Source organism: Acinetobacter sp. ABJ-A23_2, from assembly GCF_044538765.1.
Lineage (GTDB): Bacteria > Pseudomonadota > Gammaproteobacteria > Pseudomonadales > Moraxellaceae > Acinetobacter > Acinetobacter nosocomialis_A.
Genome location: NZ_JBIUCP010000010.1, coordinates 1 through 57,671, shown reverse-complemented (window position 1 = coordinate 57,671; position 57,671 = coordinate 1). Strand labels below are relative to the sequence as shown.

Below are 57,671 nucleotides of genomic sequence, written 5' to 3'. Positions count from 1 at the left end.
AATACCTATATCTCGATTGAAGACAAAGAAGCAACGGATTTTCGTGAATCTATCGTTGAGTTCTTAATGACCAACCACCCACACGACTGTCCAGTGTGTGAAGAAGGTGGTCACTGTCATTTACAAGATATGACTGTAATGACTGGTCATGACCGTCGTCGCTACCGTTTTACTAAGCGTACACATTACAACCAAGAACTAGGCTCATTTATCGCGCATGAAATGAACCGTTGTATTGCTTGTTACCGTTGTGTTCGTTACTACAAAGACTATGCGGGCGGTACAGACTTTGGTGTGTTTGCCAATGCTTCACGTGTTTACTTTGGTCGTCCAGAATCAGGTACTTTAGAGTCTGAATTCTCTGGTAACTTGACTGAAGTATGTCCAACAGGTGTATTTACCGACAAGACGCACTCAGAACGCTATAACCGTAAATGGGACATGCAATATGCACCAAGCGTGTGTCATGGCTGTTCTTCGGGTTGTAACATTTCTCCGGGTGAGCGTTATGGCGAAATCCGTCGTGTAGAAAACCGTTTCAACGGTTCGGTTAACCAATACTTCCTTTGTGACAAAGGCCGTTTTGGCACAGGTTATGTAAACCGTGCAGATCGTCCACGTCAACCTCAATTCCGTAATGGTGAAACAGTAGCAACTGTTTCTGTTGACCAAGCTTTAGATCAAGCGATTGCGAAACTTGAAGGTAAAAAAGTTTTAGGTATTGGTTCACCACGTGCAAGCTTAGAATCAAACTATGCATTACGTGAACTTGTAGGCCAAGCAAACTACTCAACAGGTGTTGCACAAAAAGAGCAAAGTCTTGTTGAACTTGCTGCTTCAATCATGCAAACAGAGGGCATTTACAACCCGAACATGCGTGAAATTGAAAGCTATGATGCAGTATTAATTTTGGGTGAAGATTTAACTCAAACTGCACCACGTATGGCTTTGTCAGTTCGTCAAGCTGCGAAAAACAAAGCTCGCGAAATGGCTGCAAAAACACGTACGCCAGATTGGTTGGCTGAGCCTGTACAACGTATTGGTCAGGAAGCGAAATCTCCGATCTATATTTTGGCTGCAACTCAAACTCGTCTTGCCGATGTTGCGACTGGTGAAGTTGTTGCATCTCCAAATGACATCGCGCGTTTAGGTTTTGCAGTTGCTGCGGCAGTTAAAGGTGAAACAGTTAATGGTTTGGATGACGATGCAAAAGCATTTGCTCAAACTATTGCAGACACTTTAAAAGCAGCAAACAAACCATTAATTATTGCGGGTACGAGCTTGCAAGATGCTTCAATTATGGAAGCGGCAGCAGAGTTAACGCAAAACCTTGGTTCAAAAGCTGGTTTAAGTCTTGTAGTTCCTGAAGTGAACTCTATGGGCTTAGCATTGTTTGGTGGTTTAAGCCTTGAACAAGCATTTGCTCAAGACTACGACACACTTGTTATTGTTGAAAATGACTTGTTCCGTCGTTTACCAGCTGCTCAAGTTAAAGCAGCACTTGATAAAGCTGAAACGGTAATCGTGCTTGATCACAGCGAAACAGAAACTGTGAAACAGGCTGATATCGTTCTTTCAGCAGCAAGCTTTGCCGAAGGTGATGGTACTGTTGTAAGCCAAGAAGGTCGTGCACAACGCTTCTATCAAGTTTACGATCCAAGCTACTACAAGCCTGAATACGCGATTAAAGAATCTTGGCGTTGGTTGCATGCCATTGAAACTGGTCTTAAAGGTAAGCCAGTTGATTGGACATTGCTTGATGACGTTATCGAAACTATCGTTAAAAATGTTCCGGTACTTGAAGCAATTCAAGACGTTGCACCAGATGCAGGCTACCGTGTACATGGTTTGAAAATTGCGCGTGAACCACGTCGTTATTCTGGTCGTACAGCAATTCGTGCACCTTTATCGGTTCATGAACCTAAGCAACCAACAGATCCAGACTCAGCATTAACATTCTCTATGGAAGGTTATGTAGGTCCACAAAAAGCATCTTCACTTGTACCATTTGCGTGGGCTCCAGGTTGGAACTCTCCACAATCTTGGAACAAATACCAAGATGAAGTGGGCGGTCACTTAAAAGGTGGTGATTCAGGCGTTCGTTTATTCGATCGTTTAGCAAAACGTCCAGCACGTAGCTATGTTGCTCCAACTGCGGTAGTTGCAAACCCCGAAAGCTTCCGTCTTGTACCAATGCACCACATTTTTGGTTCTGGTGAATTCACGATTAAAACACCTGCAATGGAAACTCGTATTCCTGAAGCTGTATTTGCTGTGGGCGAACAAGACGCAACGCGTTTGAATCTACAAGAAGGCCAACGTATTACAGTTAAAGCAGGCGAAACTACAGTGAGCTTACCTGTACAAGTAATTGAATATTTACCTACAGGTTATATCGGTTACCCAGTTGGTTTAGCACCGACAGTATCCTTAGCTGAGCCTGTTTCAGTGGCATTAGGAGTGTAATTCATGAATCAAGAAATTATACGTCAAACGCCACTTTGGGCTGAGAACTGGCCAATTGCTTACGCAGTTGTTCAAGCAGTTGTGATTTTGCTTGTTGTAGTTTTAGTTGCAGCGTTGATGTCTTTTATTGAGCGTCGTTTGCTTGCATTGTGGCAAGACCGTTATGGTCCAAACCGTGTTGGTCCTGGTGGTATGTTCCAGATCGTTGCCGACATGCTTAAGATCATGTTCAAAGAAGACTGGACACCAAAATTTGCTGATAAATTAACTTTCCGTTTAGCTCCGGCAGTTGCGATGGCAACTGCGGTGCTTTCGTTCATGGTTATTCCTGTAAGCCCTGCATTGGGTGTTGCAGACATGAGCATTGGTCTGTTGTTCTTTATGGCAATGGCAGGTATTGCGGTTTATGCAGTGTTATTCGGTGGTTGGGCATCAAATAACAAATATTCATTACTCGGTGGCTTACGTTCAGCTGCTCAAACCATTTCTTATGAAGTGTTCTTGGGTATCTCCTTAATGGGCGTGGTTGCAATTGCTGGTTCATTTAACCTTCGTGAAATTGTTGAAGCACAACGTGATGTTTGGTTCATCATTCCACAGTTCTTAGGTTTCTTGATTTTCGTTGTTGCAGGTGTTGCGGTAACTCACCGTCACCCATTTGACCAACCTGAAGCAGAACAAGAATTGGCTGAAGGTTACCATGTTGAATATGGCGGTATGAAATGGGGTATGTTCTTCGTTGCTGAATATGTAAACGTTGTACTTATCTCTGCATTAATCGTGACTTTATTCTTTGGTGGCTGGTTAGCGCCATTCAATTTAGAAATTCCATTTATTCCACCAGTATTCTGGTTCGTGATTAAAACAGCATTCTTCGTAATGATGTTTGTATTGGCACGTGGTTCTTTAATGCGTCCACGTTATGACCAAGTCATGAACTTTGGTTGGAAAATTTGTTTGCCATTGGCGTTGGTCAACTTGTTAGTGACTGGTGCTGTGATTCTGATGAATCAGGCCTAGGACAGCAGGGAGTACAAAATGTATAAATTTCTAGCTGGATTCGGATCGATTGTACGTTCGTTGTTTATGGTATTTAGCCATGCAACGCGTAAACGTGACACGATTTTATATCCAGAAGTACCGGCTGAACAGATTGTGCCACCACGCTTTCGTGGTCGTATTGTGTTGACGCGTGACCCAGATGGGGAAGAGCGTTGTGTGGCATGTAACCTTTGTGCGGTTGCATGTCCAGTTGGCTGTATTTCATTACAAAAAGCTGAAAAAGAAGATGGTCGTTGGTATCCGGAATTTTTCCGTATCAACTTCTCTCGTTGTATTTTCTGCGGTATGTGTGAAGAAGCATGTCCAACCACAGCGATTCAAATGACTCCAGATTTCGAGTTAGGCGAATACGTACGTCAAGACCTTGTTTATGAGAAAGAAAACTTACTCATTTCAGGTCCAGGTAAATACCCAGACTACAACTTCTACCGCGTAACCGGTATGGCAATTAACGGTAAAGAGAAAGGTCAAGCACAAAAAGAAAGTGCACCAATCGATGTACGGAGTCTATTACCATGATGTGGCCGTTTTATTTGATGGCGCTCGTGGCCATCGTTTCTACGGTTCGTGTAGTGACTAACACGAACCCTGTACATGCATTGCTTAGTCTGATCGTTTCATTACTTGCTGTTGCTGGTATTTTCATGATCGTAGGTGCGCCGTTTGCCGGCGCCCTCGAAATCATTGTTTATGCTGGTGCAATTATGGTCTTGTTCGTATTCGTTGTGATGATGCTTAACTTAGGGCAACACACTGTAGAACAAGAGCGTAAATGGCTTTCTTCAGATGCTTGGGCATATCCGGCACTCATGAGCTTTTTACTTGGCTTGCTTTTAGTTTGGATGCTTGGTGGCGAATATACAACCATCTCTGCACCACTTGGAGCACAAGTAATTGGACCAAAAGTTGTTGGTCAAGCGCTCTTTACTCACTACTTATTATTGGTTGAAGTTGCCGCGATGTTATTGCTAGCAGCCCTTGTTGCAGCATACCACTTAGGTAAACGTGAACCAGGTGCAGAAGAGGAAAAAGAATAATGGGCCAGATCCCTTTAGAACATGGTTTGATTGTTGCAACCATTCTTTTTGCACTCGGTTTTTACGGTGTAATGGTGCGACGCAACCTACTATTTATGTTAATGAGCCTTGAAATCATGATGAATGCTGCTGCGTTAGCATTCGTTCTTGCGGGTAGCGTATGGGCACAACCAGATGGACAAGTGATGTTCATTCTGATTTTAACCCTTGCTGCAGCAGAGGCGTGTATCGGTCTTGCGATTGTCCTTCAGTTCTATCATCGCTTCCATCATTTGGATGTGGATGCTGCTAGTGAGATGCGCGGATGAGTTATTTATATCTAACAGTATTATTTCCGCTAATCGGTTTTATTTTATTGGCGGCAGGGCGTGATAAGCTCTCTGAAAATGTTGCAGCAATTATTGGTGTGGGTTCTGTAGGTTTATCTGCATTATTTGCATTGATTGCTGGTATGGCATTTACCAACAGCGGCCAACAGGTTTTTGTTCAAAACCTTTGGACATGGTTCAATGTTGGTGGTTTCGCTCCTGGCATTAGCTTACATTTAGATGGCTTATCTTTACTCATGATGGGCATGATCACTGGTGTTGGTTTTCTAATCCACATCTTTGCATCATGGTACATGCGTGGTGAAGAAGGTTATGCGCGTTTCTTCTCTTATTTCAACCTATTCGTTGCAAGCATGCTTGTGCTTGTATTGGGCGACAACTTGGCGTTGTTATTCTTAGGTTGGGAAGGCGTAGGTCTTTGCTCTTACTTGCTCATCGGTTTCTATTATGCAAACCCTGCAAATGGTTGGGCAGCGATCAAAGCATTTACAGTTACCCGCGTAGGTGACGTATTCTTACTTATCGCTTTATTCTTGCTTTACCAACAATTTGGTACGCTGAATACTCAGTACATCGTTGAACACGCAGCAGAAGTAATGACGAAGAGCTCGTCACTTACCATCTGGACTGCATTAATGTTGTTCTTGGGTGCTGCTGGTAAATCTGCTCAAATTCCATTGCAAACATGGTTGGCAGATGCGATGGCAGGTCCAACACCTGTTTCTGCATTAATCCACGCAGCAACAATGGTAACGGCTGGTGTGTACTTATGCTGCCGTCTATTCAGCGTATTTGAGCTTGCACCTGAAGTGATGCAATTCATTTCGGTAACAGGTGCTGTAACTTTATTAGTTGCAGGCTTTGCTGCTCTTGTACAAACAGACATCAAACGTATTTTGGCTTACTCAACAATGAGTCAGCTTGGTTATATGTTTATGGCTGTCGGTGCAGAAGCATATCAAGCTGGCTTGTTCCACATGTTGGCTCACGCATTCTTCAAAGCATTATTATTCTTGTCTTCTGGTGCGGTTATTCTTGCTTACCATCACGAACAAAATATTTTCAAAATGGGTGGTTTGTTCTACAAAAACAAATTCCTATTTGCATGTTTCGCGATTGGTGGCGGTGCATTAGCAGCGATTCCATTCTTAACAATCGGCTTCTTCTCAAAAGATGCGATTCTTGGTGAAGTTTGGGTACAAGGTCAATCAATTGCTCTATACCACACCTTATATTGGGCTGGTGTAGCAGGTGCGTTCCTGACTTCAATTTATACCTTCCGTTTAATCTGGGTTGTATTCTTCGGTAAAGAAAATACACATTACCATGAGATTAAAGGTGCAACTTACTGGGCTCCATTAGGTATTTTAGCTGTATTGTCTACTTTTGTAGGCGCTGCACTAAAAGGTCCGGTCGCTGGTATTTTAAATACAGCAAAAATTCCTGAATTCCATGTTGCTGAACAATTTGTAGAAGGCATGCATGGGGCAGAGCATTTAGCAGTAGGTATCGCGCTTGCTGGTTTAGCAGTTGGTATTGGTCTGTTTGCATTTGCTTACGGTGCAGTGAAGTCGTTTGCTCAAACAAGTCTTGGTGCTGGCTTAGCTCATATTTGTCGTACTGCATTTGGTTTCGATGCGTTGTATGACATCGTTTTTGTTAAACCTTATTTATTCTTCGCCAAACTATTTGGTCGTGATCCAATTGATAGCTTGTGGCTTGTGCTTCCTGCGCTTGTTAAAGGCGGAAACAGTTTTACAAGCTCACGTCAAACAGGTTCATTGCGTGAATACGCATCAAGCATGTCACTCGGTGTAGTGGTGTTATTGATGATCTTGATCGTTATTCAGGTAGTGGGGAAATAAAATGGAAAACAATTTAATTTTACCCGCGCTGATCCTTGTTCCGTTCATTGCAGGTTTTACTTGTTGGTTAGTCGATAAACTCGACAAAACTTTGCCACGCTGGATTGCCTTAATTGGTATGCTCATTACTTTGGGCTTAGGTCTTGCACTTTGGCAAAGTGGTACTTATACCTACGAGTTGGGCTCAAAAGTCCCAACTTGGTCAGCTGAGTTCTATTTACCGTGGATTAAATCTCTCGGTATTGGCATTCACTTAGCAGTGGATGGCTTGTCTTTACTCATGGTGTTGTTAACAGCTTTACTGGGTGTACTTGCTGTTGGTTGTTCATGGGGTGAGATTCAAAAGAACGTTGGTTTCTTCCACTTAAACTTATTATGGAGTTTAGGTGGCGTTATTGGCGTGTTCTTGGCAATCGATTTGTTCCTATTCTTCTTCTTCTGGGAGATGATGCTTGTACCAATCTACTTCTTGATTGCGTTATGGGGTCATAAAGGTTCAAACGGCCGTTCACGTGTTTACGCTGCAACTAAGTTCTTCTTATATACGCAAATCGCTGGTTTAGTGATGTTAATCGGTATCCTTGGCCTTGTGGTCTATGGTTACATGATGACTGGTATGATCGGTTTTGATTACAACTATTTATTAGCTGTAGCGAATCGTTTACCTGCTGGCTTCGCGTATGGTTTCATGATCTGCTTCTTTATTGGTTTTGCAGTGAAGTTACCAGTTTTCCCATTACATGGCTGGTTACCAGATGCCCATGCTCAAGCTCCTACAGCGGGTTCTGTAGACTTGGCTGGTATCTTGATTAAGACTGCAGCGTACGGTTTGCTCCGTTTCGTAATCCCATTCTTCCCGGCAGCTTCTGCACAGTTTGCAGATATTGCGATTATTTTCGGTTTGATTGGTATTTTCTACGGTGCTTGGTGTGCTTACCAGCAAACTGACATGAAACGTTTACTTGCGTATACGTCGATTTCACACATGGGCTTCATTTTACTTGCAATCTATGCAGGTAATATTTTGACCTTCCAAGGTCTAATGATCATGATGTTGGCACATGGTTTGTCATCTGCTGCATTGTTCATTATGTCTGGTCAAATCTACGAGCGCTTGCATACACGTGATTTGCGTTTGATGGGTGGTCTTCGTGGTCAACTCCAATACTTACCATTCTTCTTAATGTTCTTCGTAGCTGCTCTTGTTGGTGTGCCAGGTTTAGGTAACTTTATTGGTGAATTCCTGATTTTGATGGGTTCATTTAATAAATATCCTGCCTTCACGATTCTTGCTTCTATCAGCCTTGTATTTGCAGGTTTATATGGCTTGATCTTGATTCACCGTGCTTTATTTGGTGAGCCAAACCCTGAACAAAAGCAACACTACACTAGTCCATTAAAAGACTTATCTGCTCGTGAAGTTGTTATTTTGATGATTTGTGCGATTGGTCTCGTTTGGCTTGGTATCTTCCCACAAACATTCTTGGATGTATCTCATTCAAGTATGCAGTGGTTGGTCAATAGTTATGTGCCAGTACAAGAAGTCGTTGAAACTGTTCAGCAAACAGCTACTCAACTTGACCATGTGGAGATCCAATAATCATGAACTTCACAGTATCATTCTCTACGCTCATGCCATTAGCACCTGTGATGATTGTTGCGTTGACAACAGTCGTCGTCATGCTGCTCATTTCAATTAAGCGTAACCATAATTTAATCGCAACAACTTCTGTTGTCGGTTTAAACCTTGCTGCACTTTATATCTTGTTAGAACTATTTGGCGGTAAATTTGTACCGGCAAATGTGATGGGCATGTTTATGGTTGACCCATTTACTTTGTTCTATCAGTTCATGATTTTAGTTGCATCATTGGCTTGTTGTACTTTGTCTCATGCTTACATCGAGACTTATAAAGACAACCGTGAAGAACTCTATCTTCTGTTACTTGCTTCTGTAGCAGGTGCAATGTTGATGGTTGCAAGTTCTCACTATGCATCTTTCTTCATTAGCCTTGAGTTAATGTCGATTCCTGTATACGGCTTACTTGCTTATACATATCAACGTAGCCAATCGCTTGAAGCGGGTATTAAGTACCTTGTACTTTCTGCAACAGCTTCTGCGATGTTGTTGATGGGTATGGCGTATATCTACGCTTACACTGGTTCGCTTTCATTCTATGATTCGGTTCAAGCTTTATTTGGCGCAATCAAACAGCCAATGGTGTTATTAGGTTTAGCACTTATTATCTTTGCTGTTGCATTCAAATTGTCGCTTGCACCGTTCCACAAATGGACACCAGATGTATATGCAGGCGCTCCAGCTCCAATGGCAACTTTCTTAGCAACTGCTGCTAAGGTTGCGACTATTGGTTTGTTCGTACGTTATTTGCTTGCTTCTGGCGCAATTATGGTGAACTCGCTAGTGACTGTTTTGACAATCATTGCTGTATTGTCAATTTTAGTCGGTAACTTGCTCGCTGTTCGCCAAGTGAACTTAAAGCGTATTTTGGGTTATTCATCTATTGCTCACTTTGGTTATTTGTTAATTGCTTTAATCAGCATGACTTATGCGAGCTTAGGTAGCGTAACTGTGTATGTGGTGACTTATGTATTAACAACTATTGGTGCCTTTGGTGCAGTAGCGTTAATGTCTAGTCCATATAACAACGTAGATGAAGCTCAAAGCCTTGCAGACTACCGCGGTTTGTTCTGGCGTCGTCCAGTACTTACAGCAACATTAACAGTCATGATGTTATCTTTGGCTGGTATTCCATTAACAGCAGGCTTCATTGGTAAGTTTTTGGTTGTTATGGCTGCTGTAACGACTCAACACTGGTTCTTAGCTGCAATGATTATTGTAGGTAGTGGTATTGGTTTGTATTACTACTTACGTGTGATGGTTGTGATGTATATGACTCCACCTGAAACTCCTCGTATTGATGCTGATGCACATTGGGGACAAAAAGTGGGTGGTTTGATGGTATTAGCTGCTGCTGCATTAGTTATTATTTTGGGTGTATACCCAGATCCAATGATTAATTTGGCATTAAAAGCAGAAATTTTATCTCCATTACATTTCATGCTTTCGCAACAACAATAATTCTTGTGTACAAAAAAGCCTCCAAATATGGAGGCTTTTTTTTATTGATAGTTAAAAAAAGATTATAATAAATACGTTTTTATATTTTTAGGTAACATCTGTGGCCATTCAAGAAATTCGTCACCCACTTATTCGTCATAAATTAGGTTTATTACGTCGTGCTGACATCAGTACTAAGAATTTCCGTGAGCTTGCTCAAGAAGTGACTATGTTATTGACATATGAAGCAACGAAAGATTTACCAGTTGTGGATTGCGAAATTGATGGATGGGCTGGAACTGTTACTACTCAGCGTATTGCTGGTAAAAAAATAACGATTGTACCGATTTTACGTGCTGGTATCGGTATGCTTGATGGCGTGCTTAATCTGATTCCAAGTGCAAAAGTAAGTGTGTTAGGTCTGGAGCGTGATGAAGCCACTCTAGAAGTACGTACTTACTATAAAAAACTGGTTCCAGATGTTGCTAACCGTATTGCAATGATTATCGATCCAATGCTTGCAACAGGTAACTCTTTGGTTGCTGCAATTGATGTGTTAAAGGCAAGTGGATGTAAAGATATCCGTGTTATGGTATTGGTTGCAGCTCCTGAAGGAATTGCAAAGGTAGAAGCAGCGCATCCTGATATTGAGCTTTATACCGCATCTATTGATGATGGCTTAAATGAGCAAGGTTATATTGTTCCAGGTTTAGGCGATGCTGGTGACAAGATTTTTGGTAGTGTTCAAAAAGATTAATTTTTGACATAACGATAAAAAGAGACTTCATCAAACCGTATGTTTTTAAGGGCGGAATTGAAAGTCTCTTTTTATTTAGTGCAATGACTGGATTGGAAAAGTAGGGGAAAGATCATGAAACAAGAGTTTTATACTGGAAGGGTAAAACAATATAATCCCGATAAGGGTTTCGGTTTTATTTCAACCACTGAAGGAGATATTTTCTTTCATATTTCTGATTTCCCTGCATCAGAAGGTGAACCGAAAAGAAATGAAAAAGTGAGATTTCTTGCGGCAGACAATCAGGGGAAATTTAAAGCAATCAAAATTGAGCGTGTTGATCCAAACCCTGCGAAAACCAAGAAGAATAAAATTGCGGATCACAATAAAGCGATCACAAGTGAGTTATTGTCAAATTTCCGACGTTAATAATGAACTAAATGTAATATATTAAAAAACTTAAGTAATGAATTTATCAGACAAGTGTTTTGATGCGTTCAGAAAGATTAAGTGATTTAGAATTAAGGGAGATATAAATTTCCCTTAATTTTTTAAGAATGAATAATAAGATTAAAAAATGGGGAAATATGATTCAACGGGGAAAAATTAAACGCAGCAAATTCAAGCTGAGTTCAAGTGAATACATCAGTATATTTATCGTTGGCATCTTGGTTATTGTTGCATGTGTGAGTTTCACGGTATTGTACTATCGTCAGCAGGCTCAGCAGCGTGTATCACATGAAAAAGTGCATTTATTAATACAACAACAGAAGACGATTATTGAAGCACAGCGCGCAGCTTTGGGTAAGTTACCGGATGTTCAGCTTTCTGAAAAAACGAAAAAGGCTTTAGCACTTACATCTGAAAGAGCCCCGGAACGGGTAAATGATAAAACATCGGCTTTTCATTGTGATGGGCGTGAGTATTGTTCCCAAATGCACTCTTTAGAAGAGGCACGTTGGTTTGTAAGAAATTGTCCGAACACTAAAATGGATGGGAACCGTGACGGTGAGCCCTGCGAAAATGATTCTAGATGGCATTAGAAGATCAGGCTTTAAGCCTGATCTTCATCACAGAATTTTAAAAATGCTTTGAGGCCCGGCCCTTGATATTTTTGGCGATGTACCAGCATATAAAGCGGACGAGTCAGTTGCCAAAATGGTGTATCTAAAATAACAAGCTGACCTTTTTCACTTAAAGGTTCAATTGCTAATCTAGAAATACAAGACATTCCTAAACCACCAGCCACTATTTTTAAGATTGCTTCATTGTGACCAAGCGTTAAACGAATGTTGGCATCTGGTAGATCTTGCAAAATTGCATTATCAAAAACTTCACGCGTACCTGAACCTTCTTCACGTAAGATCCATTCTACTTCGTGAAAATCTTGAGGGGTAAGGGGGCGATTTAAACGTGTTAAAGGATGATCTGGGGAACAGCACACTGCTAGCTCATCATCACGCCAATGAATACATTGAAGTTGAGGTAAGTGACAAGAACCTTCAATTAAAGCTAAATCTAATTGGAACTGATTTACAGCTTCAATCATTTGGCGGGTATTACCCACTTGAAGTTGTAAATGTGCTTGCGGATGACGTTGTAAAAAGCTGGCCATTAAATCAGGCATTAAATAGTCACTGATGGTTAAGGTCGCCCCAATACGAAGGTCAATACTTTGTAATTCACCTTTTGCAGCTTGTTCAAACGCTTCACAACGTCCCAAGATTTCTAAAGCTTGTGGAAGTAAAAAACGTCCAAGATCATTAAGCTGTAAGCGCTTACCTAAACGATCAAATAAAGGAGCACCTAAGCCGTCTTCTAAATCGGCTAAAGCCATACTTGCTGCACTTTGCGTCAGTCTGACCGCATCACTGGCTTTAGTAACGGTTCCTTCTTGGGCGACTGCTACAAAAACAGCCAACTGGCGTAATGTCATCCGCATGTTTAAAAAGCCTTAACGTTTAAAAGTATTCATTATTTCGGCTGTCATGCTAACATGAGCGCACTATTTCATGCCACGTTGAAATCATGTCAATTGAAAAATTTAGCGTAGAAAAAGTTTTATCAGTTCATCGTTGGACCCCAACACTTTTCAGCTTTACCATGACTCGTCCTTCGCATTTTAAATTTACCGCAGGTCAGTTTGCGCGTATAGGTTTAAAGGTAGGTGACGAACTGGTTGTCCGTGCTTATTCGGTGGTGTCTTCTCCATTTGATGAAACGCTAGAGTTCTTCTCAATTGTTGTACCAGACGGTGCTTTCACTTCGAATCTACAGCATTTGAAAGTCGGTGATGAGCTTTATTTGGAAAAAATTCCATATGGCTATCTGACTTTGGCGCGTTATCAGCAACCTTTACCGCATGATTTATGGTTATTAGCAACAGGTACAGGTTTGGCTCCATTTTTGTCGATGCTACAAGACTTTGAGACTTGGTCTAATTATCAAAAGATTAATTTGGTTTATAGCGTCCGTACTGCAGATGAATTGGCATATGTCGATCGTATTCAAGAGATTGCTGAAACGTTTGGAGAAGGGCATAACGGCTTTAAATTTATTCCTATTATTACCCGAGACTCATCAGCGCCGTTGCATGAGCGCTTACCTGTATTAATCGAAAATGGTGAGTTAGAAAAAGCAGCAGGTTTGGAACTTAACTCAGCAACTAGTCACGTCATGTTATGTGGAAACCCACAAATGGTTGACGATACTAAAGAAGCTTTAAAACGCCGTGGTTTGACGATGAATCGTCGTGGTGAGGGAAATATTGCTGTAGAGAATTATTGGTAAAACTGAAAGTAAAAATATTTTAAGAAAGTTTTTTATGGATATGTTTATTAATGGACAAACATATCCATAAATTCACGAATTTCTGAAATCGCACTGTCGACATCTGTTGAAAGCCAAGTCGGTTCAAACAGACCTGCATAATATTCAAGACGATCTTGAGGAACAACCAAGCGGACAGGGCAGTCTTCTTCAAGTAAACGCCAAGGTAAAATAGGGACTTCATTGTCCAGAAATACATTGATATTACGAATATCAACAATCATCGCATTAACACATTCAGGGAATGGCATAACCGAGAACTCTTCGGTACGGCGACGGAAATACTCAAGATCACTCCATTTGAGCTCATAGCTTGGCTTATTAAATTCAATAATACCAATGAGATGGTCATCTCTTGTCTGATGCAAATAACATTGATGTGTGACGTCAGTGTCGAGATCAAGAGTTACGCTTTGCTGACGATACATCATAAAATTGAGTAGCTTTAAAACAAGGGGGCTTATTATAGCCTATTTTATAAAAAGTAAGCGCTAAAACATATTGTATTACAAATCGAACTTCGAAGAAGTTTATGAATAAAGTGAGATTATATTTTTAATAGTCAAAATTAATGTGGCTAAATTTTATACTAAATTTATTATTTTAAAAGTAGAGTTTTGCAACCATAGTCACCTTCGCATAATGCTTTTTCACACAATGCAACAAATCAAATTGTTATGATGAATATATAGTTAATGATAATAGAAGAGGGGAAAGAAGATGCATGATTTTTCAAAACCACCTCATGTGACGAGTCCTGAAGAGACTGCAAAAAAAAGAAGATTGCCAGTTTATATTTTAATTATTGTAGGGCTTTTTCTTCTTGCGCTTATTGTTTATATGGTTTCTGAACATAACCAATCGCCAAAACAAGAAGGGGCTTTTCAACATGAGACTACACCACATGTCATGATGGGTACTTCTGATCTGAAAACTTACAAAGGATAGTAAGCCCAACAGTATATCTCGATAGAAAGCCTTTAGGATGTGTCCTGAAGGCTTTTTTTGCAATCTTTTGCATCAATTTGTTGTATTTATGCAGAAGGATGTTGATTGAAAAATATTCAAAACATAAGGTGACATAGACCGCATTTATCGTCATTTTTTTACAACGAACTGGTGTTTTTCATTTACTGATAACACTGAAAAGAACATAACAATTGAGGACATAACAATATGAATGAATTTTTTAATGGGCCTCGCGGCGCTCAGTTTGATGCGATGTATTACTGGGATCAGTTTCATCCTATTTTAGCTGCAATTGTCATCTTACTGGTTGGCTGGATAATCGCTTTATTAGTTGCAGCAGGGGTAAAAAAACTTCTGCAAAAATTAAATACAAATGCCAAATTATCTTCAGCTACAGGACGTACTCCTAATATAGAAGGCCTCGTCTCCAAAGTCATATTCTGGTTTATTCTGATTCTTGCTGTTGTTGCTGCTTTAAATGTGCTCAACATTAGTGGAGTGAGTGGACCATTTAGCAATATGGTGAATCAGGTACTCGTCTATATTCCAAATATTATTGCTGCCGTGGTGGTGGGTTTCATTGGTTGGATCGTTGCTCGACTGGTGCGGGCGGGAATTACCAATGTGCTATCCAGAACGCAACTTGATGACAAATTAAGTAGTGAAGTAGGGGTAGGGGGAATCAGTCAGAATATTGGTGAAATTCTTTACTGGCTTGTATTATTACTTTTCCTCCCTATTGTTCTCTCAATCTTAGGGTTAACAGGTTTACTTATTCCTGTTCAAAATATGGTAAATGATGCTGTAGCATTCTTACCAAATATCTTTATTGCTGGCGTTATCGTTTTTGTTGGTTATATCTTGGCAAAAATTGTACGCGGTATTGTTGAAGGCTTAATCAATAGCTTAGGCGTTCAAGCGCAAGCTGAAAAAATTGGTCTTTTCAAAAGCTCTAATGTAGGCAAATTTTTAGGTTCATTTGTTTTTGCCATTATCATCATTACCACATTGATTGTGGCATTTGAAGCTTTAGGTATTGAGACAATTTCTCAGCCAGCAACAGCAATGCTCAATGAAATCTTGCAAGCGATTCCAAACATTATTGCTGCTGGTTTAATTTTACTGGTTGCTTATATTGTTTCTCGTTTTGTTGGACGCTTGGTTGCTGAACTCATTGCAGGAACAGGTGTAGATGAAATCCCTGCAAAATTAGATGTACAACGCTTTTTCGGTCAAACTAAAGTTTCTGGTGCTGTTGGCTGGTTAATCGTGTTCTTTACCATGTTGTTTGCAGTTTCAGAAGCTGCTGACCGTCTTGGCTTTGAACAGATTAGTGGTCTAATCGCAATGTTTATCCACTTCGGTGCAAACATTCTATTGGGCGCTGTGATTTTGGTGATTGGTTTCTGGCTTGCAAATGTGGTGGCGAACGTAGTTCAGCGCGGTGAATATAACAGTTCGCGTTGGTTAGGTAGTTTGGTTCGTGTCTTAATTATTGGCTTAGTCCTTGCGCTTGGTTTAAAAGCGATGGGTATTGCTGATTCGATTGTGAATCTTGCATTTGGCTTAACTCTAGGTGCAGTTGCAGTGGCTTTCGCGCTTGCATTTGGCTTAGGTGGTCGTCAACCAGCGGAAAGACTATTGTCTGACTTGCTTGATAAAGCGAAAAAAGAAGCTAATCAACCAAATCCTTTATATCAACCACCTTCTACTACAACAGCAAGTACGTCTTCAGCTTCAACTTCGCCAACGACTACAACTTCATCATCAACTGTTTCATCTGATGCAAAACCAGCTGATTCTGCACAAGTAAATCCATCACAACCACCAGTAAATAAACCTTTTGGTTCTACTGGCGAAAATGATGAAATTTAGTAGGTGTAACTAATTTTCAGATAAACAGTACAAAAAATCTTTGATTTTTGTGATAAGTTCGACCACTCTATATTGAGTGGTCGTTCTGTCTTTGACAGCTATAAAAACAAATAAGTGAGGAAAATACGATGAAAAAGCCTGGTCGTTTTTTAGCACCTGTTGTAATTGCTGGGATTACCGTTGGTTTTTTAGCAAGTGCTTATAAATTTGTGTTTAGCAAATCCGATTCATCAAAACAGGCAACAACGCATACACGTGATGCTGAAAAATCATCAAGTGAAGCGAAAGCAGCAAATTAGCTTATTCGACATTTAAACATATTGTGCTGCTGCATAAGCAGAAGACCAAGCCCATTGGAAGTTATAGCCTCCTAAATGGCCGGTCACATCCAGTACTTCTCCAATAAAGAACAGTCCTTTCTGTTTTTTACTTTCCAGTGTTTTAGATGAAACTTCGGTTGTATCAATTCCACCTAAGGTCACTTCGGCAGTACGGTATCCTTCAGTGCCTGATGGTTTAACCGAAAAACCATGTAACTGCTCGGCAATATGCTCTAGCTGTGCATCACTAATATTACCAATCGCCGTTTCGCTATGCTCTGGCCATATGAGTTGTTGTAGCTCTTGTACAATACTTTTCGCGGTAAATTCATTTAGAAGGGTACGCAATAAAACTTTCGGCTGTGATTTCTTTTTGTCTTTTAAATAACTTGTTAAGTCTTGGCTTGGGAAAAAGTCAATTTTAAAACTTTCACCAGTATTCCAATAGTTAGAAAGCTGTAAGGAACTTGGTCCACTTAAGCCACGATGGGTAAATAATAACGCTTCAGTAAAGCTATTTTTTGAGTTGCTTAAAGTCACATCTAAAGCATTGCCACTTAAACGTGTGGTGACTTCTTTAATATGATCTGAAAAAGTAAATGGAACTAAACCAGCACGGGTAGGGAAAACTGTATGTCCAAATTTTTGTGCTAGTTCATAGCCAAATCCAGAACCGCCCAAAGTCGGAATAGATAAGCCGCCTGTAGCAACAACTAATGACTCACAGCTAAATCGACCTTGGTTGGTGTGTACAGAAAAACCACCTTGTTCTAAGGGATCAATCTGTCCAACTTCGCAATGGGTTTGGATTTCAACATTGTTGGTTTTATTACACTCACTCACAAGCATTTCTAAAATTTCTTTAGCGCCGTTTAGCGTAAATAATTGCCCGTGTTTTCGTTCTTCATAGGCAATTCCATAATCACATACCAACCCAATAAAGTCCCAGTTGCTATAGCGTGACAGGGCAGAAATGACAAAGTGCGGATTATGAGAAATATAGTTATCAGGCTCTACATAGAGGTTGGTAAAGTTACACTTGCCTCCGCCCGACATTAAAATCTTTTTACCAATTTTGTTGGCTTTTTCTAAAATTAAAACCGAGCGCCCTCGTTTAGCAGCATGTGCAGCCAACATGAGTCCAGAAGCGCCTGCACCTAAGACAATGACATCGACATGACTGTTAGACATAAGAGATTCTCGATTAATCGTGAAAATTTAAAAGGGGCATATACTACCATGTCAGCACTTACTCGTGCTAAAGACATTTATTGCGGTAGAGAAAACGTTAGCTAAAAGTGAGTGAATTATTGGTGTGATTTATTTCTTATATCTGCCTGTAAACCACCAGAATGAATAGCCAGAATACGAGTTTCTTCAGAAAAGTAATTATTCTTTATAAGGTCAAACAGACCGAACATCATTTTTCCCGTATAGATCGGTTCAAGAGGCACGGTATATTGCTTTTCAAAACCTTCAATAAATGCAAATAGTTCAGGTGACGTTTTCGCATAGCCACCGCAACAATAAGCATCAGTGAGCGACCAATTCTGTTTTTTAGTCCACTGCTGAATCTCTTGTTGTAAAAAGTCACCTTTTAAAGCCGAAAATCCTAAAACTTTTTGATGTGTTGAACTTTTTTCAATGAGCCCTGAAATCGTTCCTCCAGTTCCAACTGCACAACAAATGACATCATAGTTTTGTAAATCACTTTGACTGAGAATTTCCTGACATCCTTGTACTGCTAGCTCATTAGAACCACCTTCAGGAATAATGAAAGTTTCAGGAAATTGATTGTGTAATTGTTGAAGGTAGTTTGCGTCATCCCTCAAGCGATATTCATTGCGTGAGACAAAATGTAGCTGCATTCCCAAACTTTGAGCTTTTGCCAAGGTGGGGTTGAGAGGCTTACTTGCTAACTCTTCACCGCGAATAATTCCTATACTGTGTAAGCCAAAAACATGAGCTGCATAAGCAGTTGCAGCAATATGATTTGAGTAAGCCCCACCAAAAGTCAAAATAGTTGATAGACCTTGTTGTTTTGCGGCAAGCAGATTGTATTTTAGTTTGAAAAATTTATTGCCCGAAATTTGAGGATGAATTAGATCTACCCTTTTAATGTCGAGATAAACAGATGAGGAGAGTTTAATGTGCTGATAGGAAGTAGGCTGGGCAATGTGATCAAACATTAGAAATTGAGAAAAATAATGAATGATCACATTGTAGCTTTTTCAAGAGAACTTTAAAAAGCTGATTAAGAGCTTGTATCGACAGAAGTAATCACTGACATGCCAGGGCGTAAGTGTTCCATTCCTTCCTGATTCGGATCTATGGTGATACGCACAGCAATACGTTGCACAACTTTGGTAAAGTTACCTGTCGCATTGTCTGGCTTTAAAACACTAAACTCGGAACCCGCAGCAGGCGAAATTTGTTCAACATGTCCTGTAAATTTCTTATGATTCATTGCATCGACTGTAAACCATGCTTTTTGACCAATTCGCATATTGGCAATTTGGGTTTCTTTAAAGTTAGCAATCACCCAAGTTTGTTGTGGAATTAAGTAGAGTAACTGTGAGCCTGCTGCTACATATTGTCCAACACGAGGATTTACTTCACCCAGTTGACCATCCATTGGAGCTACAATAACGCTATAGTCTTTGGTGGTTTGCGCTTGGTCTAACTGTGCTTTAGCACTTGAAACTTGTGCTTCTAGGCCAGCTTCTGCGACCTGTGCGGTTTTCAAAGCCTCTTTTGCAACTAAGACATTTGCTTCTGCTTGCTTAAGTGCTGCAAGGTTATTCTCGGCATCAGCAGCAGCTTTATCTTGCTCAGATTTAGAAGCGGCTCCACTATTTCCTAACTGTTGATAACGTCTAAGCTGTGCCAAAGAGAGTTCGTATTGAGCTTTCACTTGATCTACTTTGGCTTGTGCCGCAACAATATCAGCCTGTTTTTGAGCGATGGATTGGGTTTGGTTGGCTAAAGTATTTTTAGCTTGTTCAACTCCAGAAGCCGCCTGAGTTACTTTTTGGTCATAAGTAGTCGCATCAATATGCATGAGCACTTGACCCTTTTTAACGTGGTCAAAGTCTTTTACCAATACATCTTTTACATAGCCATTAATTTGTGACGATAAAACAGTGGTTTTACCTTTGACATAACTATTGTCAGTTTGTTGGACACTCGTGGCAAAAGGTCCGATTCTCCATGCCCATAAAATCACTAAAATACCAATAATAAGCACACCCAACATCCATAGTAGGGTTGAGCGTTTTGTCGGAATCAGTTTACTTGCAGGTGCAGGTGCAGGTGCAGGTGCAGGTGCAGGTGTTGGCTCGTTGGCAGGTGCCTGAGCAGGTGTTTGTTCCGGTTTGTTTTGATCATCTGACATATATCAATCTCAATTTCTATTTCATCAATAACAAAAGCCTTTAAGGACGGCTAATTCCTCTACGTTGTAGATATTTACTACGCGCAATATTAAATCCACCCCATAAGAGCAGTGCGATAGCAAAAATACCGTTTAACGCAATAACATCATTGTAGGCACGCACTTGTGCTTCACGGGTGACCACTTGATTGAGTGTGCGCATGGCCTGAGTCGTTTGTAATGCTGGGTCATTTGTTGTGATGGCTGCACTACGTTGATAGGTGGAGAGCCTCTGAGAAACTAACGGGTCGGATTGTTCTAAATCTTTAATAATCTCGACTTGATAGTTTTGCGTGCGGTGTTGTTGATAGGTCGAGAAGAAAGAAGACCCGACCAAGCCACCAAAGGTTTGAGTTGCAGAGAACAGCACAATAAAAGTCACTACATACGAAGGACCTTTAGCCAAAGTTTGTGCGAAACCAATAAGTAGTAAAGGCCCAATAAATAAACCACCTGCGAAACCTACTAGGAACTGACTTGCAAAGAAGTTCACTGGTCGAACATCACTGGTTAAGTGATAATCTAGTCCACAAGCAACCAGAATTAAGAACTCTGCAAAAAGTAAGTGAAAGATAATTCGTTCACGTGAAAAAGTCAGTGCACTAAATAAGGTTCCACTTAAAATCCCGATGAATATCACAACATAAAGTGGTACAAACTGATCAGGCCCCATTCCCATGGCTTTTAAAAAATTAACAGCAGCATAGCTTTGCTCTGACATTAGAAGTCGAATAGCAAAAGCACCAAAAATGAAACGCAAGGTCGAAGAAGCACCTAACCAGCGTGTCATAATTAATGGATTGGCTCGATAGTGTTCATAGAGCAAACCAAGAACAACTAAGCTAAAGCCAGCAATTAAAACGTAAGCAAGCCATTCACTGTTAAACCACCAGAGAATTGGGCCTTGTGTGAGCACAATACATAAGCATGCAAAACCAGGTGCCAGTAAAGCAAAGGTAAAGAAATCCTGCTTCTCAAAAACATAGATCCGTAAGCTACGCGGTAGTTTCAATGAAACCACCATCGCTAAACAGCAAAGTGCTAAACCTAGCTCAAAGGTATATAGAACAGACCAACTGTCTGTACTGACAAGAAATGGAGAAATAATCCAAGCGAGGGGAACCCCTAACTGCTGAAAACCGAAGGCGATATATATACCTTTTGCCATGTCTGCTTTTTTAAAAGCTTGCATGGTGTAATACATACCTAAAGAGCTGAGAGGTGCTCCTGCTAAACCCGCCACAACCCGTGCGAATAGGGCCATTTCATAGGTATGCACAAAAATATGTAAAACCAGCACGGCAATAAAAATAACCAAACCTATTTCTGAAAATACTCTTAAGCCATACTGTTGTCTGGCTTTAAACAAAATCAGGTTTGAGCTGACATTTGCCATGACATAAGCAGCAGGGAGCCAAGCAGCTTCGGAAGGTGTCAGTCCATATTCACCTTGAATTAAAGGTAAATTTGCCGTAATAAAACCATTACTTAAGCTTGCCGAAAGGGCGACAAATAAACCAATAAAAAAGTAAATAAATCGCTTAGGTACAGAGTGAGCAATAGCTGCCGGTGAACCAGGTAGAGTCGGTTGCTCTTCTGGTGTCCAGTCGGGTGGTGTTTCTAAATAACGAGGCGTTTTACTCATTCTATCCCTCGAATTTTTTGTACTTGAATACCATGAATTAGTAATTCAATTGCTCGTTTTGCTAAGCGAGTTTGTTCTTCTGGCTCATGTCCTTGAAATGAAGAACCCAACATTGCAGTGATCATTGCATAGTCATTGGCAGTGAGATCAGCTCGGCACAGTTTTTGTTCTATCGCATTTTCAATCAGTGGGTTAAGTGCATTATTTCGCCGTTCATAAATTTTTAACATAATTGGATCTTGTCGATCAATCACTCTCCAAAAATCTTGCAAAATTGCAAGTTTAGGAAGTTGTGCAATATGTCCTTCAATTAAACGAAATAAACCATCCTCGAATTGTTGAAAATGAGCAGCTTTTTGCTCTAGCTGTGTAATCGCGCGTTCTAAAAGCGCGCTAATTAAAGCTTTGCGGTCACAAAAGTTACGGTAAAAAGTTGCTCTGCCTACACCTGCATGGTCAATCACAACTTGTAAGGGGACATTAATGCCATGAATACGAAAACATTCTTCGGCTGCATTGAGTAATTCATCCCGATTATGGGCAGCAATTTTTTGACGTTTACTCATGTCATTGGTTTGGGAGTTCTAAAGACCGATATATTTAACGGACATTTTTGTCCGTTGTGAAGATATAAATTGTAAAAAACATGAAAATTCAATTTTCATCATTTATATGTTTTCCGTTTTTATATGTGTCATAAAAAGCTGTTAGAATACCGCGCAATTGCATGATGCTAGGTCAATACAATGTTTGAGTCCCTTATTCCTCTTTTTTCAATTGCGATGGCATTGATGCTTGGAGCAATAAGCCCTGGGCCGAGCTTTATTTACGTAGCACAAAATTCAATTTCTAAATCACGTAAACATGGTTTATTTACAGCTTTAGGTACAGGTACAGGCGCAGCTCTTTTTGGTTTTCTAGCTGTTATGGGGTTGCAGGCAGTTTTATTAGCAGTACCTTCAGCATATTTAATCTTAAAAATTGGTGGTGGGCTGTATTTGCTTTGGCTGGCTTTTAAAATTATTAAACACGCTAAAGAACCAATTGCCATGGAAAATGATGGCAAATCAAAAATGACCTATAAACAGGCATATCGTTATGGCCTGATTACCCAGTTAAGCAACCCGAAAATTGCAGTCGTTCTAGCGAGCGTATTTACTGCTTTATTGCCAAAAGAAATTCCAAATTACTACTACGTTGCATTGCCAGTGATTTGTTTTATGATCGATGCAGGGTGGTATTCATGTGTTGCAATGCTGCTCTCTTCAGAGAAGCCTAGAACAATGTACTTAAAAGCAAAAACTGGCGTTGACCGAGTAGCTGGAAGCATTGTGAGTGTATTAGGTTTAAAATTAATTTTCTTCAAATGATAAGCCTTTAATTAAAATATCTAAAAAATCCAAAGCCAGCTATTTATAGTCTGGCTTTATTTTTGAGTAAAATATATACAAATTGAAATATCTTTTTTAGTACTTAAACATTTAAAAAGTGGTAACTTAATAAATAAAACAAAAAGAAATGAGGGTCACGTTATGAAAAAACTAATGGTGAGCATTTCTGTAGTTTTTCTCATCTTAACTACAGGATGTGAGATGAGAACCATGAGCAAGCAACAGCCAGCAAATGAGCGAACTATGAGCATTGTTGGTACACCTGTTCATGAAAAAGATTACAAAATTTCTGATTTACAAGCCAATAATCATGAGCAATCCAACTATTAAGTTACTCACAGCTTGCATCACTTACTGCATTTTAAATGTAGTAAGTGCATGTGACCCTGCATCTTTGGATTGGAAGCTTTTTCAGGAAAAATATGATGTAAATCATGATGGCTTATACAGCTTAAAAGAGTTTCAACAGGTACAAGATTTCTATCCTTATCGTTGGCCTACTGATAAGCGTTTTCAGGGAGAGAATAAGCAAACAGAGCTATTTCATTATTTAGATAAAAATAAGAATGACTATTTAACCAATGAGGAGTTGGGGAATATACACGTTTTACTTAGTAACCCTTGTGAAGGGCGGCCGTGGTCATAATTTAAATCTTCTTATAGATGTTCCTTGAAAATTTATAGTTAAAAAAAGCTCCCAATTTAGGGAGCTTTTTTATATGCAGGCGGATTAAGACACTTTATCGCCAGGTTTCGCACCGCTATCTGGTGAAATAATGAAAATACCTTCACCATTTCCGGCAGCAAGTACCATACCGTTTGAAATACCAAAACGCATTTTACGTGGTGCAAGGTTAGCAACCATAACAACCAATTTACCCTTTAGGTCTTCTGGCGCATATTGACTACGAATACCACTAAATACGTTACGTGGTTCAGCTTCACCAACATCTAACGTCAATTGAAGTAATTTATCTGAACCTTCAACTGTACCTGCTTCAAGTACTTGAGCAACACGTAAGTCAACTTTTAAGAAATCTTCAATACCGATAATTTCAGCTTCACCCACTGCTGGAGTAGGCACTGCTTTTTTCTCGGCAGATTTCTCTTTTTTCGCTGCCGCTTTTGTTGCTTCTGGAGCTGGAGCACCTAAAGACTCTTTAGAAGCATCAACCATAGCTGCAACAGCTTTTGGATCAACACGTTGCATAAGTGGCTGGAACTGCGCAATCTCATGGCTTACAAGAATTTGTTTGCGTGACTCGAAATCGAAGCTTTCAAGTTTTAAGAAATCTTGAACTTGTTGAGCTAAAGTTGGCAGAACTGGAGCCAAGTACACCGCTAATTGACGGAATAAGTTGATACCCACAGAACATACATCAAGAACTTGTTGCTCTTGACCTTCTTGTTTAGCAAGAGCCCAAGGTTTCTTCTCATCAATATATTGGTTTGCACGGTCAGCAAGCGCCATAATTTCACGGATCGCCGTTGAGAATTCACGTGCTTCATATGCTTTAGCAATTGAATCGCCTGCATCAATAAAGCTTTGTACTAACTCAGATTCTGCACATTCAGCAGATAACGTATTGTTAAAGCTGCTATTGACGAATTTTGCACAGCGGCTAGCAATATTGACGACTTTACCGACTAAGTCTGAGTTTACTTTTTGAACAAAGTCATCAAGGTTCAAGTCAGAATCTTCAACTTTATCTGAAAGCTTAGAAGCAAAGTAGTAACGTAAATACTCTGGGTTTAAATGCTGTAAATACGTCTCGGCCTTAATGAAAGTACCGCGTGACTTAGACATTTTTTGTCCATTTACAGTCAAGAAACCATTTACAAACAAGCCTGTTGGGGTGCGATAGTTCGCGCCTTCAAGCATTGCAGGCCAGAACAAAGCATGGAAATAAACAATGTCTTTACCAATAAAATGATAAACATCGTTTTGGCTGTCTTTTTTCCAGAAATCGTCAAAGTTTAAATCTGGACGTTTAGTTTTGATGTAGTTTTCAAAACTAGACATATAACCAATTGGGGCATCTACCCACACGTAGAAATATTTATTTGGTGCATCTGGAATTTCAAAGCCAAAATATGGTGCATCACGAGAAATATCCCAGTCTGCTAAACCAGCTTCAAACCATTCATCTAACTTGTTCGCAATTGAAAGAGGTAAACGACCTTCATCACGCGTCCATTTCTGTAAATATTCAGAGAAGTTTGGAAGCTTGAAGAAATAGTGATCTGATGATTTTTCAACTGGTGTTGCACCACTTAAAGTTGAACGTGGGTTAAGTAACTCGGTCGCATTATAAGTTGTACCACACACTTCACATGAGTCGCCGTATTGATCTTCTGATTTACATTTCGGGCATGTGCCTTTAATGAAACGGTCAGACAAGAACATACCTTTTTCTGGGTCAAATAATTGAGTTACAGGGCGAACTGCAATATTTCCAGCTTCACGGTTTTTAATGTAGATATCTGTTGAGCGTGCTTTGTTTGCATCGCTATGTGTTGAATCGTAATGATCGAAATGTACGCCAAAACCGTCAAAATCACGAATGTGCTCTTTTTGAACATTCGCAATTTGCTCTTCTGGGCTAATGCCATTCGCTTCAGCACGTAGCATAATGGCTGTACCGTGAGCATCATCCGCACATACATAAGTCACATCATGACCCATTGCTCGCATGGCACGAACCCAGATATCTGCCTGGATGTAACCGAGTAAATGACCCATATGAATTGGACCATTCGCATAAGGGAGGGCATTGGTGACTAAAATTTTACGCACGGATCTCATTCTCTCATTCGTATTTATAAGGTGGAAGATTTTAACTGATGAAGGAGGAAAAACAAAGCAACGCTTTGTCCGACTGCAAGACGAGAGCTGTGCTTGAGTGGTGGGATAAGCAAAGATTAATAAACTTTGCCCGAGCGAAAGGCGAAAGCTAAGCTTGAGTGGCGGGATAAGCAAAGATTAATAATCTTTAGCTAAGCATAAGAGGCATCTATAAAAATGGATGTGAAGTCAAAAGCTGTTTCTCTTTAGAACAGATAAACAAATCAAAAAATATTTGAATCTTCCTGTATTGTCTTTGTTTCAAATTGCAGTTACGGTCAGAAAATAAACCATAACGATGTATAACTAATAACTTATTCAGGTAATTTTTTTAATTAACGATGAGGATAACAACGATGACTACTGAAAATAAATTAGACGAATTAAAGGCAAAAGCGGCAGATGTAAAAGTACAAGGCGAAAAAGCTTTGGACGATTTAAAAGAAAATGTAAAAGAGAAACAGGCTGCTGGTAAAGAAGCAGTTGAAGATAAAGTAGATGAGTTAAAGGCAAAAGCAGCAGATGCAAAAGCACAAGGTGAAAAAGCCTTGGATGATTTGAAGGACAATGTAAAAGAGAAACAAGCTGCTGCAAAAGAAGCCGTTGAAGATAAAGCCAGTGATTTGAAAGGTAAACTTGACGACGCTCAGCATAGTCTGCAAGACAAATTTGATCACTTGCGTACCGAAGCCGCCCATAAACTGGATGATGCTAAAGCCAAAGCAGCAGAATTAAAGGAAGAAGCTGCTTCAAAACTTGATGAGTTAAAAACTCAGGCAACTGCAAAGTTTGATGAATTGAAGAAGACAGCAACAGATAAACTCAATAAATTAAAAAATCACGACTCTGCTGAATAAGCTGATTTAAACCAAAATCTGTACTCCTCACTCAAATGATGAGGCTTTAAAATTAGCAATTATTCATTTCGAGTTGAGCGAGTGCGGATCAATACTGTTACACTAGCTCCAACAAGCTGTAATGATCTGTTTTTGGAGTAAACAATATGTCTTGGCTTTCTTCATTAAAGTCCGTTTTTTCACCTGCACAAGAAGTGAAAGAAGATGAAATCCAAACTGTACTCCAAAACTATTTACTACCGCATTCAAAAGATGCCTTAAAAGAGCGCATTAGCCAGCTCCAAGTTCAGGGGCGTGTATTACAACTTACTATTAATACATTTCCTGATGAAAAAGAGCATTTGCAGCAAATTCATGATGATTTGGCTAGTGCATTAGAAAAGTGTGGTATTGAAGAACTGAACTTACATGTAGTTCAACAAAAGCGTCCTGCACCAGAAAGTTCAGGTCATGCTTGTTCATCTAAAGCACCGAAAGAAAATTCAAATTTACCTCCTGTGCTTGATGCCTCACCTAAATCTGAGCCAGATCCAAACAATCCACCGATTCAGAAAGCTGCTCCGCAACAAAGAGATGTTCCGCTTCATCCTCGAATTAAGAACGTTATTTTAGTTTCATCTGGTAAAGGTGGGGTTGGTAAATCGACAACTACGGTTAATTTAGCACTTGCCTTACAAAAAATGGGACTTAAGGTAGGGGTGTTGGACGCTGATATCTATGGCCCAAGTATTCCAACCATGCTAGGCAATGCTGGCAAAACGCCTCTTATTGAAAGTGAAAATTTTGTACCTTTAGAGGCATACGGTATGGCTGTGCTTTCTATTGGACATTTAACAGGAGATAACAATACTCCTGTCGCATGGCGTGGACCAAAAGCAACTGGTGCTTTAATGCAATTGTTTAACCAAACACTTTGGCCAGATTTAGATGTATTGATGATTGATATGCCGCCGGGTACAGGCGATATTCAACTTACGCTTGCACAGCGTATTCCAGTAACTGGCTCAATCATTGTGACGACTCCGCAAAATGTTGCTTTGTTAGATGCCACTAAAGGAATTGAGTTATTTAATAAAGTTGGCATACCAGTATTGGGTGTTGTTGAAAACATGTCGACTCATATTTGCTCTAACTGTGGGCACGAAGAACAAATTTTTGGTATTGGTGGCGGTGATAAGCTTTCCGAGCAATATCATATTCCATTGTTAGGGCGTTTGCCTTTAAATGCTCAAATCCGTGAACATGCAGATCAGGGTAAACCGAGTGTTGTAGCAATGGATGACGCAGCTGATAGCTATATCGATATTGCTAAAGCGGTATGGCAACAGATTGAAAAAATCCCTCAACGCACGCGTGATGATAAACGAATCTTTTGATTCATCCGACCCGGCTTTAAGCCGGGTTTTTTATTATTTGGTTAAAAGAAAAATTTAAATCACTGAATCTAAATAACAAAGCTGAACTTGAAATTGGCATGTAGATTGCTACTTTACGCTTTTAAAAAGAAATAGGTGAGAAATGCAATTTAAATATACTTTTGGCGTTATCAGTTTATGTAGCACTTTATTTTTGGTTGGATGTAACGACGACCATTCAACAGTGTCCCAAACAACGACAGTTGAAGAGCAAAAACAGAAATTACAACCGATTATTATTCAAGGCGCCTTACCTGTAGAGTCAAAACAGATGGCATCTAAATTACAGAATGTGACTGTTGAAACAATAGGAGGGTGGACTTTCTGGAAAGGAACTCACAATGGCTATCCAATGATTATTTCTAAAACACGGATGGGTATGAGTAACTCTGCCGCGGCAACAGCTCTAGCCATTGAACGTTATAAACCGATTGCGATTATTAATCAGGGGACTGCAGGCGGTCACGACCCAGATCTACACGTTTACGATATTGTTCTAGGAAAATATGCGACCAATATTGGTGCGTTTAGAACGCCTAAACAACCATTAGGAGCTGGATCAAATTCACTCACTTGGGTTGAAGCATTTGATGTATTGCCAACAGATGAATCAGACCCAGAACCTATTGCAATTCGCAAATTTGAAGGCGATAAAGAATTATTAATGGCGGCACATAAAGTTCGTTATGACAAAGGTGAAGTAGTCGAAGGGACGATTGGATCGGCAGATGTTTGGAATAATGAGCTTGATCGTATTCAATTTTTCCATCAACGTTATGGTACCTCTGTTGAGGAAATGGAAGCAGCATCGGTTGCACAAATCGCAAGTCAGTTTAATGTTCCTTTTTTAGGAATTCGAATTTTATCTAATAATATTACCAATAATGGAGCGTATGACCCAGGTACTGGAGAGGCTTGCCAAGAGTATGTGCTTAATGTTGCTGAAGAATATATGAAATCTAAACTATCAAAATAATAGTTTAACTATAGGCAAGAAGATGGGTTCTTATAGGGCATCTTCTTGTTTTTTATAACCAGCTCTACTTTTCCAATTCCGAATGACCATCCAGCGCCAGAAAACTTCGGTCACTATATACAGTATGATTGCAAATACAAATGCTTCAACTATAAGCCCAGACATTAAAATTTTAGCGAGACTAAAATCTATATGCCCATGACCAAAATGGGTAATCCACCTAGAAATCTGATGAAGTACGCCTAAAAGCATCTTTTTATTGATCATATGTACATGATAAATGTGCGAACCAAACCAGAAACCAGTATATAAAATGGGAACTAATGTGAGTGGGTTGCTGAGCCAAGCGAGCATTAGGCTAATAGGTAAATTTACTTCAAACAGCAATACCGCCATCACAATAAAAACACTATGAAAGGGAATAGGCAGTAAACCAAAAAACGTTCCTACAAAAACCGCTCTTGTAATCGATTTACGGTTGACATACCAAAGCACTGGATTAAGGGTTTTTTTCCCAAAAATCCTTAAAAATTTCATATTTGAAACTTTCTCTGGAGAAGGAAGCCAAGACTGAAAAAATTGCTTTGCCATAATCATAGGATAGTAGAGTCTGGTGACTCATATAAACACAAAAAAACAATATATTAATTGAAACTTATTAAAAGCTTAAAAATTAAACTTACTGCTGTAATAATTCATTATAGATCTTTTCGACCTAAAAATAGATTTAAAATAAAAATACTTATATTACTTAATACAATTTGGCACGCAAAGCGCGACAACTGACTCTAAAGTTTTTTAGCTTAATTTTTTTAAAAATTACGTATCTATTTGTTTATTTGTTATTTTTTAATTTTACTGATTAATATTTTAAAAAATTGTCTTACAATTAGATTTTGCCTTCCCAAAAGATATCTATTAATCTGAGATGACTACATTGTGAGGTCATTCAATGATTTCATGGCTATTTATTGGCTTAGTTGCCACAATTTTACTTACCCCAGGCCCAACCAATACTTTACTCGCATCGTCAGGAGTGCAAGTAGGTCTTAAGAAGTCTGCGAAATTAATTCCGGCAGAAGTTCTTGGATATGTAATTTCTATTTCAGCTTGGGGGATGTTAATCGGGAAAGTTTCTGCAACGCTTCCTTTCTTACCTCCTATGCTTAAATTGCTAAGCGCTTGTTACATTATTTTTTTAGCAATTAAGTTATGGCACACAGCCAATCAGCAACTTGAGTTAGATCAGCCAACGATTCGCCCGCGTGAGTTGTTCTGTGCAACTTTACTTAACCCTAAAGCATTACTGTTTGCTTCAGCTATTTTCCCTGTTGCAGCATGGACTGATTTTCATATTTATCTCATTCATATGCTGGCTTATTTAGCGTTGATTACACCAATTGCGTTGTTCTGGATTTTCTTGGGTTCAATTTTGGCAGGCAATAAAGTACGTTGGTTAAATCAATCGAATTTACAAAAAACAGCCTCACTAGTTTTAGTTAGTTTCTCAATTCCGATTAGCTATTCTGCGTTATTAAACCTTTAAAAGTCTTGCTGAGCTATTCTTATCGAGAAGAGTAGCTCAAGCATTGTTTTCATAATTGCTTTTTTACGTTAAAGTACGTCGCAATCAATGAAATTACCTTTTGGATAGAAAATACATGGCTATTAAGTCTGATCGTTGGATTCGCGAAATGAGCGAAAAACACGGCATGATTGAACCTTATGCAGAGAATCAAGTCCGTTTTGATAAGAATGGCGAAAAATTGATTTCCTACGGGGTCTCTAGCTATGGTTATGACGTACGCTGTGCCCGCGAATTTAAAGTTTTCACTAACGTACATTCTGCAATTGTTGATCCGAAAAATTTTGATGATAAAAGTTTTATCGACATTGAATCTGACGTTTGTATTATTCCGCCAAACTCATTTGCTCTAGCGCGTACCATTGAATATTTCCGTATTCCACGTAATGTTTTAACTGTATGTTTGGGTAAATCAACTTATGCGCGCTGCGGTATTATTGTAAATGTGACTCCTTTAGAACCAGAATGGGAAGGTCACGTTACTTTAGAGTTTTCAAATACTACGAACTTACCTGCACGTATTTATGCAGGTGAAGGTGTAGCACAAATGCTTTTCTTTGAAAGCGATGAAGTTTGTGAAACGTCTTATAAAGACCGTGGTGGTAAATACCAGGGACAAACTGGCGTTACGCTTCCTAAAACCTAAGTTGTTTTAAATTAGATTAAATTCTAAAAAATGGGTCGCTTTGAGTGGCCCATTTTTGTTGAAAAATAAAGAAAGTGGTATTCATCGGAATATTTATAAATGAACGTTTTCTTTTGTAAAAAATGATATAAAATGATCAATAATTGATTTGTTTCTTTGAGTTGTATCACACAATTTAAAAGGACTTAAATCATAAAAATCAGATATCGGCATTTCTTTGTTTATTCAATTTAAGATTAGATTAAAGAAAGGGAAGCCAAATAAAAAGAAATTAAATTAGATTATGCCCCCAAGGATACGGAGGTCGGTCATGCGACAGTTTACGTCTCTTCATATAGCTATAGCGCTTGGAAGCTTATACTTTTCTTCAGCTTATGCTGGTTCTACTTTAGTTCCAATGTCAGATGCTGAATTGTCAGCTACTCGTGGCCAAGCCTTGATGAGTATGTCTTATATTGCGCCTACGGACTCTGCAAATTTAGAAAAACTACGCGATAACAGCAGTAATATTGGTTTTTATAAATTAGGAATGGAAGCTGAGTTAGAAATCAATACTAATATCCGTAAACTACAGTTGGGCTGCGGTGGGGTAAATGGAGCTGGCGGTTGTGATATCGATATTGATAACCTAAGTTTAAGTGGACAAAATTTTGATACCAATGGGAACCCCTTACCCATGTCTAATGAAGATCGTGCCTCATCTTCTGCCGTACTAACGAATCCATTCATTGAGTTTGCTATTAAGAATCCAACTTCAGCCTCGACACGTGAAGTAGTCGGTTTAAGGTTGAGTGCTGAAAAATTTATTGGTTTATTAACGGCAGGTACTGAAAATACAACGACTCCGAATGGGATCAATTCTATTTCCGGTTATATGAAGGTTCAGTCTGATAGTAGTGGTTTAATTAAAGGTTATGCGACAACTTCTGCTACGCGCGACAATTTATATGGTGCTAATGCAGTTACAGGTCGGTTACAAGCTTTGGGTTTAGGTGGATTTGCAGAAGTTAGTTTTATTACTTCAAATGGTGGATTTAATATTCCTGGCATTCAAAATAACTATTTTGAAATCGCGCCCATTCAAGTTAATGGTAATCGGGTTACCTCAAAAGTTTTATCCGCTCCAGTGAAAGTCCCAAATATTTATGTAGGTCATAGTAGTTCTTATCCTGTCGATGGGACAGTGCAATATAATGCAGCAGGTCCGCATGATCCTGCTTATCCTGAACCGACAGGTATTTATACTCAAGGCGGTAAAGTTGAAGCAACAGTAACAGATTGCTCTATTTTAGCTTGTGCTGTAGCGGGTAAAGGTTCCAAATTTCCTAATGTATATATGAATGGTACAATTGCAAATATTACTGCCAATTTAAATTTAACTCAGTCACTAGGGCTTATTCATAATTTGCCAATTAATTCACCAATGTATCTCGCACTACAAAATCAAATGCTGCAATGGCCTGGAGCAAAAGCAGATGACGTAGCCCAAAAGGGTTGGTGGATGTCTTTTGCAAACCCAGTTAATGTCGGTAACATCATTCCACAAGATGCGATTGATATTTCACCCCTATTCCCGCAAATTTCAACTGCTGTTTCTGCATATTTACAAGACCACCCAGCACAAACTTCTGATTTATTTGGATTATTAAATGTGGGCGATTTAGATGTAAATATTGGAACGATTGATTTGAAAAATAGTCCACTTACTTTAAATTTAAGCAATTTGCAGTTAACAAATCAAAACTTTAAGCCAAACTGTCATGGTTCAGGTTTAACTTTTTGTTAAATTCAGAGACGGCGGGCTAGGCTGCTTTACATTCATCGGAAAAGTAATTTTTTACATGCTTTTTTTTGCATTTGTGCAAATATTCCGCATAATAGAAATGTGGAAAGGTTGGCAATATCTTTTAGATTTGCCTCTTTGTCTAAGGTGAAAAGGATATATTCACCTGGCATCAAGGATTGTTAAAGAAAAATAAATATGGTGCGCGGCATCGTATAAAACAGGAAGGTCAAGATGACTACACTTAATTATACGGTAAGGTTTCAAAAAACCGTTTTAGCAAGTTTAATCGGGCTTTGTATAAGCCAAGCTAGTTTCGCACTCGAAGAACTTTCTGATGCGGGCTTAAGTGAAACTACAGGTGAAGGTATTGCTATCTTGCCACAGAATGCCTATATGGTATTTCGTGGTGCAGGGGCTAACGAAACCTCAAGTCAGATCTTAACTGATCGTACTAAAGATACTGGTTATATCAATTATGTACCTGTTGGGCCGTTAAGTATGACAGCAGCAGATACCAATAAAAATGGTACGATTGATTCTGGTGACCGTGCAGTAGGTAAAGCTGATATTTTTCTTTATGGTTTAGCGCTTTCTAAATCTGATAACGATACTAATAGTCGTCTTGCATCTACTGATACTGCGGCCGCGATTTCGAGTTGGGGTACTGCTGTTAATCCATGGATACTCAAAGTAGCTACTCAGAACCTTGTACCTAATTTTAGTGCTGCTACATGTAGTGGCGCGAGCGATCCTTCTTGCCAAGTAACATATTTAGCCTTAGAAGCACCTTTATACGAGGTAGGGACAAGAGATACGGCAGGGCTAGATGCATATAAACTTAAATTAGGTTTATGGTCAGATATCTTTGTTCGCAATCCAAATAAAATTAATGGTGCGACAGATCAGTTTAATTATGGCGACTCAAATGGTTTGATTGGTACAAGTACTGATGCAAGTCGCGCGAATCGGTTACGTTTACAAGGTATTTGGAATAATTTTAGTTTAAATGGTAGTCGTCTACAGCTCTTCCAAACTTTGGGAGGCGCGACATCCGCAAATGGATTGAGTCCATTTTATAATAATACTCTAGGCTTCGCAGGTGTTGTGCGTTTAAATAGTGGTGATGCCTCTAATTTGAGAGCAACAATTACTTCAAATACTCCAACAACGACAGTAGGGCCATGGGTAAATCGTTATAGTACTCAATATACTGGTGCACCTAGCAATAGTTCACCAAGTTCAGATTGGTTATATCGTATTCGCAGCCAGACTACTACTGTTACTTCAACTGGATCATGGACTGCTCCAACAGATAGTGCAATGGATAATGTACTGCGGTTGAGTACTCGTGAATCTGGTACTGGGCAAGGTAATCTCATTACTCCTGCTATTAATGGTGGGCTTGCACCAACCTTCGATGCAAACGAAGGTTTATATCTTTATAATCCAAATATTAATCTTGTGTTAGGTTCTTTATATCAACCACTCGTTTTAAGCTCGGATGGGAAAAACTTTAGTTTAGAGCTTGCACGTATTCCGAATAAGCCAGAAATTTATAAGAAAATCTATACTGACTACACTGGAACAGATAGTACTTATCTTGGTTCTACCTGTAATGTTTATCAATGCGGTACCAATGTAACCTTAGGAGGTAAAACTTATCAAGGTTCTAGTGCAACGCATAGTAGTATCTCAATCGGTTCAACTGTTTATAACTCGACAAATAATACATTAGAAGCCTTTAAAGGGAACAATACTCAAGATGCAGTTGGTATTTCATTTGGGAAATTACCAACAGGAACGGTTGCTGCGGTAACACAAGTTAAAAATTTCTATCAATTACAAAATCAGGAACGACGTGGAGGCAGCTATAATTGTGGATTTTTAAACTTAGGAACTTGTTATGATACATGGCAATACCGTACAGCATCAGGTTGGACGGGAAATGCGGGCTCAGGCTTAAGATTTGACTCTCAAGGAGCAAACTGGGCGAATATTGATAGTACCTCTTATTATAATCCGACAACCAACACAACAGGTTACACCACCACAGATGTAGGGAATGGGGCTCAGTTTGTAGTACCAAATGGTACACCTTTACCTGATGCACTTTACAATAATGGACGTTGGTATACGACTACACCAAATGCAGATGTGAACACTTATAAATTATCAGGAGCACAAATTAGCTCTTCAATTAGTAATAATATGGGTTCAGCAGTCATTGATGGTGTTTTAATCCAACATTTAAAACTCACCACAAAGGGTCTATAAGAGGAGAATAATGCGATGAAAAAAATAACTGCTTTACTCCTTACTCTTTGTGCAACTGTTACTCATGCAGAATTACAAACTTTGGACAACGACGCTTTACAGGCGATTAATGGCCAAGCAGGTGCTGACTTGTCCTTAATGCTCAATTTAAACCAAACCAGTAACAGCATATTTGATAATGGCAGTGGCGGCGTTTGTGAAAACGTAGAGTTCTGTCATATTGGTTTAGCGATTAATAAACGTTTTGTGCAAGCAGATGCAACTAAGCCAAGTGGTTGGGCTGAAAATAGTGATAGCGGTAATAAGCTTTGGTTGGTGTTTAAAGGTGTACAAGGAACTTTAAACATTCAAAAAATGGGTTTGGATGGTGCTGATTTGAAGTATCTTGATAAATCTAATACCGAAATTATAAAACCTGCTATTCAACTTAGTTTTAGTGCAGCACAACCGATTTTAATTCGTAACTTTGGTTTTAATGCTTTATCCATTGAGCAAGATAACTTTACAAGTTCAACAACGACCCAAGGCTCAAGTACGAATATGTATGATTATGCATATTTCAAAAAACCAACGTATGCGGCGACAGCAAACAGTGCAACTCAGCAAGTGGCTACAGCGACACCTTCAGCCTATGACTATGGACGTGAAACAGGTTTTATGGGTTTAATGATGAACGGCAACTTGGCTATTCAAGGAAAAGTCATGGTGTTTAGCTGTGATGGTAGCCATCCCCGTTGTTAACGGTTAATGTAGATTTCAAAGGAACTGAAGTGATGAACAAAAATAAAGAAAGTCACGGCTCAAAGTTTATTTTAAATACATTAACAGCTAGCATGTTGTTAGTGAGTGGACAAGTTTTTGCTTTAGAAGCTTTAACCGATGCCGATTTGAGTGCGGTCAATGGTCAAGATGGGATCTCGATTCAAACTACGTTTAATGAAATCAATATTGATAATGCTTACTGGGACGACCATGCAGGCACGCCAACAAGTGCTGATCAGGTTTTAAGAGCTCAAGCGAGCGGCGTAAAAATACAAAAAAGTAATGCTTCTACACAAGCTTTAGGAACGAACTATCGTTTAGATGTGGGAAGTAATACAACTACAGGTAAAGCTGGCATTGATTTTTCTATGCAAAGTAGCCCATCCCTTATTACGGTAAATAGCGTTAAAGTGTGTAATAGCTCTGCTACCTGTTCACCAACGATGGGGCAGATGGCAATACAAACAACTTCTCCTTTAAATTTAGCACTGACTACTCAAGATGGTTTATTTAGCCCCAATAGTCAGTCCAATATGACGCTGGGTATAAATAACGCAAATATTTATTTGGGGCAGTTAGACGCACGTAGTCAGCTCAATCAACTAATTTTAAAGAATTTTAACTTTAATTTTGTGGGTAAAGGAGTCATGTTTATTGACCCTATCCGTGGCATAGTTTTACAAACGAATACTGGCTCAAATGTAGCTGCGGTTGGGCAAACCCCAAATAGTACTTATGGCTATGTCGATTTTAATCGTGTCGCTGATTCAGCTTCTGGTTTAACTGCAGGTACTTATGTTGATAGCAATGGTAAAGTGACTAATTCGGGTCTAAACATTGAAGTAATGCTCAGTTCCAATGTAGATAAAACCAATCCTTATGGGCTGGATGCGACCAATACACCGCAAAATTCAAAAGGTTTAATCCGACTTGGTGCAAGCGGACGTATGGTAAATAGCTATTTACAAGTCCGTGGTATGGATGGCTCTTCAGATACGACAACCCTAGGTACTGCAAATACTGCTTCGGGCACAAGCTCAAGTAATAGTATTTTGGGTAATACTGGAATTGCCTTTCGTATGAAAGGTGAATTCACTAAAGATAATGATTCAATGCTAGGGGTCGATGGCAAAGCTACGACTTTAGAAATTGGTGGGGCAGGGCTGAACGCTTATGGTTTCGAGTTTGGTAATTTAACTGGGTTGAATTCGGCGACGCGTGGTTATTTTGATAGTGGAAATATTTATTTAAATCTTGCCGATACAAAAACCTTATTAATGCCAAATAATGCGACATTAAATAGTATTCGTTTAGGATCTGGTACTTTAACAACCGCTGCCGATTATCAACATAATATTCACCGTGATACGGTGACTAACCCATTTAGTTTAATTCTTGCGATGCGTGGAGCGGAGTTTCAAGCATTTTCAAGACGAGGTCGTTTTACTACAAGTGCGAATGTCGCTGCTGCTAATCAATTTGCAGATAATGGCTTAAGTAACCAGTGGGGCTTGGCTTTACCTTTTTATAATTTAAATGCCAATGCTGCAGTTTATGGGGTAGATGCACCTGCGAATAGCGCTTTTTACTATACAAAAGATGCTAATGGTAGACCCGTTCAGAATGCTATAGGTACCTCAGGAACGACTTCTCGTTTAGGATTTGGTGTTGCTGTTGGTACAACAGGACGCGATGCAGGCGGTACAAAAACAACTTCAATTCTATTAATTGATGGTTCTCCAAATGCCAATAATGCGGGTAATCCTACCGACTATTACATGGGTTTACGTAATATCGATATGTTCCTCAAAGGTAATGGCACTATCGGTTTAGAAAATGGCAGTTTAAATATCGGTTTAAAAGATATGTTACTGGCCTTATCAACTGAAATTGCAGCGGGTTATTTACCGGGCGCTAAATATAAAACTTGTCCGGCAACAGGATCTTGTACTTCACCAATTGATAACTTTGCCAGAAATAATGATGTTTTATTTGGTCTTAAACTACGCTTAGGCGGTGATTTAAATTTATCGATTGTACCTAATAGTTCAATTGCTGATGGTAGTGCGCTCACTGTTTTGGGTGATTTTACAATGCCTGCTACAGCAACTGGAAACTCAGTCCAAATTAGTGATCCGATTGATGGCTCTGCAATTGGTTTTGAGAATATGACTGGTAAGCTTGCGTTTAACACGGCATTAGTTGTTGGAAAAGACAGCGCGAGTGGATTAGGTAAGGTTGGTGTAAATACCGCAGTGTACTTTAACCCTGATAAGAATATTGATGGTGCCTTACGAGTTAAAGATATTAATTTCTATCCACCTTCAACAGGGGCAGGCGCACGTTTAGGTGAACTTGCAATTACTGGTGGACGTTTAAATAGTAGCTTCAGTATTGTGCCGAGAAATGGTGCTTTTAACTAATAAAGAAAAGTGGCGATATTGCCACTTTTGATAAAAAATTTATTTTGAATGTGATTGGATTTGCATTCGTCGGGTTATAGGGATAATTATTTTGTACTCATCTATTATTCTGATAATCTGAACAAATAATAAACGTTTGTCTCTTAAGGATTAGAGCAACATGAAAAATAAAAATATAGTCTGCTGGTTATTATTTGCCAGTAGTTCAAGTGTTTTTGCGATGCAACCATTAGATGATCAAAGTCTTTCAGCAATGACGGGTCAAAATGGTTTAACGCTAGGCATTCAGGCCGATAAAGTTAAATTTAATCAAGTCGCCTTGATTGATACCAATGGTATTGCCTCTACCTCTTACAATAGTAAAGCAGGTCTCGTCATTGCGGGGAACTCTACTAATCCTGTTCCAAGTATAGAATTTATTAAAGCGGCTGTATCGACCAATCCTTCTTTCAATATTGCTATAGATACCGATGCAGGTGCGGGTAAGCCTTTTGTGAACTTGGCTGTCACAATGGGAAGTGACGTCAATGGTATTCGGCTTACACCATTTTCGGTTTATTTAGCGCCTAACACTTCAGTCTCTAGCCCTGCTGATTATGCGGTGACTAGTTATGCACCAAAATCAATTTTTAGTTCGGGAACAACAGTAAATACAGGCGTGAAAGAACTGATTCGCTCTACTGGAAATTTGGACATTAACTTTGTACAGACCAATAAACCTCGTTTAAACATTCAATTGGGTCATGCTGCCCAGTCTGTCATGGTCAAATTTGGTGGAGCCATTCAATCGATTTGTTCTGCTGCATCTGGTTGTCCAATTACTTTAGTATCTGATAATACTGGTGCTAACTTTGGGTTTAAATTTGTGGGAACAAACTCATCTACAGGATTTGTTCTTGATGGGTTTTATGCTGGAGTTGACCCAACAGGGCTTACTTTTGGCAATACGGGGGCATCTAGTAAATTTGATGCGTCGCTTAATAATGTAACTTTAGGAAATGCAGGGCTACAAAGTCCAACAACGTTTAATAATTTACCTAATGGGTCTATGGGGAGTTTTGGAGTTACGGGTGCTTCGGTAACCGACTTTAAAATGAAAGTAAGCGGTTTTTAAAAATAATCACTGAACCTGAAATAAAAGAAGAGGGTGGTTGTATAAACAGCCACCCTCTTTTATAAATTTTAAGTAACTAGCTATGTGATGAACTGGTTTGTTCTAACTTTTGAACAATTTCATCTAAAGCTTTAATGCGTTTAACTTGGTCCCACAGTTCTTTGGCTTGAGGGTAGGCTTTGGTCATCATACCCAGCCATTGCTTATAACGACCAACCATACCAATTTCTGTTTTAGCTTGACCATTTAAAAAACGGATTTGTAAGTCAACGAGTTGTTCCCAACTAAATAATGCCTCATCCATATTATTACGAATGCATTGGGTTAAATCGGGCGTTGTTACCGCACCGCGACCAATCATTAAATCTTCACAACCAGATTGCTGTTGGCAGGCCTTTGCATCGGCATTGGTCCAGATTTCGCCGTTAGCAATGACATTAATTTTTAAAGCTTCTTTAATCGGTAGAATTTTTTCCCAATAAGCTGGTGGCGTATAGCCATCTGCTTTCGTTCGCGCATGTACTGTTAGCCAGCTTGCGCCAGCATCTTCGACCGCATGAGCATTTTCCATGGTGTGGTTTTCATCGAGATAACCTAAACGCATTTTTGCTGAAACAGGAATATGCGCAGGTACCGCATCGCGGACTGCTTTAATGAGCATATGTACCACGTCTGGTTCATCGAGAAGTACGGAACCACCGCGATGTCTATTTACTGTTTTTGCAGGGCAACCAAAATTAAGGTCGATTGCAGGAGCACCTAGTTCAACCACTTTTGCAGCATTTGCTGCCAGCATATCTGGATTGTTCCCTAAGAACTGAACATGCACAGGCGTTCCCGCAGCTGTTTTACCGTCGTTCTTTAACTCAGGACAAAAATTATAATAAATATGGTCGGGTAAAATGCTGTCTGTAACTCGAATAAACTCGGTTACACACCAGTCGAAATGACCAACAGATGTGAGCGTATCCCGCATGATCGGGTCAGTTAAACCTTCCATTGGAGCGAGTATGAGTTTCACAGTCTGTGCCACCTGATTAAAACAAAAACAGCGTTATACGGGATATGTATAACGCTGTCTAGTAGTGCTGAAATTTTAATTGTTTTATCGGCCTAATATCATTTCGAGTACAAATTTACTGCCAATAAAACCAATCGCTAAAAGGGCAAAACCAATGAGGGTAAAACGAATCGCTTTTTGACCTCGCCATCCGAGTTTGTAATGGCCAATGAGTAATGAACCATAAATAATCCATGAAATAATACTAAATACGGTTTTATGAGCGAGATGCTGAGCAAAGAAGCTATCAACTGTTAAGAAGCCAAATGCCAGAGCAATGGTTAATAAAATAAAACCAGTAATGATTAAGTCAAATAACAATGACTCCATGGCCTGAATAGGCGGGAGTAAGTTGACCCAAAAACGTTTTTTTTGTTTCTTTTTGAGTTCACGATTTTGGAACCATATCAAGATTGCATGTATGGTTGCCATCAGTAAAACTGCATAGGCAGAAAGTGAAAGAATAATATGAGTATCTAGGCCTAATGAATGCTGCTCAATAAACTGATTTGGTTTACTAAATGCAAAACCTAAAATAAGGCCAATAGCCGCTACAGGAATACCAAGTAAGTTTAAAGGTACAATTGGACGAAAAGTACTAAAAATTAAACTTAACAACAACATAAGCCATGATGTAAAAGAGACTAAATTAAAAACATCATAGTTAATTCCTAAAGGCGTCAGCATGGCATGGCATAAAACTGTGCCGTGCAGTAGCAGTGCTAAGGTCGTAACAAGAGCAAATAACCATGGGTTTGGTTCACGTTTTGACATTAAACGTATGAACAGATACCAGAAAGAAGTGGTATATGCGATGAGTGCCAAAATTGTGTAAACCAAGGGGAGGCTAATCATGTCAAACCTTTTTCAGGATTAATTCATCTAGATAAGATATAAATTCGCTGCGAACTAAAGTATCCTATAGCATTCTATGCATAAATTTTCTATTTCGAGAAAGATTTTTTTGCAACTAGCCATTTTAAGCGGATTTTGCAATGTTTGATACCTTAACAGAACGACTCACGCAGAGTTTAAGAAATGTTACTGGCTCAGGGCAGCTGACCGAAGACAATATTAAAGATACCTTACGTGAAGTACGTATGGCTCTTCTTGAAGCCGATGTCGCGTTACCTGTAACTCGTGAATTTATCGCGAAAGTTAAGGAAGAGGCATTGGGCCAAGAAGTGATGACCCAGTTATCTCCAGGCCAGGCATTTGTAAAAATTGTCTATGACGAACTCACCAAGATGATGGGTGAGGCAAATGAAACACTGGATTTAAGTGCTAAGCCTCCAGTTGTTGTATTGCTTGCTGGTTTACAAGGTGCAGGTAAAACGACAACTGCTGCCAAGCTGGCACGTTTCTTAAAAGAACGTCAAAAGAAAAAAGTAATGACCGTTTCTGCCGACGTTTACCGTCCGGCAGCGATCAAACAGTTAGAAACTGTATCAGCAGAAGTTGGTGCAGGCTTTATTCCATCAGATCCATCAGAAAAGCCAATTGATATTGTTAATCGTGCAATTGAGCAGGCAAAAATCCAGTTTGCTGATGTGTTGATTGTCGATACAGCGGGTCGTTTGCATGTCGATGAAGACATGATGGACGAAATTAAAGAGTTACATGCAGCAGTTAAGCCGACAGAAACTTTGTTCGTGGTTGATGCCATGACAGGTCAGGATGCTGCAAATACTGCTAAAGCCTTTAATGATGCATTAGCACTTACAGGTGTGATTCTTACTAAAACTGATGGTGATGCGCGTGGTGGTGCGGCACTTTCTGTACGTGCTATTACAGGTAAGCCAATCAAGTTCTTAGGTATGGGTGAAAAGCTTGATGCCTTGGAGCCATTCCATCCGGATCGTGTTGCTCAACGTATTTTAGGTATGGGTGACGTACTTTCTTTAGTCGAAGAAGTTGAACGAAAAATCGACAAAGAAAAAGCCGAAAAAATGGCGAAAAAATTGCAAAAAGGCGGTAGCTTCAACTTTGAAGATATGCTGATGCAATTTGAACAAATGAAAAAAATGGGCGGCATGATGGGCTTCTTAGACAAGTTGCCTGGCATGAGCGGCGCGGGAATTCAGCAAGCGATTGAGCAAGCGAACCCTGAAAAACAAGTCAAAAAGATGGAAGCTATTATCCAGTCAATGACTGTTAAAGAACGCCGTAACCCAGACCTGATGAACCCAAGTCGTAAAAAACGTATTGCGGCAGGTTGTGGTATGGATGTTGCTGAAGTGAATAAACTCATTAAGCAACAAGCGCAAATGGCTAAAATGATGAAGAAGTTTGCGAATCCATCTGGTATGAGCAAAATGATGCGTTCATTAGGCAATATGCAAAAACAATTTGGCGGTGGCGGCGGTATGGGACCACTGTTTGGTAACAACGACCAAAAGAAATAAAACCATAAAATAAAAGGCGCCTAGAGCGCCTTTTATTTTGTTCTGTATTTTAGTCTTTAGGATAATGAGCAATATATTGTTGTAGCCCTTTAAGCAAAAGATCTTTTTCAACAGTTGGCTGGTATTTCTGTAGAAATTTAGCAAAAAGAGGAGCATCTCCACCTGTGAGGAGCAGCTTTTTAGGAGATTGCTGCATGATGCTTTCAATTGTACTAATCAGGCCTAACAAAATACCGTGGTGTACTGCATCGACTGTGTTATTACCCGGGTTTAGATTATCAAAAGCCGAATCGGGAATTTTAATACCTTTGGTATTCTGAATCAGCGCATCACGCTGTAAATAAAGGTTTGGCAGAATATAACCGCCTAAATGCTGTTTGCCTTTGGTTAAATCAATGGTAAGCGCTGTTCCGCAACCAATAATGCAATAGTTTTCTTGTTCCTCCGCAACTGCAAGTACTTGTAACCAGCGGTCAATCCCGAGCTGACTCGGTACTTCATAGCCACATTGTAGGCCTGCATATTCCGAATGGACTTTGGCAAAAACAACAGGGATTTCAAGCCATTTTAAAATCTGCTGAATACGTTGGTTGTTTTCAGTATCGAGTACTGAAGAAATGCCAATTCGATGCAGACCTTGATGTTTAAAGTGTTGGATTAATCCAAGTAATAAATCGGCAGGTGACTGCAAATGTAACTCAGCTGCATGTTCAATAATTTGCTGATTTTCAGTAATCCAGTATTTTAAACGGGTGTTTCCGATATCAAGCCATAAACTTTTCATGGGGAAAATACCTGATTACTGAGTTGATTGTGGTCTTAAACGACCTTGATAAAACTGCTGTGGTTCTGGAGTTTCAAGAATTACTGCACCTTCATTAGATATTCCAACAAAACGCCCATGAACCAGTCCCTGACTATGTTCGAATTGAACTAACTGATTCAACCAAGCTGCATGATGGTTAAAACGACCTGCTAAGTTATAACAACCATGATCAAACCAGCGAGCTGCATTTTGAATTGCAACGTAGAGTTCTGAGATGAGTTCAAGACGACTCATTTGTTCTAGACCTAAATCTTCTAAAGAGGTGATTGGCTGGTCACTATCAGTCACTGGTGGTGTTTTTAAATTAATCCCTACGCCTACAATAGCCTGATGCTGAGAAAGTGGTTCGACCAAAATTCCCCCCCATTTCCCATGCGCACTATACAAATCATTTGGCCATTTCACTTGCAAGCTCAAAGCTTGCAACTGCGGGATTTGCAAAATATTTAGAGCAACTTCAAGTGCTAAGCGACCATCTAAGGGTGTTCGAGTTTGCACCAATGTGCTTAAATAAATGTTTCCTTCAGGTGAAATCCACTGCCGTTGATGTTGACCTCGCCCTTGAGTTTGTTGAGCACTGCAAACCAAGCCTGTTGTAATGCCTTTTTGGGCAATTTCACGAATATCATCATTGGTCGAAGTTGTGGTTGCTTTTAATAAAACCACTTCTGGAAGCTGGTTTTTTGCGCTTAAAAGTTGTTGTAGTTGGCGAGTCTCTAAATCCATGTTGAATATGAGCAGAGTGGTAAAACATTTATGGAGTTAATCATATATTTACTCATTGGCGCAATTGCTGGTTTTACTGCCGGATTGTTTGGGGTTGGTGGTGGACTAATTATTGTACCAATCCTCTATGTCGTTTTTACCCAGTTGCACTATGACCCTGCGGTAATCATGCATATTGCAGTCGGAACATCGCTTGCAACCATTATTGTGACGTCGTTTAGTTCAGTTTCTGCCCATCATAAAAAAGGTGCAGTCCTCTGGCCTGTTTTTCGTAATTTAGCACCTGGGCTGGTGATTGGTTCATTCTTAGGGGCGGGTATTGCTGATTTGATGTCTGGTCAGCATTTACAGCTTCTTATTGGTGTCTTTGCCGTTGTGATGGCCTATCGCATGTTTAAAGGCGCAAATGTGGTTGTTGACCCAACGCGTCAGCTTCCTTCAACACCTATGCAATTTATGGCAGGTGGTGGCATTGGTATTGCCTCTGCAATTTTTGGTATTGGAGGCGGTAGCTTAACTGTTCCGTATTTAAACCGTCATGGTGTGGTCATGCAAAAAGCAGTCGCGACTTCTGCCGCTTGTGGTTTACCTATTGCTGTAGCGGGCGCTATTGGCTTTATGTGGTTTGGTGCTAAAGAGCACATCTCTGTACCTAACACGATTGGTTATGTGCACATCTATGCGTTTATTGGCATTAGTGTCATGAGTTTTGTGACGGCTAAACTTGGGGCTAAGGTTGCGCATGCTTTATCACCACAAATGTTGAAAAAATGCTTTGCTTGTTTGCTCGTGGTAGTTGGCAGTTACTTTATTTATAAAGGTTTTATGAATTAAAAAGCATATTCATTTAGAAAAATATAGAAAAAGAAGCTTAGACTCATATGGTTTAAGCTTTTTTTATTTGAAGATTTAAACAGACTAAAGATAAGTTTTTTCATCCGATTTCTGTATGGATTTTGGGCGGGTTGGCTTAAAATGCAATAAAATTGTCAGACAATGACATAGTTTTTAATGGATGGGATCAGTTAAAAACAAGGATGCGAAAGAAAAGCATGGATTAATGCATATAAAAAGTAGCGGGTGATTTATGAATCTCGAAGAGACAGAAAGTCTTTCTGAGCAAATTGTAAAATATATTAGCGAACAGATTATTAGCGGCGAATTGGTCGAAGGCGAACGCATACAAGAGCTTCGTATTGCGAAAGAGCTTGATGTAAGCAGGGGATCGGTTCGTGAAGCATTATTATTACTTGAACGTACGCATTTAATTGAAATTTTTCCGCGTCGGGGCGCAATTGTCTCAGAAATGTCTGCACAACAAGTGAAAGCACTGTTTGATACAAACGTGATGCTATTAGGACATATTGTACAACGTATCAGTGAAACATGGCGTGCGCACGAAGCTGATCAATTACAGCTCTTATTAGAACAACTTCTTGAGCATGTAAAAGCAGGTGATATCGAAAAATTCTACGATGCCATTTTCCAATATCTGGCTGAACAGCAAGATATGGTCGGTAATCCTTACTTAATGAAGTTTTATAAAGAATTATTACCTTCTTTACGTCGTAGTTATTTTTTGACCCTAAATACTTCTAAAAGAGAACTGCAAGAAGCGTTTGCATTATTTAAACTCGTGACTGATGCAATTTTGATCCGAAAATCACAACAAGCCGCTTTATTTATGGAAGATTTTTGTCGACACTTACGTAACCTTGTGTTGGAATCGCTGACACGAATGAAACAGATTGAATTGGCTTGGGCAAGACGCTCACGCCGTTAGTTAGGGCATTATGCGTTTAAGCAGTTTAAAACTTTCCGGCTTTAAATCTTTTGCAGATAGTACAACTTTAAATTTCAAGGCGAACCGCACAGCAGTGGTTGGTCCAAATGGTTGTGGCAAATCCAATGTTATTGATGCGATCCGCTGGGTGATGGGTGAGTCAAATGCTCGTCAGCTGCGTGGTGGTAGCATGCAAGATGTTATTTTTACCGGAACATCCAAACGTAAGCCAGTGGGTGTTGCCAGTGTAGAACTGCGTTTTGACAATACCTACGGCAAATTGGGTGGAGCTTATAACGCTTATAATGAGCTCGCTGTTCGTCGTCAGGTGACTCGTGAAGGTAAATCTGAATATTTCTTAAATGGTACACGTTGCCGTCGCCGTGATATTACCGACATTTTCTTGGGAACGGGTTTAGGGCCACGCTCTTATGCTGTCATTGAACAGGGCATGATTAATCGTTTGGTTGATGCCAAGCCTGAAGAAATGCGTATTTTCATTGAAGAAGCAGCGGGTGTGTCTCGTTATCAGGCGCGTCGCCGCGAAACCTTGCAGCACCTTGAACATACTGAGCAAAACCTTTCACGTTTAGAAGATATTGCGCTTGAGTTAAAATCACAGCTTAAAACGCTAAAACGCCAGTCAGAAGCTGCGGTTCAATATAAAACCTTAGAAAGCCAGATTCGTACCCTAAAAATTGAAATTTTGTCTTTTCAGGCAGATAAAAGTGTACGCCTACAAGAAGAATATACAGTTCAAATGAATGAACTGGGCGAAACTTTTAAGTTAGTTCGCTCTGAGCTAAGTACAATTGAACATGATTTAGAATCTACCAGTGCTTTGTTTCAGCGACTCATTCAGCAATCTTCACCATTACAACAAGAGTGGCAGCAAGCTGAAAAGAAACTGTCTGAACTAAAAATGACTCTAGAACAAAAACAGAGTTTATTTCAGCAAAATAGTACGACACTGGTTCAATTAGAACAGCAAAAAGCTCAGACGAAAGAGCGTTTACAACTTTCCGAGCTACAGCTTGAAACACTGAATAATCAGTTAGAAGAACAAACTGAAGCTTTAAAGACGGTTGAACATACTGCAGCCGAAGCAGAACAAAACTTTGCTGGTTTACAAGCACAGCAGCGTCAAGAACAGCAACAGTTTGAACAAGTAAAAGCTCAGGTTGAAAAACAACAGCAGCAAAAAATGCAAATGTCTGCGCAAATTGAGCAGCTAGGCAAAAATGTTCAGCGCATTGAGCAGCAAAAAGAAACGCTGCAACATCAGGCAAGTCAGATTCAATCGCAAGTACACGAAGATGAACAAGGCGAGCTTGAGCAACTGCAACAGCAGCTTGGTCGTGAAATCTCAACGTTAGAGGCTGAAATTGAGCAGTATGCGCAACAGATTGAACAGTCTCAACAAGCGCATCAGGCAACTAAAAATCAGCAACAAACACTGAAAACAGAAATACAGGTTTTATTATCTGAGCAGAAAAACTTAAGCCAGCTTGTTGCTAAACAAAGTCCAAAGCAAAACCAAGATACGCTACGTTTAATGCAGGCTCTAGAGTTAACGGAGCAGGGTAAGCCACACGCGCAGATTGTTGAAAAGTTTTTAGCAAAATGGTTGCAGGCACATATTGTTGAAACCGAACAAGTCTTTCAGGAAGGAATTGCTCGCCAGTTAAAACCGTCAGAACAAACAAGCAAATTTAAAGGAAATTTGGCCTGTTTAAATGACTGGATTGCGTCACCACAACTTTCAATATTTTCAAATGTAGCGATTGCGCAAAATTTATCTGATGCTTTAAATGAGCAAAAGCAACTACAACATGGCCAGTCTATCTTGACCTTAGATGGCTATCATGTCGGGCAGGATTGGGTGATTGCTCTTATGTATGATGACGAAAGTCAAAGTGCGCAAGGTATGCTCAGTCATCGTATTCGTCTAGATGAAATTGAACAAGTTCTTCAAAAGCAGCAACCTGAACTACAAGCATTAGACGAAACTGTGCTTCAGCAAAAAGAAAAACTTGCACAGGTACAAGCTGACTTACAGCAGAAACAACAGGTTATTAAACAAAAACAAAAAGACTTGCAGCAGCTAGACGTGCAAATTGCTAAACAGCAAACTGCGGCACAAGCATTTTTACTGCAAAAACAGCAATTGAAAGATCAGTTAGCTCAGTTAGACATGCAGCTTGAAGAAGATGCAATGCAAAAAGACGATCTTGAAATTGATTTGCATGCGCTTGCGATGAAGCTAGAAACTATTTTACCTGACTATAAAACTTTGCAATTTCGAGTAGAAGAGCTAACAGAACAACTCGAAGAACAGCAACAAGTCTTGCAACAGCAGCAGCAAGAACGCGAGATTTTACGTCGGAACAGTACGCAGACAACTCAACAAATCGAGCTGCTTGAAAAAGATATTTCATTCTTGCAGAGTCAATATCAACAAATTGCAGCTCAAATGGAACAGGCGAAAAAGTTTGTTGACCCTATTCAGTTAGAGCTACCAAACCTTGAGTCGGAATTTCAACAACAATTTGCTCAGACTGAAAAGTTGCAAAAGACGTGGAATGATTGGCAGCTTGAGCTTAATAGTGTGCAAGAGAAGCAACAAACACTCACAGACCAACGCCATCAGTACCAACAGCAAGATGAAAAACTCAGAGAGCAGCTTGAAGCCAAACGTTTAGCATGGCAAGCAGCTAAATCAGACCGCGAGCACTATCAAGAGCAGTTAAAAGAGTTAAATGCCGAACTTCAAACGGGCTTGAAAATAGATTTAACCGAGCACCAGCAAAAACTGGAAAAGGTACAAAAGCAGTTTGAAAAAATCGGTGCGGTTAACTTGGCAGCCTCACAAGAGTTTGAAGAAGTTTCTCAGCGTTTTGATGAGTTGAGCCACCAAATTCAAGACTTGGAAAATACGGTAACTCAGTTAAAAGATGCGATGAAAAGCATTGACCAAGAAACCCGTAAGCTGTTTATGACAACTTTTGACCAAATTAATCAAGAGTTGCAAAACTTATTTCCAAAGGTTTTTAATGGTGGTGAGGCAAGTTTAAGTCTGGAAGATGACTGGCAATCTGGGGTTAAGCTCATGGCGAGACCACCTGGAAAGAAAAATAGTTCTCTAGCATTACTTTCCGGTGGAGAAAAAGCGTTAACGGCGTTAGCATTAGTATTTGCCATTTTCAGGTTAAACCCAGCACCGTTTTGTGTACTCGATGAAGTGGACGCACCACTCGATGATGCGAATGTACAGAGATATTGTAATTTGGTAAAAGAGCTTTCTGAACATGTACAATTCATTTACATTACACATAATAAGCTGGCGATGACCATGGCAACTGACTTGTTGGGTGTAACCATGCCTGAACCGGGCACATCAAAATTAGTCACTGTCAATTTAGAACAGGCAAAAGAATACGGGTTAGTTTCGGAGTCATAGAATGGAAATCAATACGATTATTGGCATCGTTGTTGCCATTATTATCATGCTAGTTGGCTTAAGAATGATTTTAAAAAAGCCGAACCATGCTGAACCCTCGCTAGACAGTGATTTACATATTAATCCTGAAAGTAATCAACCGGTTATTCCTCGTCATGTACGAGATCAACTTGAACAGGCAGAGGCAGCTGTAGCATCAGCAACCGTTGCTGAACGTGTAGAACCGACTTTAAGCGAGCAGGCGCAGCCAAAAGAACAGGAAACAAAAGAAGTAGAACTAGCTTCACAAACTCAAACAGACCAGACACAAGCACCCGTTGAAAATACTCCAGTAGAAGAAGTTAAAGCTGAAGAAAATACTGTTAGTCCAACTGTAAGTAAAAATAGTTCAGTTGAGTTAACTGATACCGTTTCTGCTGCAACAGAAGCTACAAGCTCATCAGAAGAAAAAGTGGCAGAAGAGCATTCTAAAGCAGAACCTGAATTAAGCTTAAATCCGAATATTGAAACGGCTGAAATTGCCGAGTTTGAAGGTGAAAGTAATATTCTGGATGTACATTTGCATGAGCAACAGCGTTTTGACGATGAAAGTGCGTTAGCAATGGCTGAGCAGATTATTGCACTAAATGTTTATCCAAATCCGCGCCGTGCGTTATCGGGCGATAAAGCACTGAAAGTACTTTTAAAATACGGTCTACGTTACGGTGAAATGTCTTGTTTCCACCGTTATGAAAATACCGATGAACCAAGTGCACTCATGTTCTCTGTACTTCGTATGACAGATAACGGTCCAGCTGGTTTTGATTTGGAAACTTTATCTGCGGAACAAGTTCAAGGCTTGGCATTTTTCCTTGCACTTCCAAACAGTAAAGCAGTTACTGGTTTTGACATGATGACCAGTATTGCAGGTCTTATTGCTCGTGAAATTGATGGTAAGGTTTATGATGAAAATAACCTTGAGTTTACGCCACAGTTAAAAGAACATTGGCGTCATCATGTGATTGATTATCGTCCTGCACAGGCAACAGCCTAGTTTAAATTTTTTGTATAGGTTGCGATAATTGCAACATATCTAGTCGCAGCTCAGGGTGGAGAAATTTCCACCCTTTTTTATGGTGAATAACATAATGGCAATAACTTCCGTGATCGAACAGATGCGTCAGCTTATTCAACTGATTGCAAAGCATAACCATGCCTACTATGTCATGGATCAGCCGACAATCTCGGACAGTGAATACGATCATTTATTTCATCAGCTAAAAGCTTTAGAAGAGCAATATCCTGAACTTGTACAAGCTGACTCACCAACAACGAAAGTAGGTGGACAAGCGCTTTCAAAGTTTGAAAGCGTGACTCATGTGGTACCAATGCTTTCACTTGGCAACGTATTTAACCAAGAAGATTTATTTGCATTTGCACGCCGTGTAGAAGAGCGACTACCAAATCAAAAAGTACAATATGAAGTTGAGTTAAAACTCGATGGTCTTGCAATTTCACTATGGTATGAAAATGGGGTATTGGTTCGTGGTGTAACCCGTGGTGATGGTGAAACGGGCGAAGACATTACGCAAAATGTTAAAACCATTCGTAACTTACCTAAAGTTTTACATTCAGAAAAGTACGAAATTCCACGTTTGCTTGAAGTTCGTGGCGAAGTACTCATGCCAAAGTCTGGTTTTGAAAAACTCAATGCCGACCAAGAAGCAAAAGGCGAGAAAACCTTTGCTAACCCTCGAAACGCAGCAGCAGGAAGTTTAAGACAACTTGACCCAAATATTGCTGCTAGCCGACCTTTAGCATTTTATGCGTATGGTATTGCGCAGTGTGAGCCAAATCATAACTTAACGACCATGCATGATAGTTTGCAGTGGTTAACGGAACTTGGCTTCCAAATTGCTGAACGTCAGTACTTGTGTAACTCAATTCAAGAAGTACAACAGCGCTACGAACAAATTCAGCAAGAACGTCCAAACCTACAAGTTGAAATTGATGGCATGGTCGTAAAGGTCGATGACCTTAAACAGCAACAGCAACTTGGTTTCTTAAGCCGTGAACCACGCTGGGCAACTGCTTATAAATTCCCTGCGCAAGCCGCACTGACCACTGTTGAGCAGATTGACTGGCAAGTAGGCCGTACAGGGACTTTAACCCCTGTAGCACGCTTAAACCCTGTTTTTGTGGGTGGTGTGACTGTTTCTAATGTGACTTTGCATAATATTGGTGAAATTCATCGTCTAGATGTACGCGTTGGAGATACGGTAAGTGTTTATCGTACGGGCGACGTTATTCCTAAAGTAGAAAAAGTTTGGCCAGAGTTCCGTCCCGCTGAAGCAGAAATAGTTCATTTACCTGAAAACTGTCCAGTATGTGCTTCTCCAGTGGTTATGCCTGAGGGGGAGGCTCTTGCACGTTGCTCTGGTGGTTTATATTGTGCTGCACAGCGTATTGAGGCTATTCGTCACTTCGTATCGCGTAAAGCTCTGGATATTGAAGGTTTGGGGGATCGTTGGGTTGAGTCTTTATTACACCTCGATTTACTCAAAGATGTTGCTGATATTTACCATTTGCATGAACACAGAGAAACTCTCTTGGGCATCGAAAAAATGGGAGAAAAGTCAGTACAGAACTTAATAGATGCGATTGAAGCTAGTAAGAAAACAACGCTAGCGCGTTTTATTTATGCCTTAGGTATTCGCGGGGTAGGTGAAACAACAGCTAGAATGTTAGCCAATACATTCCAGACATTAGAGGCCCTTAAAGCTGCTGATATTGAAGCTTTGAAGAAAACCCCAGATGTAGGCGATATTACTGCTGAATGGATTGCTGATTTCTTCTTGGCACCGCATAACATTGAAGTACTTGATCGTTTAATTGCTGCGGGTATTCATTGGGATGCACCAACTGCGCCAACACGTCAGCCATTAAATGGCGAAAGCTGGGTACTTACAGGTACATTAGAGCAAATGACGCGTGATCAGGCGACTCAAATGCTCCAAGCATTAGGTGCGCGTGTAAGTGGTAGTGTATCGAGTAAAACTAAATGTGTGGTTGCGGGTGAAAAGGCTGGTTCAAAACTAGAAAAAGCAGCGAAATTAGGTATTCCTGTCATGAACGAAACAGACTTCTTATCACTCATGGCGGGTTATGGGCAGACTTTGAGCTAAAAGACTTAGCGAAATAAGAACCATTGATTTTAGTTACAAATTTATAAATTGATGGTTTATGCCATATTTGAACGCTTGTTTGAGCCTATAAATCGGACAAGCGTTTCTTTTTGCAGAGGAAATTTAAATAACTTAAACTGCAAATGCGTATGTTTCTCATTTTAATTTGATAAAAATCATAAACTTAACTATTTTTTATTTTGCAATCACTTTTAAGTTTGCCCATAATAGACTCATACGATAGGAGATTTATTATGCGTGGCAATCCAGAAGTCATAGACTATTTAAATATGCTCATTGGCGGAGAGTTGGCTGCCCGTGATCAATATTTAATCCATTCCCGTATGTATGAAGACTGGGGTCTAAACAAGATTTATGAGCGTATTGACCATGAGATGCAAGAAGAAGCTTCTCATGCCGATGCAATTATTCGTCGTGTATTATTTTTAGGTGCCAAACCAAACATGCACCGTGAAGATATCAATGTTGGTACAGACGTTGTATCTTGCTTAAAAGCTGATTTAGCACTTGAATATCATGTGCGTGAAAAATTAGCGACAGGTATTAAACTTTGTGAAGAAAAAGGCGACTACATTAGTCGTGACATGTTACGTCAACAATTATCAGATACCGAAGAAGACCATACTTATTGGCTTGAAAAACAGTTGCGTTTAATTGAACTGATTGGCCTACAAAATTATATTCAGTCTCAAATTTAATGATTTGAAAAACCCAGCTTAAGCTGGGTTTTTTATTCACTCATTTTAATAAAATGAAGTCATTCCTTAGACGTTAATATTGTCAAATTGAATATATTCAAAGCCTTACTATATAAGGCTTTGGCAGTTACAAAAAAGTCAGAAAAATTGTATCAGACCCCATGTTTTTTTTGTGGAATTGGATATAATTTCGCCAACAAAAACCCTTGCCTGAAACTTAATAAGGCAGGGGTTTTTCTATGGGGAATCGGTTGGTATGGATCGCCAATGGTTTTATGGTGAGCTTCGCGTATATGTTATTTTCCAAACCTGCTGTTTTAGATACAGCTACTCTCTTAAGCACACAACGATTAGCAACTCGTCTTAGCTTTTTTAGCTTGGGCTTTGCGATATCTGCTTGGGCACCACTCATTCCTTATGCACAGCAACGTTTAAACCTGAATCATGCAAATTTTGGTTTATTGCTGCTTTGTATGGGAATCGGCTCAATGATTGCTATGCCTGCGACAGGGGCTTTAGTTAAGCGTTGGGGATGTCGTCCTTTAATTGCTGTGGCGACTATACTTTTAACAGTATTACTACCAAGTTTGACGATCTGGCATAGTCTTGTATCGATGGCGGTGGCGTTATTTATTTTTGGTACGGCAGCAGGTAGTCTTGGCGTTGCTATAAATTTACAAGCAGTTGTGGTGGAAAAGAACAGCTTACGTGCACTCATGTCCAGTTTCCATGGTATGTGTAGCCTTGGTGGTTTAATAGGTGCCATGCTTGTTACTGCACTACTGGCAATTGGTCTTTCACCACTCATGAGTACGCTGTCGGTGGTCATGATTTTATTGGCTGTTAGTTTTGTTGCTATTCCATCTGCTTTAACAACCTTTGAGCAAGATGAACAAGGTGCAGCAGAAATAACTGACGCACCGAAAAAATCTTCGCGTCCGAATGGTACTATCCTCTTAATTGGGATGATGTGTTTTATTGCCTTTTTGTCAGAAGGTGCAGCAATGGACTGGGGGGGTATTTATTTGACCAGTAAATATCAGCTTAATCCTGCTTTTGCGGGGCTGGCTTATACATTCTTTGCACTTAGTATGACAAGTGGTCGTTTTGCAGGACATCTCTTGTTAAAACAATGGGGCGAGAAAACCATTGTGACGTATAGTGCAATTGTTGCAGCTCTTGCTATGGTCACTATTGTGATGGCGCCTGTTTGGCAGGTCGTGGTATTAGGTTACGCACTTTTAGGTTTAGGCTGCTCTAACATTGTGCCTGTCATGTTTTCTCGTGTTGGCCGTCAAAATGATATGCCTAAAGCAGCAGCGCTTTCTTTGGTTTCAACCATTGCTTACACTGGCTCATTAAGTGGTCCAGCTTTAATCGGTTTAATTGGTCAGTGGACCAGCCTAACCACAGTGCTGTCAGGTGTAGCGGTTTTATTAACTATGATTGCTATACTCAATCGCTTTACCCTTGTGAAGGCAAGGTAACTTAAGCCAACTTGCCGCCGAAAGAACATCGAGAAAAACTTCTCGATGTTCTATAAGCTTAAATCACTATAAGACATGATAAGTAGGTTGATACTTATCTTGTAATGACAACTTAGACTTATTGAAAGTCGGAGCATTTTCTAAATCCTTCAAGAAAGTATTTCGCCAATCACTCAAGTCGGTGGCTGCCAAACCTTCTATCAATTGTTCATAACGATTAATACGTTCTGCTTTAGACATCTCTAGAGCGGTTTTTAGAGTATCCATCATGGCTGCTCGATCCAATGGGTCAACAATCAAGGCCTGAGTCATTTGTTCAGCAGCACCAGCATATTTAGATAAAATCAGCACACCGGGATTCTCTGGATCTTGAGCCGCAATATATTCTTTTGCGACCAAATTCATACCATCACGTAATGAGCTAATCCAGCAAATGTCAGAACGACGATAAATATGCATTAGACTGTCATGTTGAACAGTGTCGTAACAGCAATCAATTGGACGCCAGTCTTCGTGTGCAAACTCTTCATTAATCAGCTCTAGTTTGGTTTTAAAACGTTGGTATAAACGTTGGTAAGCTGGAATATCAGTACGTGAAGGCGTTGCAACTTGAAGGTGACGTACCAGTCCATGATATTCAGGATTAGTTTCCAAGAAGGTCGCAAATGCATTGAAACGCTCAAGCAGACCTTTTGAATAATCAATCCGATCAACCCCGATAATAGTTTTTTGACGTGGAATATCTTCAAAGTTAAATACATATGGGGTATGAAATGCCTGTTGTGCTTGACGTTGAATAAGTTCTGGTTGTACACCAATAGGATAGGACTTAATCAACACCTGACGTTTTTTATAACTGATTCGGTCGCTTAGTATTTTTTGAGCTTCAAGTAAGCCCATACAGGTTTGCATACAGGTGTTTTGATCAGCTTGAGTCTGTAGACCAACCACATCATATTGGCAAAGGTCTTGTACTAACTGTAGTGCAACTGGAATTTTGCGCCAAATATTTAGGCTTGCAAAAGGAATATGCAAAAAGAAACCGATTTTATTTTGCATTCCTAATTCGCGGCAATGACAGGCTACACTAAAAAAGTGGTAGTCATGTACCCAAATAACATCATCCGGCTGGGCAATTTGCTTTAATTTTTCAGCAAATAAACGATTAACCCTTTGGTAAGTCTTATATTCTTCAGCATCATATTCGATCAGATCATCTCGATCATGCATGGCAGGCCATAAAACTTTGTTAGCAAAACCACAGTAGTACTGCGCATATTGCTGATGTGTAAGAGGGCAGGTAATGTAGTCAATCCCATGAGAATATGCCTGATCGAACTCAGGCGCTTCAGTATCGGTAATTTGCTCACCATTCCAGCCTAACCAAATGCCGTTACTGTCATTTAATGCGTCTTGTACAGCTACTGCAAGGCCACCTGCTGAAGCTTTACCTGATGGCATACTTATTCGATTCGATAACACGATTAATTTAGACATATTTGTTCTCCATTCTGATCTTGACTATTTTTGACGTATAACTTTTTTATTTTTTCGAGAAAGAAAAAAAGAAAATTAGAAACGCTGTTAATATCTTTTAATCTATATTGAGCTTCTGTTTCACCAGAACCTACTTTAATTGAAGTGCCAAATTGTTGATTAATAAAGGTGAAACCCGATTCATCTGTTAAATCATCTCCTATAAATATCGGATGAATTAACGGTAAATTAAGATGCTTTAATATAGTTTGAATTGCTTTACCTTTATCTGCCTGCTTAGGTACTAATTCAACTACAAATTTTCCTCTATTTAATTTTAGTTGAGGATGAAAATATTTAATCTGTTGCATAATATAAGTTGCATTATTTTCTAATTCTGGATTTTTTCGATAATGTAAAGCAATAGAATATCCTTTATCCTCAATTAATAAATCGGGATATTTTTCACAAGATTTTATAATATCTTCTTTTAATTTATTAAAATTAATATCACTTAAATCTGGGCGAATATAAGTGCTAGAGTCAAAATAAATATCTAAACCATGTAGCCCAGCTATAGGAACTTCAATAGACTGAAGCAGCTTACTAGCCGTTTCAACATCACGACCTGTTACAGCAATCACTGGTATATTTAATTCAATAATTTTTTTTATAACTTCTAATGTCGTATTCGGAATAAAACTATGTTCAGGATGAATTTGAAATGGAGCTAATGTTCCATCAATATCCAGAAATAAACAATAATTTTTATCTGAAGGTAAGGTATTTATAATACCACTAGGTGTAACAAAATATGTATCTTTTTCTCTCCCATCAGATATTATAC

General features: G+C 39.6%; 51 protein-coding genes (1 of these 51 running past the window's edge). 36 read left to right on the top strand and 15 right to left on the bottom strand.

The annotated features are described in order from the left end of the window. From nuoG to ACH63V_RS05610, 11 genes are all read left to right on the top strand, one after another. Positions 1–2,466, top strand: the 3' portion of a protein-coding gene (gene nuoG / locus ACH63V_RS05660) for an NADH-quinone oxidoreductase subunit NuoG (RefSeq protein ID WP_263613017.1). 219 nt of this gene lie to the left of the window's left edge; the window shows 2,466 of its 2,685 coding nt (coding positions 220–2,685); the start codon falls outside the window, past its left edge; its stop codon occupies positions 2,464–2,466. 3 nt (positions 2,467–2,469) lie between these two features. Then, positions 2,470–3,486 (top strand): NADH-quinone oxidoreductase subunit NuoH, encoded by a 1,017-nt coding sequence (gene nuoH / locus ACH63V_RS05655; protein ID WP_396462955.1) that lies wholly within the window; start codon positions 2,470–2,472, stop codon positions 3,484–3,486. Positions 3,487–3,504: 18 nt separating this feature from the next. After that, complete coding sequence (nuoI, locus tag ACH63V_RS05650) at positions 3,505–4,047, top strand: NADH-quinone oxidoreductase subunit NuoI (protein WP_263613019.1); 543 nt, start codon at positions 3,505–3,507, stop codon at positions 4,045–4,047. Then, positions 4,047–4,565: an NADH-quinone oxidoreductase subunit J gene (gene nuoJ / locus ACH63V_RS05645; protein WP_014205902.1), complete on the top strand. Its 519-nt coding sequence runs from the start codon at positions 4,047–4,049 to the stop codon at positions 4,563–4,565. Before nuoI ends, nuoJ begins: the two co-directional genes overlap by 1 nt. Continuing rightward, entirely contained in the window at positions 4,565–4,873 is a 309-nt protein-coding gene (nuoK, locus tag ACH63V_RS05640; protein ID WP_000529822.1) for an NADH-quinone oxidoreductase subunit NuoK, read from the top strand. The genes nuoJ and nuoK overlap by 1 nt, the downstream gene beginning before the upstream one ends. Beyond that, entirely contained in the window at positions 4,870–6,759 is a 1,890-nt protein-coding gene (gene nuoL, locus ACH63V_RS05635; protein WP_263613020.1) for an NADH-quinone oxidoreductase subunit L, read from the top strand. The genes nuoK and nuoL overlap by 4 nt, the downstream gene beginning before the upstream one ends. 1 nt (position 6,760) lies before the next feature. Next, complete coding sequence (gene nuoM, locus ACH63V_RS05630; RefSeq protein ID WP_019457080.1) at positions 6,761–8,359, top strand: NADH-quinone oxidoreductase subunit M; 1,599 nt, start codon at positions 6,761–6,763, stop codon at positions 8,357–8,359. Between the two features lie 2 nt (positions 8,360–8,361). Next, complete coding sequence (nuoN, locus tag ACH63V_RS05625) at positions 8,362–9,858, top strand: NADH-quinone oxidoreductase subunit NuoN (RefSeq protein ID WP_002050422.1); 1,497 nt, start codon at positions 8,362–8,364, stop codon at positions 9,856–9,858. 100 nt (positions 9,859–9,958) lie between these two features. Further along, positions 9,959–10,594, top strand: a complete 636-nt coding sequence (upp, locus tag ACH63V_RS05620; protein ID WP_019457078.1) for a uracil phosphoribosyltransferase — start codon at positions 9,959–9,961, stop codon at positions 10,592–10,594. A 114-nt stretch (positions 10,595–10,708) separates the two neighbouring features. Further along, positions 10,709–11,002 (top strand): cold shock domain-containing protein, encoded by a 294-nt coding sequence (locus ACH63V_RS05615; protein ID WP_348888420.1) that lies wholly within the window; start codon positions 10,709–10,711, stop codon positions 11,000–11,002. Between the two features lie 158 nt (positions 11,003–11,160). Next, on the top strand, positions 11,161–11,616 hold the full coding sequence (locus ACH63V_RS05610) for an excalibur calcium-binding domain-containing protein (protein WP_311086663.1): 456 nt from the start codon (positions 11,161–11,163) through the stop codon (positions 11,614–11,616). Positions 11,617–11,627: 11 nt separating this feature from the next. On the opposite strand, the gene gigC is transcribed toward ACH63V_RS05610, so the two are convergent. After that, positions 11,628–12,515, bottom strand: coding sequence for a LysR family transcriptional regulator GigC (gene gigC, locus ACH63V_RS05605; RefSeq protein WP_151739721.1), 888 nt, complete (start codon positions 12,513–12,515; stop codon positions 11,628–11,630). Between the two features lie 86 nt (positions 12,516–12,601). On the opposite strand from gigC, the gene ACH63V_RS05600 reads away from it, so the two are divergent. Next, the gene (locus ACH63V_RS05600; RefSeq protein WP_039251647.1) at positions 12,602–13,363 is read left to right on the top strand and encodes a ferredoxin--NADP reductase; all 762 of its coding nucleotides are present in this window, start codon (positions 12,602–12,604) and stop codon (positions 13,361–13,363) included. A 47-nt stretch (positions 13,364–13,410) separates the two neighbouring features. On the opposite strand, the gene ACH63V_RS05595 is transcribed toward ACH63V_RS05600, so the two are convergent. Continuing rightward, positions 13,411–13,830 carry a hypothetical protein gene (locus ACH63V_RS05595; protein WP_171249067.1) on the bottom strand — a complete coding sequence of 140 codons (420 nt, stop codon included), beginning with the start codon at positions 13,828–13,830 and terminating at the stop codon, positions 13,411–13,413. 292 nt (positions 13,831–14,122) lie between these two features. On the opposite strand from ACH63V_RS05595, the gene ACH63V_RS05590 reads away from it, so the two are divergent. The 3 genes from ACH63V_RS05590 to ACH63V_RS05580 all read left to right on the top strand — a co-directional run bounded on the left by ACH63V_RS05590 (position 14,123) and on the right by ACH63V_RS05580 (position 16,545). After that, positions 14,123–14,350: a hypothetical protein gene (locus ACH63V_RS05590; RefSeq protein WP_263613023.1), complete on the top strand. Its 228-nt coding sequence runs from the start codon at positions 14,123–14,125 to the stop codon at positions 14,348–14,350. A 228-nt stretch (positions 14,351–14,578) separates the two neighbouring features. Next, the gene (locus ACH63V_RS05585) at positions 14,579–16,246 is read left to right on the top strand and encodes a mechanosensitive ion channel (RefSeq protein WP_311070181.1); all 1,668 of its coding nucleotides are present in this window, start codon (positions 14,579–14,581) and stop codon (positions 16,244–16,246) included. 128 nt (positions 16,247–16,374) lie between these two features. Beyond that, a complete protein-coding gene (locus ACH63V_RS05580; RefSeq protein WP_019457074.1) occupies positions 16,375–16,545 on the top strand; it encodes a hypothetical protein in 171 nt (56 codons plus the stop codon). 12 nt (positions 16,546–16,557) lie between these two features. Here the strand turns inward: ACH63V_RS05580 and ACH63V_RS05575 are convergent, their stop codons facing one another. The 5 genes from ACH63V_RS05575 to ACH63V_RS05555 form a co-directional block, all read right to left on the bottom strand. Next, positions 16,558–17,757, bottom strand: a complete 1,200-nt coding sequence (locus ACH63V_RS05575) for an NAD(P)/FAD-dependent oxidoreductase (protein WP_396462954.1) — start codon at positions 17,755–17,757, stop codon at positions 16,558–16,560. 116 nt (positions 17,758–17,873) lie between these two features. Beyond that, the gene (locus ACH63V_RS05570) at positions 17,874–18,755 is read right to left on the bottom strand and encodes a 1-aminocyclopropane-1-carboxylate deaminase/D-cysteine desulfhydrase (protein WP_396462953.1); all 882 of its coding nucleotides are present in this window, start codon (positions 18,753–18,755) and stop codon (positions 17,874–17,876) included. A gap of 65 nt (positions 18,756–18,820) precedes the next feature. Beyond that, positions 18,821–19,960: an HlyD family secretion protein gene (locus tag ACH63V_RS05565; RefSeq protein WP_188198319.1), complete on the bottom strand. Its 1,140-nt coding sequence runs from the start codon at positions 19,958–19,960 to the stop codon at positions 18,821–18,823. Between the two features lie 40 nt (positions 19,961–20,000). Then, the gene (locus ACH63V_RS05560) at positions 20,001–21,644 is read right to left on the bottom strand and encodes an MFS transporter (RefSeq protein WP_240288183.1); all 1,644 of its coding nucleotides are present in this window, start codon (positions 21,642–21,644) and stop codon (positions 20,001–20,003) included. Then, entirely contained in the window at positions 21,641–22,210 is a 570-nt protein-coding gene (locus ACH63V_RS05555) for a TetR/AcrR family transcriptional regulator (protein WP_068936156.1), read from the bottom strand. Before ACH63V_RS05555 ends, ACH63V_RS05560 begins: the two co-directional genes overlap by 4 nt. Positions 22,211–22,390: 180 nt before the next feature. Between ACH63V_RS05555 and ACH63V_RS05550 the strand changes: the two genes are divergently transcribed. The 3 genes from ACH63V_RS05550 to ACH63V_RS05540 all read left to right on the top strand — a co-directional run bounded on the left by ACH63V_RS05550 (position 22,391) and on the right by ACH63V_RS05540 (position 23,681). Then, entirely contained in the window at positions 22,391–23,014 is a 624-nt protein-coding gene (locus ACH63V_RS05550; RefSeq protein ID WP_004703462.1) for a LysE family translocator, read from the top strand. A gap of 162 nt (positions 23,015–23,176) precedes the next feature. Next, the gene (locus ACH63V_RS05545) at positions 23,177–23,365 is read left to right on the top strand and encodes an NF038215 family lipoprotein (RefSeq protein WP_068936152.1); all 189 of its coding nucleotides are present in this window, start codon (positions 23,177–23,179) and stop codon (positions 23,363–23,365) included. Further along, entirely contained in the window at positions 23,346–23,681 is a 336-nt protein-coding gene (locus tag ACH63V_RS05540) for a calcium-binding protein (protein WP_396462952.1), read from the top strand. Before ACH63V_RS05545 ends, ACH63V_RS05540 begins: the two co-directional genes overlap by 20 nt. A gap of 84 nt (positions 23,682–23,765) precedes the next feature. On the opposite strand, the gene metG is transcribed toward ACH63V_RS05540, so the two are convergent. Further along, positions 23,766–25,832, bottom strand: coding sequence for a methionine--tRNA ligase (metG, locus tag ACH63V_RS05535; RefSeq protein WP_263613030.1), 2,067 nt, complete (start codon positions 25,830–25,832; stop codon positions 23,766–23,768). A gap of 404 nt (positions 25,833–26,236) precedes the next feature. Here metG and ACH63V_RS05530 point away from each other — a divergent pair, with 404 nt between their 5' ends. The 3 genes from ACH63V_RS05530 (at position 26,237) to ACH63V_RS05520 (ending at position 29,128) form a co-directional block, all read left to right on the top strand. Further along, on the top strand, positions 26,237–26,737 hold the full coding sequence (locus ACH63V_RS05530) for a hypothetical protein (RefSeq protein WP_396462951.1): 501 nt from the start codon (positions 26,237–26,239) through the stop codon (positions 26,735–26,737). 146 nt (positions 26,738–26,883) lie between these two features. After that, positions 26,884–28,113, top strand: a complete 1,230-nt coding sequence (gene apbC / locus ACH63V_RS05525; protein WP_263613032.1) for an iron-sulfur cluster carrier protein ApbC — start codon at positions 26,884–26,886, stop codon at positions 28,111–28,113. Positions 28,114–28,255: 142 nt separating this feature from the next. Then, on the top strand, positions 28,256–29,128 hold the full coding sequence (locus tag ACH63V_RS05520; RefSeq protein WP_396462950.1) for a 5'-methylthioadenosine/S-adenosylhomocysteine nucleosidase: 873 nt from the start codon (positions 28,256–28,258) through the stop codon (positions 29,126–29,128). Positions 29,129–29,158: 30 nt separating this feature from the next. Here the strand turns inward: ACH63V_RS05520 and ACH63V_RS05515 are convergent, their stop codons facing one another. Beyond that, complete coding sequence (locus ACH63V_RS05515; protein WP_343570221.1) at positions 29,159–29,725, bottom strand: DUF2062 domain-containing protein; 567 nt, start codon at positions 29,723–29,725, stop codon at positions 29,159–29,161. Between the two features lie 355 nt (positions 29,726–30,080). Between ACH63V_RS05515 and ACH63V_RS05510 the strand changes: the two genes are divergently transcribed. From ACH63V_RS05510 to ACH63V_RS05480, 7 genes are all read left to right on the top strand, one after another. Then, a complete protein-coding gene (locus ACH63V_RS05510) occupies positions 30,081–30,674 on the top strand; it encodes a LysE family transporter (RefSeq protein WP_263613035.1) in 594 nt (197 codons plus the stop codon). A gap of 115 nt (positions 30,675–30,789) precedes the next feature. Continuing rightward, on the top strand, positions 30,790–31,359 hold the full coding sequence (dcd, locus tag ACH63V_RS05505) for a dCTP deaminase (RefSeq protein WP_002120290.1): 570 nt from the start codon (positions 30,790–30,792) through the stop codon (positions 31,357–31,359). 310 nt (positions 31,360–31,669) lie between these two features. Then, entirely contained in the window at positions 31,670–33,145 is a 1,476-nt protein-coding gene (locus tag ACH63V_RS05500; protein ID WP_396462949.1) for a hypothetical protein, read from the top strand. 231 nt (positions 33,146–33,376) lie between these two features. Further along, positions 33,377–35,419: a hypothetical protein gene (locus ACH63V_RS05495; RefSeq protein WP_396462948.1), complete on the top strand. Its 2,043-nt coding sequence runs from the start codon at positions 33,377–33,379 to the stop codon at positions 35,417–35,419. Between the two features lie 15 nt (positions 35,420–35,434). Continuing rightward, complete coding sequence (locus tag ACH63V_RS05490; RefSeq protein ID WP_396462947.1) at positions 35,435–36,160, top strand: DUF6160 family protein; 726 nt, start codon at positions 35,435–35,437, stop codon at positions 36,158–36,160. Positions 36,161–36,192: 32 nt separating this feature from the next. Next, complete coding sequence (locus ACH63V_RS05485; protein ID WP_396462946.1) at positions 36,193–38,604, top strand: DUF6160 family protein; 2,412 nt, start codon at positions 36,193–36,195, stop codon at positions 38,602–38,604. Between the two features lie 160 nt (positions 38,605–38,764). Continuing rightward, entirely contained in the window at positions 38,765–39,718 is a 954-nt protein-coding gene (locus ACH63V_RS05480; protein ID WP_396462945.1) for a DUF6160 family protein, read from the top strand. 76 nt (positions 39,719–39,794) lie between these two features. Here the strand turns inward: ACH63V_RS05480 and ACH63V_RS05475 are convergent, their stop codons facing one another. Further along, complete coding sequence (locus ACH63V_RS05475) at positions 39,795–40,739, bottom strand: tRNA dihydrouridine synthase (protein ID WP_396462944.1); 945 nt, start codon at positions 40,737–40,739, stop codon at positions 39,795–39,797. A gap of 84 nt (positions 40,740–40,823) precedes the next feature. After that, on the bottom strand, positions 40,824–41,633 hold the full coding sequence (locus tag ACH63V_RS05470; RefSeq protein WP_000624644.1) for an inner membrane protein YpjD: 810 nt from the start codon (positions 41,631–41,633) through the stop codon (positions 40,824–40,826). Between the two features lie 140 nt (positions 41,634–41,773). Here ACH63V_RS05470 and ffh point away from each other — a divergent pair, with 140 nt between their 5' ends. After that, on the top strand, positions 41,774–43,183 hold the full coding sequence (gene ffh / locus ACH63V_RS05465) for a signal recognition particle protein (protein ID WP_000460622.1): 1,410 nt from the start codon (positions 41,774–41,776) through the stop codon (positions 43,181–43,183). Between the two features lie 49 nt (positions 43,184–43,232). Here the strand turns inward: ffh and ACH63V_RS05460 are convergent, their stop codons facing one another. Both ACH63V_RS05460 and ACH63V_RS05455 read right to left on the bottom strand, forming a co-directional pair. Beyond that, the gene (locus tag ACH63V_RS05460) at positions 43,233–43,967 is read right to left on the bottom strand and encodes a pantothenate kinase (protein ID WP_005129512.1); all 735 of its coding nucleotides are present in this window, start codon (positions 43,965–43,967) and stop codon (positions 43,233–43,235) included. A gap of 15 nt (positions 43,968–43,982) precedes the next feature. After that, complete coding sequence (locus tag ACH63V_RS05455) at positions 43,983–44,735, bottom strand: biotin--[acetyl-CoA-carboxylase] ligase (protein WP_004888550.1); 753 nt, start codon at positions 44,733–44,735, stop codon at positions 43,983–43,985. Positions 44,736–44,765: 30 nt separating this feature from the next. Between ACH63V_RS05455 and ACH63V_RS05450 the strand changes: the two genes are divergently transcribed. The 7 genes from ACH63V_RS05450 (at position 44,766) to ACH63V_RS05420 (ending at position 55,348) form a co-directional block, all read left to right on the top strand. Next, entirely contained in the window at positions 44,766–45,569 is an 804-nt protein-coding gene (locus tag ACH63V_RS05450) for a sulfite exporter TauE/SafE family protein (RefSeq protein ID WP_022575885.1), read from the top strand. Between the two features lie 253 nt (positions 45,570–45,822). Next, positions 45,823–46,518, top strand: coding sequence for a GntR family transcriptional regulator (locus ACH63V_RS05445; protein ID WP_022575884.1), 696 nt, complete (start codon positions 45,823–45,825; stop codon positions 46,516–46,518). Positions 46,519–46,528: 10 nt separating this feature from the next. Then, positions 46,529–49,978 carry a chromosome segregation protein SMC gene (smc, locus tag ACH63V_RS05440; RefSeq protein ID WP_396462943.1) on the top strand — a complete coding sequence of 1,150 codons (3,450 nt, stop codon included), beginning with the start codon at positions 46,529–46,531 and terminating at the stop codon, positions 49,976–49,978. A gap of 1 nt (position 49,979) precedes the next feature. Further along, positions 49,980–51,011 (top strand): cell division protein ZipA C-terminal FtsZ-binding domain-containing protein, encoded by a 1,032-nt coding sequence (locus tag ACH63V_RS05435; protein ID WP_396462942.1) that lies wholly within the window; start codon positions 49,980–49,982, stop codon positions 51,009–51,011. Between the two features lie 94 nt (positions 51,012–51,105). Next, positions 51,106–53,142 (top strand): NAD-dependent DNA ligase LigA, encoded by a 2,037-nt coding sequence (ligA, locus tag ACH63V_RS05430; protein WP_396462941.1) that lies wholly within the window; start codon positions 51,106–51,108, stop codon positions 53,140–53,142. Between the two features lie 254 nt (positions 53,143–53,396). After that, the gene (gene bfr, locus ACH63V_RS05425) at positions 53,397–53,861 is read left to right on the top strand and encodes a bacterioferritin (RefSeq protein ID WP_001214863.1); all 465 of its coding nucleotides are present in this window, start codon (positions 53,397–53,399) and stop codon (positions 53,859–53,861) included. Positions 53,862–54,154: 293 nt separating this feature from the next. Further along, positions 54,155–55,348 (top strand): MFS transporter, encoded by a 1,194-nt coding sequence (locus tag ACH63V_RS05420; protein WP_396462962.1) that lies wholly within the window; start codon positions 54,155–54,157, stop codon positions 55,346–55,348. A 66-nt stretch (positions 55,349–55,414) separates the two neighbouring features. On the opposite strand, the gene ACH63V_RS05415 is transcribed toward ACH63V_RS05420, so the two are convergent. Together ACH63V_RS05415 and otsB are read right to left on the bottom strand one after the other, a co-directional pair. Further along, complete coding sequence (locus tag ACH63V_RS05415; RefSeq protein ID WP_396462940.1) at positions 55,415–56,845, bottom strand: trehalose-6-phosphate synthase; 1,431 nt, start codon at positions 56,843–56,845, stop codon at positions 55,415–55,417. After that, positions 56,833–57,669 (bottom strand): trehalose-phosphatase, encoded by an 837-nt coding sequence (gene otsB / locus ACH63V_RS05410; protein ID WP_396462939.1) that lies wholly within the window; start codon positions 57,667–57,669, stop codon positions 56,833–56,835. The genes ACH63V_RS05415 and otsB overlap by 13 nt, the downstream gene beginning before the upstream one ends. Between the last annotated feature and the right edge of the window lie 2 nt (positions 57,670–57,671).

Coding starts and splice junctions, on each gene's coding strand:
- nuoH (WP_396462955.1), top strand. CDS start 2,470: ATGAATCAAGAAATTATACGTCAAACGCCACTTTGGGCTGAGAACTGG.
- nuoI (WP_263613019.1), top strand. CDS start 3,505: ATGTATAAATTTCTAGCTGGATTCGGATCGATTGTACGTTCGTTGTTT.
- nuoJ (WP_014205902.1), top strand. CDS start 4,047: ATGTGGCCGTTTTATTTGATGGCGCTCGTGGCCATCGTTTCTACGGTT.
- nuoK (WP_000529822.1), top strand. CDS start 4,565: ATGGGCCAGATCCCTTTAGAACATGGTTTGATTGTTGCAACCATTCTT.
- nuoL (WP_263613020.1), top strand. CDS start 4,870: ATGAGTTATTTATATCTAACAGTATTATTTCCGCTAATCGGTTTTATT.
- nuoM (WP_019457080.1), top strand. CDS start 6,761: ATGGAAAACAATTTAATTTTACCCGCGCTGATCCTTGTTCCGTTCATT.
- nuoN (WP_002050422.1), top strand. CDS start 8,362: ATGAACTTCACAGTATCATTCTCTACGCTCATGCCATTAGCACCTGTG.
- ACH63V_RS05615 (WP_348888420.1), top strand. CDS start 10,709: ATGAAACAAGAGTTTTATACTGGAAGGGTAAAACAATATAATCCCGAT.
- ACH63V_RS05610 (WP_311086663.1), top strand. CDS start 11,161: ATGATTCAACGGGGAAAAATTAAACGCAGCAAATTCAAGCTGAGTTCA.
- gigC (WP_151739721.1), bottom strand. CDS start 12,515: ATGCGGATGACATTACGCCAGTTGGCTGTTTTTGTAGCAGTCGCCCAA.
- ACH63V_RS05600 (WP_039251647.1), top strand. CDS start 12,602: ATGTCAATTGAAAAATTTAGCGTAGAAAAAGTTTTATCAGTTCATCGT.
- ACH63V_RS05595 (WP_171249067.1), bottom strand. CDS start 13,830: ATGTATCGTCAGCAAAGCGTAACTCTTGATCTCGACACTGACGTCACA.
- ACH63V_RS05590 (WP_263613023.1), top strand. CDS start 14,123: ATGCATGATTTTTCAAAACCACCTCATGTGACGAGTCCTGAAGAGACT.
- ACH63V_RS05585 (WP_311070181.1), top strand. CDS start 14,579: ATGAATGAATTTTTTAATGGGCCTCGCGGCGCTCAGTTTGATGCGATG.
- ACH63V_RS05580 (WP_019457074.1), top strand. CDS start 16,375: ATGAAAAAGCCTGGTCGTTTTTTAGCACCTGTTGTAATTGCTGGGATT.
- ACH63V_RS05575 (WP_396462954.1), bottom strand. CDS start 17,757: ATGTCTAACAGTCATGTCGATGTCATTGTCTTAGGTGCAGGCGCTTCT.
- ACH63V_RS05570 (WP_396462953.1), bottom strand. CDS start 18,755: ATGTTTGATCACATTGCCCAGCCTACTTCCTATCAGCACATTAAACTC.
- ACH63V_RS05565 (WP_188198319.1), bottom strand. CDS start 19,960: ATGTCAGATGATCAAAACAAACCGGAACAAACACCTGCTCAGGCACCT.
- ACH63V_RS05560 (WP_240288183.1), bottom strand. CDS start 21,644: ATGAGTAAAACGCCTCGTTATTTAGAAACACCACCCGACTGGACACCA.
- ACH63V_RS05555 (WP_068936156.1), bottom strand. CDS start 22,210: ATGAGTAAACGTCAAAAAATTGCTGCCCATAATCGGGATGAATTACTC.
- ACH63V_RS05550 (WP_004703462.1), top strand. CDS start 22,391: ATGTTTGAGTCCCTTATTCCTCTTTTTTCAATTGCGATGGCATTGATG.
- ACH63V_RS05545 (WP_068936152.1), top strand. CDS start 23,177: ATGAAAAAACTAATGGTGAGCATTTCTGTAGTTTTTCTCATCTTAACT.
- ACH63V_RS05540 (WP_396462952.1), top strand. CDS start 23,346: ATGAGCAATCCAACTATTAAGTTACTCACAGCTTGCATCACTTACTGC.
- ACH63V_RS05530 (WP_396462951.1), top strand. CDS start 26,237: ATGACTACTGAAAATAAATTAGACGAATTAAAGGCAAAAGCGGCAGAT.
- apbC (WP_263613032.1), top strand. CDS start 26,884: ATGTCTTGGCTTTCTTCATTAAAGTCCGTTTTTTCACCTGCACAAGAA.
- ACH63V_RS05520 (WP_396462950.1), top strand. CDS start 28,256: ATGCAATTTAAATATACTTTTGGCGTTATCAGTTTATGTAGCACTTTA.
- ACH63V_RS05515 (WP_343570221.1), bottom strand. CDS start 29,725: ATGATTATGGCAAAGCAATTTTTTCAGTCTTGGCTTCCTTCTCCAGAG.
- ACH63V_RS05510 (WP_263613035.1), top strand. CDS start 30,081: ATGATTTCATGGCTATTTATTGGCTTAGTTGCCACAATTTTACTTACC.
- dcd (WP_002120290.1), top strand. CDS start 30,790: ATGGCTATTAAGTCTGATCGTTGGATTCGCGAAATGAGCGAAAAACAC.
- ACH63V_RS05500 (WP_396462949.1), top strand. CDS start 31,670: ATGCGACAGTTTACGTCTCTTCATATAGCTATAGCGCTTGGAAGCTTA.
- ACH63V_RS05495 (WP_396462948.1), top strand. CDS start 33,377: ATGACTACACTTAATTATACGGTAAGGTTTCAAAAAACCGTTTTAGCA.
- ACH63V_RS05490 (WP_396462947.1), top strand. CDS start 35,435: ATGAAAAAAATAACTGCTTTACTCCTTACTCTTTGTGCAACTGTTACT.
- ACH63V_RS05485 (WP_396462946.1), top strand. CDS start 36,193: ATGAACAAAAATAAAGAAAGTCACGGCTCAAAGTTTATTTTAAATACA.
- ACH63V_RS05480 (WP_396462945.1), top strand. CDS start 38,765: ATGAAAAATAAAAATATAGTCTGCTGGTTATTATTTGCCAGTAGTTCA.
- ACH63V_RS05470 (WP_000624644.1), bottom strand. CDS start 41,633: ATGATTAGCCTCCCCTTGGTTTACACAATTTTGGCACTCATCGCATAT.
- ffh (WP_000460622.1), top strand. CDS start 41,774: ATGTTTGATACCTTAACAGAACGACTCACGCAGAGTTTAAGAAATGTT.
- ACH63V_RS05460 (WP_005129512.1), bottom strand. CDS start 43,967: ATGAAAAGTTTATGGCTTGATATCGGAAACACCCGTTTAAAATACTGG.
- ACH63V_RS05455 (WP_004888550.1), bottom strand. CDS start 44,735: ATGGATTTAGAGACTCGCCAACTACAACAACTTTTAAGCGCAAAAAAC.
- ACH63V_RS05450 (WP_022575885.1), top strand. CDS start 44,766: ATGGAGTTAATCATATATTTACTCATTGGCGCAATTGCTGGTTTTACT.
- ACH63V_RS05445 (WP_022575884.1), top strand. CDS start 45,823: ATGAATCTCGAAGAGACAGAAAGTCTTTCTGAGCAAATTGTAAAATAT.
- smc (WP_396462943.1), top strand. CDS start 46,529: ATGCGTTTAAGCAGTTTAAAACTTTCCGGCTTTAAATCTTTTGCAGAT.
- ACH63V_RS05435 (WP_396462942.1), top strand. CDS start 49,980: ATGGAAATCAATACGATTATTGGCATCGTTGTTGCCATTATTATCATG.
- ligA (WP_396462941.1), top strand. CDS start 51,106: ATGGCAATAACTTCCGTGATCGAACAGATGCGTCAGCTTATTCAACTG.
- bfr (WP_001214863.1), top strand. CDS start 53,397: ATGCGTGGCAATCCAGAAGTCATAGACTATTTAAATATGCTCATTGGC.
- ACH63V_RS05420 (WP_396462962.1), top strand. CDS start 54,155: ATGTTATTTTCCAAACCTGCTGTTTTAGATACAGCTACTCTCTTAAGC.
- ACH63V_RS05415 (WP_396462940.1), bottom strand. CDS start 56,845: ATGTCTAAATTAATCGTGTTATCGAATCGAATAAGTATGCCATCAGGT.